Genomic DNA, 57,671 nt, shown 5'->3' on the forward strand with positions numbered 1-57,671 from the left:
GTGACAGAGACTCCAGGATCACTAGCCACGCAATGGCGTGCCGCCGTGAGCGATCTGCTGGGACGAGCCGGCAAGCCGCAGTCCGGCATTCCAGCTTTGTCAGCCCCGGCACGCCTGTACCTTCAGCTCCTCAATCCGGTCATGGAAGCAGATGGCTGGGCATTGCTTTCCGCTCCCGACGACCATGCCAAGCACATCGTCGAATCCGAGCTAATAGGCCACATCGGCCCAGTTCTATCCACGCACTTAGGCCATGATGTGCGCGTAGCCATCATTCTTGACACCCCGGCGCCGGAACCCGCCCCGGAGCCGTCGGTGGAAGCAGCGCCCGCGCCGGAGCCAAGCCCCGCACCCGCGCCACGGCCTGCGCCGAGCCCGGGGACCAGCCCGGTGGCCAGGACCGAAGATAATTGGGATTCCACCCACGCGCCGGCCAGCCTGGACGAGCTGGCCGAGCAGTTCAACCGGCAGCAGGCCGAGGCTGAGGCGCCGCAGGATTATTCCCAAGGCTCCCGCTTGCCACGCGAGACCCCGGCGCATGACCCCAACCGCGATCAGTCGCTGAACCCGAAGCACACGTTCGATTCCTTCGTCATCGGCTCATCCAACCGCTTCGCCAACGGCGCCGCCGTGGCCGTGGCGGAAAACCCCGCCAAGGCGTACAACCCCCTATTTATTTGGGGCGGATCCGGCCTGGGCAAGACCCACCTGCTCCACGCCGCGGGCAACTACGCGCAGCTGCTGCACCCAGGCCTGCGGGTTAAATACGTCTCCTCCGAGGAATTCACCAATGATTACATCAATTCATTGCGTGACGACCGGCAGGAATCCTTCAAGCGCCGCTACCGCAACCTAGACATCCTCATGGTGGATGACATCCAGTTCCTAGAGGGTAAGGAGTCCACCCAGGAGGAGTTCTTCCACACCTTCAACGCGCTGCACCAGGCCAACAAGCAAATCATCCTGTCCTCTGATCGCCCGCCGCGCCAGCTCACCACGCTGGAAGACCGCCTGCGCACCCGTTTCGAGGGCGGGCTCATCACGGACGTGCAACCACCGGACTTGGAAACCCGCATCGCCATCTTGATGAAGAAGGCCCAGGCGGACGGCACCGTCATTCACCGGGACGTGCTGGAACTCATCGCGTCGCGCTTCGAATCCTCGATCCGCGAGCTCGAAGGCGCGCTCATTCGCGTCTCTGCCTACGCCTCCCTCAACCATGCCCCGATCACCGTGGACATGGCGCGCGAGGCGCTTCACGACCTAGCGCCGGAAGGCGGACACGCGCAGATCACGCCGACGACCATCATCGAGGTCACCGCGGCCTACTTCGATATTGATCCGGAGATGCTTACCGGCGCCATCAAGAAGCGCAACGTGGCGCACGCCCGCCAGCTGGCCATGTACCTATGCCGTGAGCTCACCGAACTATCCCTGCCAAAGATTGGCGCCCACTTCGGCGGCAAGGACCACACCACCGTCATCTACGCGGATCGCAAGATTCGCAAGGAAATGACGGAAAAACGCGGTACTTACGATGAAATCCAGGCCCTGACCCAAAGGATCAAGACCCACAACCGCTAGTGGTGTTAAGACCGTGGCTTGTAAGCGGTAGCCAGGCGCCGGATTTCTCTAAATAACACGACTGACCCGCCCGGGGATTTTCCCCGGGCGGGTCTTCCCGTTTTAGCGATTTTTGTGCTTTTAGAGGCCGTCTACTGCGGTTTTAGCTGTTTACAACCCCGAGAAAGAAGTTATCCACAGCCCTTATCCACAGCTGTGTAATTTCAATCTTGTAATTTAATGGTTTTGATCACAACGCCGCCGACGCAGCTGCGCCCGCGCCGCCTACAGGAATGACAAGATTCTTGTGAGTATCGCTGTGTTAAAACGGTGGAGAACTACATAAAACCTGTGATCAAAACCGGCACGCCGCCACTTATCCACATTTGGCCGCCGTTATGCACATTCAAATCACAAGAAAACGCACACCCGGAAAATCCGGCGCTATCTTGTCATTTACCCCGAATCCCACAGATCGCACAGCACCTATTACTACTACTAGTTAAATAATTTGTTCTTCCTAGAAGTCTTAGGGTGTGTGGAAACTCGCGCGCCCGGCCTCTTCCGCCCGCCCGCTAGGCCGCAACCGCGGGGAAGAATTTGTAAGACTGGGCTAAATCACAACAATCCACAAGGTGGGTTCGAAAAATAGCCCTTGCGGGCGTTGGCCGGTAAGTTGGAAGCGTTAGAAACGAAAACATTCTGTAATTACGAATTCTTAGTGCGAGGAGTAAGCCCAAGATGGAACCACAAGCTGTGTCATTCCGCGTGGCCAAGGACGATTTTTCTGATGCCGTTTCGTGGGTTGCCCGCAGCCTGCCATCAAAGGTGACGCAGCCAGTCCTCCGCGCGATGCTCATTACTGCAGATGACACAGGTTTGGAGCTCACGGGTTTCGACTATGAGGTTTCTACGCGCGTGCGTATCCCCGCAGAGATCGGCGAGCCAGGCCGCATCGCTGTAGCCGGCAAGCTCATCGCTGACATTGTCTCCACGCTGCCCAACAAGCCTGTCGAACTCGAATTACAGGGCAGCAAGGTTTTGCTGACCTGTGGTTCCTCCCGCTTTGAACTGCCGTTGATTCCTCTTGATGATTACCCACAGTTGCCAACGCTGCCGGAGGTCACCGGCACCATTAACCCGCAGCTGTTTACCGAGGCAGTAAGCCAGGTTGCCGCGGCGGCCGGCAAGGATGACACGCTTCCGATGCTCACCGGCGTGCACATGTCCATTGAGGGGTCCCATGTGGAGCTCACCGCAACTGACCGTTTCCGCCTGGCGATGCGCACCCTGGAATGGGAGCCGAACGCGGAAGACGTCGAGGCAAAATTGCTGGTCCCAGCCAAGACCCTGATGGATAACGCCCGCTCGGTAGATCCTCACCTGAACACCCCTATCGAGATTGCCGTGGGCACGGGTGAGAACATCGGCGCAGACGGGCTGTTTGGCCTGCACGCGGATAACCGCGAAACCACCACCCGCATGCTGGACGCGGATTTCCCGAACGTTCAGCCGCTGCTGCCTAAGACGCACACGGCCATGGCGTCGATTGAAATTTCCCCGCTCCTCGAGGCAATCCGCCGCGTGTCCCTGCTCACGGACCGCAACGCGCAGATCCGCATGGAATTCTCGGAGGGGCAGGTGATCCTCTCGGCCGGCGGATCGGATTCCGGCTCCGCGGAAGAGACGCTGCCATGCGCGTTTACCGGCCGCGATGAGCTCATCATCGCGTTTAACCCGAGCTACCTGAAGGACGGCCTGGGCGTTGTCCATACTGACCGCGTGGTCTTTGGTTTCACCGAACCATCCCGCCCCGCCATCCTCATCCCGGAGCCGGAAGAACTGCCGGAGGCGAATGAGGACGGTACCTTCCCAACCCCAGATACCAACTTCACGTACCTGCTCATGCCGGTGCGTCTGGCTGGTTAGAACCGGCGCGATTTAGCCAATAGTGCTGCATGTACGTACGCGAGCTTGACGTCAGGGACTTTCGATCGTGGCCCAGCCTGTCCATCGGGCTGGAGCCGGGAGTTACCCTATTCGTAGGCCGCAACGGCTTTGGCAAAACGAATATCGTTGAGGCTATTGGATACACCGCGCACCTGGCATCCCACCGGGTAAGCCAAGACGCGCCGCTGGTGCGCCAGGGCGCCGAGTCCGCTAGGGTGTCCGTCACCGCCGTCAACGACGGCCGCGAGCTCACCGCACACCTGTTGATCAAGGCCAAAGGCGCCAATCAGGGACAGATTAACCGCACCAGGCTCAAGACCCCTCGGGAGCTCCTGGGCGTGGTAAAGACGGTGCTGTTTTCACCGGAGGATCTGGCATTAGTCCGGGGCGAGCCGGCGGAGCGGCGCAAGTACTTAGATGACATAATCGCCTCACGCACCCCGCGACTGGCCGGAGTGAAGGCGGACTATGACAAGGTATTGCGCCAGCGCAACGCTTTATTAAAGTCCGCGAACCAGTCCCTTCGCCGCGGATACGGCGATGAGGATGGGGCTAGCGCCCTGGCCACGCTCGACGTATGGGACAACCAGCTGGCCCATTTCGGCGCGCAGGTGATGAAGGCCCGGCTCAACCTGTTGGACGAGCTTTCCACCCTCATCCCGGCCGCGTACGAGGGGCTGGCCCCGGAGTCCCGCCCTGCGCACATCGAATACAGTTCCTCCATCGATTTTTCTGATCGCAGCCTGCTGGAAACCATGCTGCTGACCGAGCTTGCGGCCAAGCGCCAGCGGGAAATCGAACGAGGGATGACCTTGGTGGGCCCGCACCGCGATGACCTGTTGCTCAACCTCGGCACGCAACCGGCCAAGGGCTTTGCGTCCCATGGCGAAACCTGGTCATACGCCATTTCTTTGCGCTTGGCGGAGTTCAACCTGCTGGCCTCGGACGGCACGGACCCCGTGCTGATCCTCGATGACGTGTTCGCCGAGCTCGACGCCCAGCGCCGCGAAAAGCTAGTGGCGCTTGCGGCCCAGGCGGAACAAGTCCTCATCACCGCTGCGGTGGATGAGGACCTGCCCGGCAACCTGGTTCCGGTGACCCGTTTTAACGTCACCGTCCGCGACGTTGAGGGCGGCAGGATCTCTGAGATCGCGCGCCTGGATGGAGACGGTAGCCACGGTGGCGATTCGGATGAGTAAGCAGGTGGATTTCTCCGGGGAGGAACACGACGTAGTGGAATGGGCGTTTGCCGCCGTGCGCTCCCGCGTGCCCAATCCACCAAAATTGCCCATGCGCAGGCGCGTAAAGCGCTACGAGCGCAATGACACCCCCGATGCCTCCGTTCCGGGATTGGAGAAGCTAGCGGCGCCAGCTGAGGCAGCCGCCCGGGAGCCCTCTACGGGGACTAATCCTGATGACATCGAGAATCCCGAGATCCGCGAGCTTGCCATTTTGATGAAGCGGCTTAGGGAAAACCAAGCGGCGAATAGGCGTCCTTCCGGGTTGGATGGGCGGCGTCCGCGCAGGCCTTTGGGGGTTCCGAGCCTGGGGGCTGCCCTCGGCCGCGAGATTCGCGAACGCGGGTGGGAAGGAAACCTGGCGGACGGCTGGATCTTCGGCCACTGGCCGGACATCGCGGGCGAGTACAACGCGCAGTTGACCAAGCCGGTCTCCCTGCGTAAATCGGTGCTGTACGTGGACTGCGCTAGCTCCGCCGTGGCTTCCAACCTTCTGTATGCGGAGCGGGAATTCGTTGCAAAAATAGAGGATAAGGTGGGCCAAGGCGTGGTCACCAAGATAGTCTTCAACCGCCCGAAGCAACGTAAAAACTATGAGGGGCGCCAGTGGGTCAAACCGCAGGGCTCACAAGACACTTATGGCTAAACGGCTAAATCGCCGGAATTTGGGGCATAAGCGCAGTGTGCGGTGCGGTCTAGTAGGGGGACACAGTGTAGAATAGCTGGAGTCTTAAAATTAACTAGAGCGATACAAGGGAGTAGACATCTCCGTGGCTACCCAACATGAATATAACGCCGATTCAATTACCATCCTCGAGGGCCTCGAAGCAGTTCGTAAGCGCCCGGGTATGTACATCGGTTCCACCGGCGTACGCGGCCTGCACCACCTGATCTGGGAGGTCGTAGACAACTCCGTCGATGAGGCCATGGCTGGTTATGCCACCAAGGTGACCGTCAAACTCCTCGCTGACGGCGGAGTAGAGGTAATCGATGACGGCCGCGGCATCCCGGTTGAGATGCACCCATCCGGCGCCCCAACCGTGCAGGTAGTTATGACCCAGCTGCACGCCGGCGGCAAGTTTGACTCCGAGTCCTACGCCGTATCCGGCGGTCTCCACGGCGTGGGTATCTCCGTTGTGAACGCTCTGTCTACCCGCGTAGAGGCGGACATTAAGCGTGACGGCAAGCACTGGGTGCAAAACTTCGAGCGCGCTATCCCGGATGAGCTGATAGAGGGCGGTAACGCACGCGGTACCGGTACCACTATCCGCTTTTGGCCGGACGCGGAAATCTTTGAGACGGTGGAGTTTAACTATGACACCATCGCCCGCCGCCTCCAGGAGATGGCCTTCCTCAACAAGGGCTTGACCATCCACCTGATCGATGAGCGCGTGACCGCGGAGCAGGTCAAGCTTGAGCAGATCGCCGACGCCGGTGACAACGCCGATTCCTTCGACGATTCCGAGGTCGAGAACCTCAATGACAAGGACGCCAAGAAGGAGCAGATTTTCCACTACCCGGACGGCCTGGTGGATTACGTCAAGCACATCAACTCCTCTAAGACGGCCATCCACCCAACCATCGTTTCCTTTGAGGCCAAAGCCGAAGATCACGAGGTTGAAATTGCGCTGCAGTGGAACTCCGGTTACAAAGAGTCCACCCACACCTTCGCGAACACCATCAATACCCATGAGGGTGGCACCCACGAAGAGGGCTTCCGCGCGGCCTTGACCACCTTGATGAACCGTTATGCCAAGGAGCATAAGCTCATTAAGGAAAAGGACGGCAACCTCTCCGGTGATGACTGCCGTGAGGGCATTGCCGCCGTCATTTCCGTCAAGGTCTCCGATCCGCAGTTTGAGGGCCAGACCAAGACCAAGCTGGGCAACTCCGAAATCAAGGGCTTTGTCCAGCGCGCGGTCAACGAGCATGTCACCGACTGGTTTGATGCGAACCCCGCCGAAGCAAAGGTCATTGTTCAAAAGGCGGTGTCCTCCGCACACGCCCGCGTGGCCGCGCGCAAGGCTCGTGAGCTGGTCCGCCGCAAGTCCGCCACCGATCTGGGCGGCCTGCCGGGCAAGCTGGCTGATTGCCGTTCCAAGGATCCAATCAAGTCTGAAATCTTCATCGTGGAGGGTGACTCCGCGGGCGGTTCCGCGAAGCAGGGCCGCGACTCCATGTACCAGGCGATTCTGCCGTTGCGCGGAAAGATCCTGAACGTGGAGAAGGCCCGCATGGACAAGGTCCTGAAGAACGCTGAGGTCCAGGCCATCATCACCGCTCTGGGTACTGGCATCCACGAGGAGTTTGATATCTCCAAGCTGCGCTACCACAAGATTGTGCTTATGGCGGATGCCGACGTGGACGGCCAGCACATCGCGACCCTGTTGCTCACCCTTCTCTTCCGTTTCATGCCGGAGTTGGTTGAGCAGGGCCACGTCTACCTGGCCAATCCACCTCTGTACAAGCTGAAGTGGGCAAAGGGAGAGCCGGGCTACGCTTTCTCCGATGCTCAGCGTGACAAGCAGCTCGAAGAGGGCCTTAACGCCGGCCGCAAGATTAACAAGGATGACGGTATTCAGCGTTACAAGGGTCTGGGCGAGATGAACCCCAACGAGCTGTGGGAGACCACGCTTGATCCAACCACTCGCATCCTGCGCCGCGTGGACCTAGAGGACGCGCAGCGCGCCGATGAGCTGTTTTCCATCCTCATGGGTGATGACGTAGCGGCCCGCCGTTCCTTCATCACCCGCCGCGCGAAGGATGTTCGCTTCTTGGACGTTTAAGGAACGGACGCCATAATTATTCGAGCCGTAGGGCGCTCTTCCCGCTTTAGGGGAGGGCGCCTTTGGCGTTGGGGATATTTTCCCGCGTCAACTAACGCAACAATCCCGTTCGATCCGCGGTGTAACTGGGTGAAAATGACCAAGATCGAACGGGATTGTTGCATTTTGGGGCCAAGCTTGTCCCCAAGGCCGCGGGCCTACATGTGGCGCTGCAGGATGCGGGCCAGCTCCGGGACGTTTGGCCCAATTATCTTGGAGGCCCTGCCGCGCAGCGAGTCATACGCCTTCGCCAGCGCCGCGACGTCAATGGACTGGGCGTGCTTGTCGGCGACGTTCATGACGGCATCGGTGACCTCGGTGGAGCGGGGTTCTACGTAGGCGCCGAAATCGGAGGAAGGTGAGGCCTCAAATTCCTGCCACAGGTGCTCAATTTCCCCAAGTATGTCTGGCAGCAGGCGGGAGATTCCCTTTTCAACGATGTTTGAATCGATCTGCTTGGCGGCGGCCACGGCGCCCTTAAGCGCGATTCCGGTGAGGCCGGATTGGGCCGCCACGGTGTTACCCACGAATCGTGCCAGATCGGCGACGACGGAGGGGCGCGTCGATGGTTCCAGGAGATGGGAAAGGCTTGACATGCGTGCCTACCCTACCGGCGCAGCGGGCGGGAAGAGGCCGGCGGTGGCCTGGGAAGATCCCAGCTGCAGCTGCTTTAACTGGTCGGCCAGTTCGGTCAAGCCGTTGGTGCGGGCCAAGCGCTCCAGATCAAAGTCCAGGCCGCCGTTTAGGCGCCCGGCCTCGGAGGAACCGGAAGAGCCCTGCATGCCGATCTGCTGCGCCAATTGGTCAACCTGGGCGCGAAGGACCGGGTTGTTATCCGTGATCAGTTTCGCCAGCGCGGCGGTGCCCACGGCGATGCCGCCAAAGAAGAGGAATGCGTCAATGGGGGAGGAGCCGGAAGACGTCTTGCCGGGCTCGCCCTGCTGGAAGTCGGGGTTGGGGTTAAAACCCTCCGGGAAGGTGTTGGCGTTGACCTCGGAGGAGCCGGCGGAGGAGCCCGAGGACCCGGTGGAGATGAGGTCTTGAGCGCCGCTGGACTGGGCGGTGGCCGCGGGTGCTCCCAGGCCGGCTGCGGCCAGGGTCAACGTGGCAACAGACGCGGCGGCGAGCTTCTTGAGCTTCATGGCACAAATCCTTTCACATTTCTCTCACAATCAACCTACACACCATCCGTTACGGAAAGATAGATTTCGGCGCATACTTTGGCGAATTCCTTATTCCTGCCACTGAGGGGCTCCAGCACTTCCAGCGTGCGCGCTAGCGCGCGGGCGGCGGCACTGGGGCCCGCGTGGACCGGGATGCCATCGATCTTGGCGCCGGCCGCCGCGGCGCCGGCGACTAGGGCATCAAACCGCACGATCCGTACCCGGTGATGCTTGCAGAATTCCCGCGCGATGATGAGAAGCTGTTCGGGGGTCATGGCTTTAGCCGCGTGACCTGCGGATCTCGGCCTCGAGTGCCGCGCGGCCGGGGATGGTGTGGCGGGCGAGGTCGTGGATGGCGGCGTCGGACAGAGTGCGCGCTGCGGCCTGAACCACCGCCCGGATGACGGCCTCCTGCTTCGATGTGCCCTGGGCCGCCGCCAGCAGGGTGAGGGCGTGATCCTGTTCCGGGGTGAGTCTCAACGTCATGGCCATGGTATCAAGATGATACCACCGCGGCGCCAAACAACGCTTTTTAGGCCCGTAAAAGGTAGAATGAGCGGTTATGAGTGACCCAACAGACGGTCTTTTCGACCAGATTCAGCCTATTGACATCAATGAGGAGATGGAATCGAGCTACATCGATTACGCCATGTCCGTCATTGTTGGCCGTGCCCTGCCGGACGTGCGTGACGGCCTTAAGCCGGTTCACCGCCGCATCCTCTACGCGATGTATGACTCCGGCTACCGCCCAGAGCGCGGCTACGTAAAGTCCGCCCGCCCGGTTTCTGACACCATGGGTCAGTTCCACCCGCACGGTGATTCCGCCATCTATGACACCCTGGTGCGCATGGCGCAGCCATGGTCCATGCGGTACCCGCTGGTAGACGGCCAGGGCAACTTTGGTTCCCCGGGCAATGACGGCCCCGCGGCTATGCGTTACACGGAGTGCCGCATGACCCCGCTGGCCATGGAAATGGTCCGTGACATCCGTTCCAACACCGTTAATTTCTCCCCGAACTATGACGGCAAGACCCAGGAGCCGGACGTGCTGCCATCCCGCGTCCCTAACCTGCTGATGAACGGTTCCGGCGGCATCGCGGTGGGCATGGCCACCAACATCCCGCCGCACAACCTGAATGAGTTGGCGGATGCCATCTACTGGATGCTGGATAACCCCGAGGCCGATGAAGAGACCGCCCTCGAGGCGGTTATGGGTTACGTGAAGGGCCCTGACTTCCCAACCGCCGGCCAGATTGTTGGCGATTCCGGCATCAAGGACGCCTACACCACGGGCCGCGGCTCCATCCGCATGCGCGGCGTGACCTCCATCGAGGAGCAGGGCAACCGCCAGACCATCGTGATTACCGAGCTGCCTTACCAGGTCAATCCGGATAACCTGGTGGCTAATATCGCCGAGTCGGTGGCCAACGGCAAGATTGCCGGCATCTCCAAGATCGAGGATGAGTCCTCTGACCGCGTGGGCATGCGCATCGTTGTCACCCTAAAGCGTGACGCCGTGGCGCGCGTGGTGCTCAACAACCTGTACAAGCACTCCCAGCTCCAGACGTCCTTCGGCGCCAACATGCTCTCCATCGTGGATGGCGTGCCGCGCACCCTGCGCCTGGATCAGATGTTGCGTTACTACGTGGCGCACCAGATTGAGGTCATTATCCGCCGCACCCAGTACCTGCTGGATGAGGCCGAGAAGCGCGCCCACATCCTGCGCGGTTTGGTCAAGGCCCTGGACATGCTCGATGAGGTCATCGCGTTGATCCGCCGTTCCCCAACCGTGGATGAGGCGCGTGAGGGCCTGAAGTCCCTGCTGGGTGTGGATGACGTTCAAGCTGACGCCATCTTGGCGATGCAGCTGCGCCGCCTGGCCGCCCTGGAGCGCCAGAAGATCATCGATGATCTGGCCGAGATCGAGCGTGAGATTGCGGATTTGAAGGACATCCTGGCCAATGAGGCGCGCCAGCGTCAGATTGTGAAGGATGAGCTGTCTGAGATCGTCGAGAAGTATGGCGATGAGCGCCGCACGCGCATCGTTGCCGCCGACGGCGACGTGACCGACGAGGACCTCATCGTCCGCGAAAACGTGGTCATTACCATCACCGCCACCGGGTATGCGAAACGCACCAAGGTCGATGCCTACAAGGCGCAGAAGCGCGGCGGCAAGGGCGTGCGCGGCGCCGAGCTTAAGCAGGATGACATTGTTAAGAACTTCTTTGTCTGCTCCACGCACGACTGGATCTTGTTCTTCACCAACTTTGGCCGCGTTTACCGCCTCAAGGCGTACGAGCTGCCCGAGGCGGGACGCGCCGCTCGCGGCCAGCACGTAGCCAACCTGCTGGAGTTCCAGCCCGAGGAGAAGATTGCCCAGGTCATCCAGATCCAAAGCTACGAGGATGCCCCTTACCTGGTCCTGGCCACCCAGCAGGGCCGCGTGAAGAAGTCTCGCCTGACCGATTACGAGTCCGCACGCTCCGCCGGGCTTATCGCCATCAACCTCAACGAGGGCGACGCTCTGATCGGCGCCCAGCTGGTGGGTGAGGGTGATGACATCCTGTTGACCTCCGAGCAGGGCCAGGCCATCCGCTTTACCGCCGACGATGACCAGCTCCGCCCGATGGGCCGCGCCACCGCCGGCGTGAAGGGCATGCGCTTCCGCGGCGACGACCAGCTGCTGTCCATGTCCGTGGTCTCCGACGGCCAGTACCTGCTGGTGGCCACCTCCGGCGGCTACGGCAAGCGCACCGCCATTGAGGAATACACCACGCAGGGCCGCGGCGGCTTGGGCGTGATGACGTTCAAGTACACCCCGAAGCGCGGCAAGCTCATTGGCGCCATCGCGGTTGAGGAGGGCGATGAGATCTTCGCCATCACCTCCGCCGGCGGAGTCATCCGCACCGAGGTGGACCAAATCCGCCCGTCCTCCCGCGCCACCATGGGCGTGCGCCTGGTCAACCTCGCCGATAACGTGGAGCTTCTTGCCATCGACCGCAATGTGGAAGATGATGGTGAGGAAGACGCTCAGGCGGTGGCCAAGGGCGAAAAGACCGTCGAGGACGTCCAGCAAGAACAGCTGGCGGTAAAGACTGAGGCCGATGGTGCCGCCGACCCTGCCGCCGGGGAACCTGATGCCGAGGACAAGGAGTAATCCATGGCACGACGAGACGTCACGCTAGCGCGCATCGAGCCGGTCTCGGCTTTCCGCGTCGGCCTGGCAATGTCGCTGGTGGGCCTAGTGGCCTGGTTGCTGGCGGTGTGCCTCCTTTACTTCGGCGCTGACCAGGTGGGCATCTGGGACCAGCTCAACACCTTGATTGGTGATGTGGGCGGCACGCAGGTGGTTAGCTTCGGCATGGTCCTGTCCGTTTCCGCGCTGGTAGGCGCGATTATGGCTGTCCTGTGCACCATCCTGTCCCCGCTCATGGCGGTCATTTACAACGCCATCGTGGATCTCTTTGGCGGTATCACGTTGCGGCTTTCAGACCGCGGCAAGTAACCGCCGCCGCAAGCCCGGATGAAACCCCGGGCCGGAAGCTCTCAGCATGACTGGGGGCTCTGCCGGCCCGGGGTTTTCAGGTTTCCCTGCGTCACCGGGCTGCTTTCAACGCGTCGGGTGGAGGGGAATCCGTGGCGTTTTGGGGCTTGTTTGAGGGGAGGTTTTTCTGTCCGTGTAAACCCGCGAAAACCGGCGATGTACTGGCGATTTGTTAAATTTAAAAGTGCTATGTAAAGTTATGTCTCGTTCCAAGCAAGGGCCTATAGCTCAGTCGGTTAGAGCGCATCGCTGATAACGATGAGGTCGCAAGTTCGATTCTTGCTAGGCCCACCATTGGAACAAAGGGGCATTAGCTCAATTGGTAGAGCATCTGCTTTGCAAGCAGAAGGTCAGGAGTTCGATTCTCCTATGCTCCACAGCCCAGGGGCTCGCAGGAATGCGAGCCTCTTTTCTTTTTCGAAACCCTCCTTGAATCAGGGGGTCTTGGTTGCGGCCCCGCCATGGACGGCCGGCCGGGGGCCTGAGCCCCTGGGGTCATCGTTCCGCGGTGTAGCGCGGATCACGCTACGGCGACGTTCGCGGCTCGATCATCGAACGAAAATGGCTTATGTGAGATGTATCACAGAGGGCAGATCGGGCCATTAATATTCACGCTTTAGCGTGCCGTGGTGTTGGTTTTCCACCGAATCCGGCTCTGCGCCGGCGGGGTAGGGGGCCGTTTTGCAACTGGTAATTATTTTCATCACCACCGCGAACGGCGGAATCATGGGGAGTTGACGGACCCTGCCGGTGCCACAATGCTCGCGCTACCCCATGCTTTGTCTATAGGGCTATAGGTATAAGGAAATTGCCAGGGAGAGCTCGGATGCGGAATGCGGCGGTGTGGACAAGCCCATACCGTGGGGGTCACGCCGCAACGAGCAAACAAGCATTCCTTCAGCACCCGCCGGCTGCTTGCCTAACACAACCACTGCAGCGCTCGAGCGGCACTAGTGAAACCGGCTCGGTGAAGGGGAATGGATAAGGAGAAGTTAGAACAATGGCTAACAATCGTCAGATCCGCGACCTTTTCAATGCAACCGCTTATGACTCCAATGGTGACAAGCTGGGAGACATCAAGGAAGTATTCGTCAATGACTCCACCGGCCAGCCCGATTTCATCGAGGTAAGCCACGGCCTGTTCGGCCTTTCCTCCTCCCTTGTTCCACTGCGCGGCCACCGCGTAGAGGGCGAGGATCTCCGCCTGGCTTTCCCTAAGGAGCTCATCAAGGACGCGCCCGAGTTCAACCAGGACTCCCACCTGTCCGATACCGAGCTGGAGAAGCTCTACGCCCACTACTCCCTGCAGGACGTTGAGGACGTAGAGACCTACGAGGCTGACGCCCCAGCCCAGGGCGTTGACGGCCGCCGCGATACCGGCCTTGGCGCTGCGGAAACCGGCGCGGGCGTGGCTGGCGCTGGCGTGGCTGGCGCGGGCGTGGCCGCCGAGGCTAACGCCGATCGCCGCGATGCAGCGGCCACCGCTGAAACCGCTGGCGCCGCTGACTCCACCGAAAACAGCGGCCTGGTCCGCTCTGAGGAGCGCCTGAACGTTGACAAGGAGCGCGTGCAGACCGGCGAGGCCCGCCTGCGCAAGTACGTTGTGCATGACACCGAGACCGTCGAGGTTCCGGTTGAGCGCGAAGTGGTCTCCGTGGAGCGCACCCCAATCGACGGCGCCGAGGCCGCTGACTTCGATGGCAAGCTTGCCAACGATGAGGAGACCATCACCATCTCCGAGGAGCGCGTGAACGTGACCAAGGAAACCGTTCCAGTGGAAAAGGTTGAGCTCAAGAAGGAAACCGTCCGCGATACCGAGACGGTGACTGAGGACGTTGCCCGCGAAGAGTTCGACATCGATGGCGATGTTCGCAAGTAGACCTGGCGCGCCATCGCCATCAACCCGTCCGCGCCGCGCGGAAGGCCTAGGCGCCTAAGGCGCGCACTTGGCTAAACAAATATAAGGCCACCACCGTTGGGTTTCTCCGGTGGTGGCCTTCGGCGATCCGAAATATGTACTCTGGTGCGCATGTCTAATACTCTCTTTGATTCGATTCGCTTGGGATCTACTACCGCAGCTAACCGCGTGGTGATGGCGCCATTGACGCGCCTGCGCGCGGGCACCGAAGGCGTGCCCAACGAGCTTTTGACCACGTATTACACCCAGCGGGCCAGCGCGGGCCTGGTGGTGACGGAGGGCGCGTGGCCGGTCATTGAGGGTCGCACGTGGTACGGCCAGCCGGGCATCGAGACCCAGGAGCAGCAGGATGCGTGGGCCCGAGTCGCGGACTCCGTCCATGCCGAAGGAGGGCTCATCGCCATGCAGATCATGCACGGCGGCCGCATCTCCCACCCGGAGCTAACGGGGACCGGGCGTACGGTGGGCGCAAGCCCCATCGCTCCGCCCAACCCCATCCGCATTTCCACCGGCAAGGCGGATTCGCCGGCGCCCCACGCGCTGACCGAGGAGGAAATCCGGGAGGTTATCCAGGGATTCGTCAAGGCCGCCCGCCGCGCGGTGGATGCGGGGATGGACGCGGTGCAGATCCACGGCGCTAACGGCTACCTGTTGCATCAGTTCCTGTCCCCGGCGTCCAACCAGCGTACGGACGGCTATGGCGGCACGCCGGCCAACCACGCGCGTCTGCTGTCCGAGGTCATCCGCGCCGTGGCCGGCGAAATTGGCCCCGAGCGCACCGGCTTCCGCCTCTCTCCGCAGCACAACATCCAGGGTGCAGAAGAACTCGATGCGGAATTTACCAAGGAGGTTTACCTGGCCCTCGCGCGCAATATCGCCGATCTGCCGCTGCACCACGTGGATATCCTCAATGCGGATCCCGCCAGCGACCTGATTCAGGCCATTCGCGGTGAAATCAACGCGCCGTTCATCGCCAACTCGGGCTTCGGCACGCAGACCACCCGCGAGGAGGCCATGGGCTTGGTTGCAGACGGCGTAGCCGACGCCATCTCCGTTGGCCGCCCCATCATCGCCAACCCCGATCTGGTTCGCCGCTGGCGCGAGGATCTGCCGGAAAACGAGCCGGACCAGGATACGTTCTACACAGAAGGCGCCGCCGGCTACACGGACTACCCGTTCTACGAGGGCTAAATAAAGCAGGCTAGGTTCCTCCCCGCCGCGGTTTAGGCCGGGCCGCCCGCGCCGGCCGCCTGTCCCGGGGAGCGGCCGGTCGCACCGCGGATTTTGTGCTTTGCTCATTAAAGGGCTAGGCTTTTGGGTACCCACGGGGCATTAGCTCAATTGGTAGAGCATCTGCTTTGCAAGCAGAAGGTCAGGAGTTCGATTCTCCTATGCTCCACAGCTGAAAGAGACTCACAGCATTGTGAGTCTCTTTTTCGTTTAGCGGACCTTCCGCCGCTAAACCAAACGCCCACCTAGCTGCCGTTTTCCGAGTCTACCGGCGGCTTCTGCACGCAATTTCATCTGGTGGTAGGCTGAAATAGTTCAAACCCCAAACTATCAAAAAGGTTGTGAGTTATGTCTTCGCTATCTTCCGTAGCACTCCGCCTGATTCCGGCGGCTTTTATTATCAACTCCGGCGCTGGCAAGCTGGGTATGGATGCTGAGGCCTCCGCTGGCCTGCAGCAGTTCGCCGCAACCGGCATTCCACTGCTGAAGAAGCTTCCTTCAGAAAAGTTCGCCAAGTACATCGGCGGCTCTGAACTGGCCGTCGGCGGCGCCCTGCTAGCGCCGTTCGTGCCTAATCGCCTGGCCGGCGCTGCCCTGACCGCTTTCGGCAGCGGCCTGCTGACCCTTTACTTCAATAATGACGGCAACACCTTAGATGATGGCATCCGCCCATCCCAGGACGGCCTGGTTCTGGCTAAGGATTCCTGGCTCGTGGCCATTGGCCTCGGCCTGCTTCTGTCCGATAAGGACAAGTAAACCGGCGCAGATAGCGCACCGCCTCCAGCCCCCGCCCGTGACTCGAGCAGTTACCGGGACGGGGGCTGGAAGCATATGGCTCATAGGGCAAGGGAAAGCCTGATAGAGCCGCGGTCAACTTCTCAGTAGCTGCCGCGTCGCCACAGAGGGCCAAGGATTTCCCGGGCCGCTACTTCTCCCAGTAGGTCTCCGGGCCGGTTTCGGGGGCCGGTTCACCACTAAGTTCCGCAACGCCACGCAGGATTTCGCCGATCAGCACCGGCATGCGGTCCAGGTCCTCCCAGCGGCGCAGCACGCCTACACGGGTAGGGAGTTTGCCGCGCAGGCCCTGCTCACGCAGGATGGCGGATGCTGTCAGGTTGATCACGCCGTTAAAGCCCGCCAGGCGCTTATTCTCTGAGCGAAGATGGTTCATGGCATCTTCGATCCAGCGGGAGGCGCGCGCGGTCCGCGGGCCGATGTTCAGCTTGGCGGCGGCTGACTCTTCCTCAGCCGTGACGGGGGCATGCAGCAGGTATTCAACGGCCGCTTTGTGATCAAGGAAGTGTGGTTCGGTCATGCCCTTCAATCTAGGCAAAACCATGCTTGCGCGTGTGATTCCCGCCGTTTCGTGCTGGACTGCGGAACGCCTGCCCGGCAAAACGCAACAATCCCGTTCGATCCGTGCCCTAGACGGGCGGAATTCGCAGAGATCGAACGGGATTGTTGCATCCTTGCGCCCTCCCCGGCCTACCGGTGGCTGTAGACCCGGCCCGGGGTGGCCGCGGGGATCATGTGGTCCAGGCTCACGGGCTCGAGCCCCTTGGCCCTAAGGCCGTCAACTATGCATTCCGCGGCGTCCACTGTGGTGGAGTGGATGTCATGCATCAAGATGATGTGTCCGGCCGCAGCCTGGTCCACGGCGACCCGGCAGGTGCGCTGGGGATCCCTGTGTTGCCAGTCCAGGGTGTCTACCTGCCAGAATGCGATGGCCATGCCTTCGTCGCGGGCGATGCCGGTCACCGTGTCATTCATTGCGCCATACGGTGGGCGCATCCAGTGGGGGCGCGTGCCGGTGGCGGATTCAACCGCATCGTTGGTCTCGCGGATTTCCCCGCGCACCCGGTCCGCGCTCAGCGCGGTCATCTCCGAGTGGGTCGCGCCGTGATTGCCCACGGTGTGGCCATGGCCCGTCATGCGCTGGAGCGTCTTGGGCATCTTCCGGGCATTGGGCGCGGTGACGAAGAAGGAGGCCGTGGCCTTTTTGTCCTTCAGGATGCCCAGCAGGCGGTTGGTGGGGGCCGCGGGTCCATCATCAAAGGTCAGCGCCACGCAGTTGCCGCAATCCCGCGCGCGCCGGGGCGCGGTCCGGGGTGCGGGTTTATCCACTAACCCCAGGTTTTGCGCGTGACCCTTTATCACGGGATTATCCTTGATTTCGCGGGGGAGGGCGGAGTAGGCGTCTTTGGCGGCGCTAGTTACGGCGTGCTGTACTGCGCTGGAGCCCAAGTTCGGCGCGGCCGCGGCCGGGGTCAGGCTCAGCGCCGTGGCGGTGAGGATGGCGGCGGCGGATAGGGGCAAGCGGTGGAATTTCACACGTATATCTTTAGCGGTTGGGGCCCGGAAGCAACGAGCGACACGGTGAAAATAGTGAATTAAAGTGAAAGATGTGACGCATGTTGCATTCTTCGCGCGGTAGTGTGTAGTCCGTGGCTGACATGAACAGGCAAAATCGAACCTCCCGCAGGGCCCAGCGCTTCCTGGCGTTCACTCACATCACCGTGGATTTCTACCAGGGAGCGCTGCCCGCGCTGGTGCCCATCTTCGTGGCGGAGCGAAATTACAGTTATGCCGCGGCCGCCGCGGTGGTGCTGGCCAGCTCGCTCGCCTCATCCATCATCCAGCCGCTCTTTGGCGTGATGGGTGACCGTTTCCGCATCCCCGGCATTGTTCCCGCGGCCGTGGCGCTGGCGGGGCTCGGCATGGGACTTTTTGTGTTGACGGATTCGTTATTCATTACCGGCATTTTCGCCGCCATCAGCGGCGTTGGCGTCGCCGCATTTCATCCCGACGCCGCCAAGAAGGCCCGCCACATCGCCGGCGACGATGATGTGGTGCTGTCATGGTTCTCGCTGGGTGGCAACCTCGGTTTCGCGGTGGCCCCGCTCTACGTGGGCGTGACCGTGGGGATCCTGGGCCTGGATTGGGCCTGGCTGCTGGGGCTTCCGGCCGTTGCTGGCCTTGTGAGCCTTGTGATGGTGGACCGGATCCTTGGCCCGAATTGGCGGCCGGCGAGCCGCCGCCGCGGCCCCATGGATACGGACGATTGGCGCGGGTTTGCCAAGCTCGTGGCCGTGGTCATCGCCCGCTCCATAATCTTTGTGGCCACCGCCAGCTTCATCGTGGTCTACATGCAGCAGGAGCGGGGCCTGAGTTCTTTCTGGGCGCAGGCCGCGCTGTTTATCTTCTACATCGGCGGCGCGATTGGAACCCTGATGGGCGGAACCCTGGCCCGGAGGTTCTCCCGCATCGCGGTGGTCCAGGCGGCCTACGCGGCGCTCATCCCCGTCTTCATCGCCATGCTGTTGGTCCCCGGCCCGCTAGCGCTCTTCTTCGTGGCGCTGGCCTCCCTGCTGTTCTTTGTGCCGTTTAGCCTGCAGGTCTCCCTGGGCCAGGATTACCTGCCCAATAACATGGGCACCGCGGCGGGCGTGACCCTCGGCCTGGCGGTGTCCGCCGGCGGCGTGGCCTCCCCGGTGGTGGGCGCGGTGGCGGACAATTTTGGACTGTTAAAAGCGCTGCTGCCGCTGGTGATATTCCCAGCGGCAGCGAGCGTGTTGCTAACGAGGATGCGCGACCCGCGCCTGTAGCGGTCCCTAGAGGTTAGCCGCGGCCTTGAGCTGCTCCAGCGCGTCACGCAGCGGGGCGGGCAGGTTGCCGGAGAAGGATATGACCAGCGCGATGACCGCGGCGATGGCGGCCGCGATGCCTACCGCGGCACCGGCGGAGGAGCCGGAGTCAGATTCGGAGTCAGAACCGGAGCTGGAGGAGGGGGCGTCGGGCGTGGCGCCGGAGGCGGGGAGCACGGTGACCGGGACGGTGACCTTCGTTCCCTGGTCCGTGGTGATGACGAACTCCTGCTCACCCTCGAGAGCCTTAGGGACGGTGAGCTCTACGGTGGCGCGGCCGCGGTGGTTGAGCTGCTCGTCGCCCTCCTGAGCGGCGTTATCGATGGCGGCCTCCCCGGTTGCCGATCCCAGCGCCACGGCGGCGGTGGTGGCCATCGGTTCGCCCTCGGAGGTGTAATTCAGCGAGCTCAGCGAAACGGTGACCTTCTCGCCAGCGGTGACCTCCTTCGGGGCCTGGACGCCCACGGCGGTCTGGGCGGTGGGTAGGGCGGAATCCTCGGACGCCATGTAGTCCACCAGCGCGGTGACGTCCAGCAGGCCAACGTCCGTCATGGTGCCGTTAGCCAGGGACGTAAAGCCATCGCCGCCCTCGAGCAGGAAGGTGGATGCGGCCACGGTGTACTCCCGGTCCGGGTCTATTGGCTCGCCGTTGATGGTGGCCGAGATGATGCGTGAACCCTGCTCCGCGGACGGGTCAAAGGCATAGGAGACGCTGGGGGACAGGCCCAGGGCCAGGCGCGTGCGCTCGGCGCCGGGCTGCCACTGCGCCTCCAGGGCCTCGATGATGTCCGCGCCGGTCAGCGTGGTGTAGCCAATGTTGTTGCCGAAAGGCTGCGCGGTTAAAACCTGCTCATAGGTCACGTCCCCCGCGGGGATGTCCGCGCGCACGCCACCGGCGTTCATCATGCCCAGGTCAACCTCCTGGCCAATCTGGGCGGACATGGCCCAGCGCGCGGACTCCGCGATGTAGTTATTTGCCGTTGACTCAACACCGCGGTTGGAGCCGGATTTGGCGCCCTCATCGGAACCGCGGGTCAGCGGGTGCTCCAGGGTTGCCACAACCTGCTGGCCCAGCTCGGCGGCCTCAGCCTGCGCCTGGGAGACGATGGCCTCCACCGCCGGATCCGGGGTCAGGGACTCCGCGGCCGTGGCATCGTACTGGGTGATCTTCACGTCAACGAGCCGGTCCGCGTCAAGGTCATAGGTGATATCCGCGTCGTTGAGCAGCTTGCCGTACTCCCAGCCCTGCGCCCAGTGCAGCGGGAGTGCGTCCTGGCGCTCGACGGTGCCGGCGGACTTGGCGTGGGAATCGCCGCCGAAGAGGATATCGACGTCCGCGTTGAACTGCTGGGCGAAGTCGGCGGCATCCTCGTGGAAGAGGGCGATGACCACGTCGGCCTCGCCGGATTCCTTGAGGCGGGAAGCCTCGGCGTTGGTGGCCTCAACCGGGTCGGTGATTTGGATGCCCTCGAGCGCCGAGGGGGACACCTTCTGCACGGTCTGGGAGGTCACGGCGCCCACGTAGCCAACCTTGACGCCATCAATGTCCTCGACGTGGGATGCGGGAAGCGCCGGGGTGCCGTCCGTGTGGAACACGTTGGCGCCCAGGATGGGGTAGGCAGAGGCGCGCTGGATGCGGTCAGTTATGTCCGCGAAGCCCTTATCGAATTCGTGGTTGCCGACGGCGGAAGCGTCAACCCCCATCGCGTTCAGGGCGTCGAGGGTGTACTGATCCTCGGACAAAGCGGAGACGAATGCGGAACCGCCAACATTATCGCCGGAGGTGGTCAGGTTGTACTCCTGGCCCTCGTTGACCTTCTTGATCAGCGCCGCGAGGTGGGCGGCGCCCATCTCCGTGCCGGCGGCGGCTGGCTCCTCGCCGCCTATCTGGGTCTCCAAGTGGCCGTGGAGGTCAGTGAAGTTCGTCACCGAGAACGTGACCTGCTCGCCGGTCTGTGCGAATGCTGCCGGGGTGAAGGTAGCGGCGGTGCCCAGGGCCGTCACGATGGCCAGGGGAGTGCGGGACCGGCGGTGGCGGCGGCTGGAAAAAGACATGTAACTCCTTGGAAAGTCCTGCGGAATCCGGAAGGGATATTGATCTCGCAAGGATTTGTAACCCGGCCGGGGAGCTTCGGCAACCGCTGGGGTAAGAGTTCACATTCCCGTTAACCGGCGTTTAGAAACGCTTGACCAACACGTAATGCTCCGAATGCTCATCCACGTCCACGAAACCCACATGGCGATACAGGCGGGCCGCGCGCGGATTGTCATGCGCCACGGACAAGGAGATGCCGGGCGCGCCCAGCTCACGGGCCAGCTGCGCCGCGGCTTCCAGCAATTCGGTGCCCAAACCCTGGCCCTTGTACCGCCCCTCCACGGCGATGGCGAGTTCCGGGATGCCCTCTTCCACATGGCCGAAGCCGTGCTCCGCCTCGGTGCCCCAATTAAGCCACACCCCACCGGCCGGATTGATGCCGTCCCAGGCGATGATGGCGCCGCCCTCCGGCGTCCACTTGTCCACGTAGTACGGGAACCAGTTACTAGCCTCTGGGGGCAGCGGCTTCGATTCGTCGCCGTAGACCTCCGTGAGGAAGTTCAAACGGGCAATGTATGTGCGGTCAGATTCGGTGGCGCGGCGAAGCTCAAAAGTGTGTTCAGGCATGCCGCCTAGCCTACGTCTGAGGGTGGGCTGCGGGCCAGCTCTTTAAAACTTCCGATTCCGCTGCCACAATGGACGGCCATGACACGCATTTCTCGCATTGAGCTCAAGGAACTGGCCAGCGGCGCGATGGTGCGCCAGGGTGCATCGGAGGAATTGGCCCGCGTGCTCGTGGACGCGGCGGACTTTGCGGAAGCGCGGGGCAAGACCCCGGTGGGATACGCGCACCTGAAGGACTACGTGGACGCCATTCGCGACGGGCGTTGCAATCCTAAGCCCGCACCCACCGTGACCCGCACCGCGCCGGGCGTGTGGGTCATTGACGCGGACCAGGGCCCGCAGCATCTGGGCTTCGACCGGGCGTTCCAGGGCTTCGTGGACGGCGTGCGCAGCCAGGGGATGGCGATGATGAGCCAGCATAACGCCCTGGCCGGCGGGCAGCTGGCCTGGTACACGGAGCGCCTTGCGTCCGAGGGCCTCGTCGCGTTTGCCTGCGTCAATTCCAACGCTTTGATGGCCCCCGGCCAGAACCAGCCCAAGGTCTTGGGCACCAACCCGCTGGCGTATTCCATCCCGCATTCCAAGGGAGTGGTGACCGTGGACCAGGCGGCGAGCAACACGGCCTTCGTCAGGCTCCGCCAGGCCGCCGATAGGGGCGAATCCATCCCGGAGGGCTGGGCCGTGGACGCCCAGGGGCGCCCCACCACGGATGCCGCAGCCGCGCGTGACGGCGCCCTCCTGCCGTCCGGCGGATACAAGGGCGCCAATATTGCCTTCATGGTGGAGTTTCTTGCCACGCTGTCTGGCGCACGCTTCGCCGTGGACGCCCCGCCGTTCGATTCCGGCCCGGAGAACACGGGCATTGGCTTTTTCCTCTTCGCCATTGATCCCGCCGCGGTAGCCGGCGGCGCCGAAGCCGACCCAGAATCCGCCCGCGCGGCCTTTACCTCACGCATCTCCGCCTACCTGCAGCGCATGACCGGCATGGGCGTGCGCGCGCCGGGCAGCTCCCGCCCGGCCGAGGGTTCTCGCCAGCCGGATTCCTTCGACGTTGACCCGCAGGTGCTCGACGAACTGCGCGCGCTGGCGGATTAGCGCTGGATTAGCGCCGGGCTAGGCCGTCTGCCCCTTCTCCCACTGCGCATAGGCGCGGGCGTAGCGCCCGCCCGCCGCCATCAGCCCGGCGTGGTCACCGTCCTCCACAATCTGGCCCTGCTCCATGACGATGATCCGGTCCGCCTCGCGGGCCTGGTCCAGGCGGTGCGCCACCACCAACGAGGTGCGGCCGCGGGCCACGGCGCGGGCGGCGGAGTCGAGGGTATCGGCGTGTTCGGAACCGGCCTCCGAGGTTGCCTCATCCATGATGAGCACCGGCGGCTGGCGCAGGACCATGCGGGCCAGGGAAATCTGCTGCGCCACATCCGCGCCGATATCCTCATGGCCCGCGCCGATGAGCGTGTCCAGGCCGTCCGGCAGCCACCGCTGCCACGTGGCGGATTCCGGGGTCAGGCCCACGGCGGCCAGGGCCGCATGCAGCTGTGGATCGTTGGAGCCGGGGGCGGCCAGCAGCAAGTCATCGCGCAGCGTGCCGCTAAAGAGGTGCACCTCCTGGGTGACCAGCGCAACGTGGCGGGTGACCCAGGTGTTGGGCACAGTGGCGGTATCCACCCCGCCCACCAGGATGCGCCCGCGGGTGGGGTACTGCAGCCCCGCCACCAGGGAAGCCAACGTGGACTTGCCCGCACCGGAGGTGCCCACCAGCGCGGTGGTGGTGCCGCCGGCCAGGGTCAGATCGATGCCGTGGAGTACCTCGGCGCCGCCGGGGTAGCAGTAGCCTAGATCCTCAATCACCACGTCCGGCTGGCGCTGGCGAAGGTCGGGGGCCTCTTCGGCGGTATCGGTGGCAAGCTGCGTTAGCGCCACCGCGCGGCCCAAGGAGGTCAGTGCGTGCTGGATATCGCCGCCAAACATGAGCAGGTTAAACACGTGGATCTCGAGGCGCACCACCAAAAGCACCGCCGCGGAGGCCTGCCCCGGGGTGACCCAGCCCGCCTGGATCATGGGGACGGACAGGGCCAACGCGCCGATCAGAAGCACGCCATAAACCAGCTGGCCCTGGCCCACAATGCGCGCGATGACGGGGGTTTTATCCGCCCACGCCTGCACCGTGTTCCAGGAATGGCGCTCCATGCGCGCGTGCGCCCACGCGCCCAGCTTGAACTGGCGCAGGGTCTCCATGGAGCGGATGGTATCTAGCAGCACCGTGTTGCGTTTCGCCTCCACGGAGCTGACCATGTTCGCCACCGGCGGCAGGTCTTGGAGAGTGCGTTTAATCTGGGGCACCACCAGCAGCCCGGCCAATGCGAAGATGAGCAGGTAGGCGGGGTGGATCAGCGCCATCATGGCCGCTGATATGGGGATCATAAACAGCGTCATGAAAAGGCGGGCGCCAATCATGCTCATAATCGTCACCGGCGTATCAATGTCCTTGGACATGCGCGTGATCACGTTGCCCGTGCCCAACTCCATGACCGCGGGCACGGGCGCGGCCAGCACGGTGTCCAGCGCCTTGGCGCGAAGATCCACCGCCCACCGGCGGGTCTGGGTGTCTAGGAAGTAATTGGCCACGCGCGGGCCCACCGCGTCCGCCACGAAGGCGAAGAGCAAAAACGCTAGGGCCGCCTTCAGCGCGGCGTCACCGGAGCCAAAGACCGGCACGGTCATCCCGCCCACAATGTCTACCACCCGGCCCAATACCGTGGAACCCAGGGTATTAAACGCCACCGTCACGGTCAGCGCGCCGGCCACCGCGGCAAAGAATCCCTTGCCGGGTGCGGAAGGCAGGCTCATCAGGGTGCGCCAGATGTCCCCGGCGCTGGCGGGGGCTAGCGCGTCCGCGCCACGGGTGGGCGCGTGGTGTGGGTTAGGGCTCATAGTTCCACCACCTCATCGGCCACGGCGGCCCAGGCGGGCGCGGAGGAGACGATTACGGTAGTGCGGCCGCGGCGCAGGCGCGCGGTGCGGGTTGCCACGGTTCCCAGCGTGATGGAATCCAGGCCCGTGGTGGGTTCGTCCAGCACTAGGACTTCGGGGTCGGCGGCAAGGGCGCGGGCCAGGGCGATGCGCTGGCGCTGGCCGCCGGAGAGGTTAAGCCCGGCCTCGCCGATGGGGGATTCCGGCAGGTCCGCGCCGCTACCGCCGCCGAGACGGCGCACAATGTCCTCGCACGCCGCGGCGTGCAGCGCGCGGTCCAGCTGCTGCGGGGATACCTCCCCCAGCGGGTTCAGGTTGTCCGCCAGCGTGCCCTCCAGCACGTCCACGCGGTGCGGCGGGCACAGCGCGCCGTGGGCCCTGAAGGCTGACACGCGCCGGGCAATCTCCGCCCGGCCCTCGGCGGAGGTGGGAACCAGCACGGTCAGGCCTGGGTTGAGCGGCATCGGGGCGCCCGTGGCCCCATCCTCCCCGGCGGCCAGCCGGTCCACCAGGTCACCGATGCGCTCCACTGAGGCCCTGCCGCGCGCCCAGCGCTCCGTGAGGAAGGACAGGGAATAGCCCAGCACATTAAGCGCCGGCGGCACCAGGAAGACTATGGACATCAGCTGGCCGGTGGATAAGGCCCCCGCGCCCGTCTGCCACACCGCGTAGGCCACCAGGCCGAACGCCCACAGCGCCGGCGTGGTCTGCCGGATGATGGCCATGGCCACGATCCACTTGGTCTCCCGCAGGGAGGCCGCCAGGGTGAGGGCGGAGGATTCGGCGAAGCGTTCGCGCACAATGGCTCCCGCGCCCAGGCCCTTGACCACGCGGTTTCCCTGGGCCACGTCCGTGGCGAGCGCCAGGGTCGCAGACGCGGTGGCCCTTCTTTCCGACGCCGCCTTCGTCAACGGCCGCGCCGTTGCAAAGCTCACCGCCGTGACCACCGCGGCGCCGAGCAGCGTCATCGCGCCCACGAATATGGACATGGGCATGATGGTGATCGCGGAGCTTATCAGGTAGCCCACCATCATCACGGGGAAATTGAAGATCTGCTTGAGCTCGCCGATGAAGTGGGAATCCTCATCCATCGTGTTCAGGATCTGGCCCGGGGCAATCCCGTGGGTGCGTGCGCCCACAAGCCTATCCAGCAGGCCCAGGCGCAGCGAGTGCGTGGTGCGGGCCTGGGACATGTCCGTAAAGCCGTCCGCGGTGACCTCCGAAATGAACTGCACGAGGAGGAGACCAACGAGCGCGGCGACCGGAACGGCCAGCGCGCCCAGGGTTGGGGTGTTAAACACCCGCTCCGTGGTCCAGCCAATCACTGCGGCGCTCACCGCGCCAAGCGGCGCGTTGATAACGCACCACAGCAGGAGGTTGCCCACGCCCACGCGGCCATGGGTAAGCAGCTGCCACGTGGCCGTGAAGGGCCGCGACCACGCCACTCGGTCCGTGAGCGGGGGTTGCGGCGGTGCCGGTGCTTCTTCCGGCGCGTACCACGCCCAGGTGGGCATGCGTCGGTAGCGCCTACTGGTCTGATCGGTGGTGGCCATTAAACCATCATAAAAGAGACCGCCCACACTCACTGGGAGTATGGGCGGTCTGGGTGCGTGGGGCGCAGTGGGGCCGGCTAGACCAGCGCGTAGTGGGCAACCTCGCTGCCCTGGAAGCTGTGCTCCGTGCCATCCAAGTCAACGGAGGTGAAAAGGGAATCGTTCTCAATCGCCTCGCGCAGCAGATCCACCCGATGAGCAGCATCGCCAATGACCGGGCCCGCGGTGAAGTACAGGGTCTGACCGTTGCGAAGTTTCACCGTCAAGGTTGCTGCAGTCATATGGTGGCTTGCTCCTTATCTATCAATTGACTTATGTATCAAATGAGAATATCCCACCCACGCCCCCTGCAGGCAATGTGGGTGGGATAAACGGTCAAAGGTGGGGGAGAACACCCCCGGGGACCTACTTGGAGTCGTTGGAGTCCTCAGGCTCCACGGTCTCCGCGAGGGTCTCAGGCATCAGGTTGGGGGTTGGGCCATTCGAGGCCAGGCGGTGCTTGCCCTCATTTTCGTGGTCATCGGTGACGCGGGAGGTGTCCGCGTTAGCCGCAGCGCCGGCGGTGGCAGCGGTGGCCTTGTCAGCCTCCTCGCCGCGCTCGTCGCCCTCGGCCTCGGCGGCGTCCGCCGGGTCGGCCGCTATCTCTTCGGCCGCTTCTTCAGCGGAAGCGCCGGTTTCTTCAGCGGGCTCCTCTGCGGACTCCTCGGTGGATTCCTCAGCGGGCTCCTCGGACTCGGCGTCCAGCTCTGCAAGCTGTGCATCGATGGAGCCCAAAAGCTCCTCGTCGCGCTCCTTGACGCCCTCTTCGACCAGGTCGGATCCCTTCTTCTCTGGCTCGCCGGCGGAGCCGGCAGCGGAGTCAGTGGTGGAGGAGTACACCAGGGTGGAGGCGGCGGCCTTATCGGCGTCACCGGAGTGCTCCTCGACGCGAGGCGGTTTGGTGGATGGGGCATCCTTGCCGCGCAGCGCGTAGAAGACGGCGCCGATGATGGCGGATACCAGGGCAAAGAGGAAGAACTTGCTAAAACAGCCGCGCTTCTTGCCGGTAGCCTTGGCCACCTTCTTCTCCGCGCGCTGTGCGGCCTTGGAGGCCTTCTTGTTGAGCTTCTTGCGGTTCTTCTTTGCCGCCTTCTTGGAGTCAGAGGACAGCTCTTCGGCCTTAGAGACTGCCGCCGCGGTGACGTCCTGGCGGCGGGAGTTGAGATCCTCCAGCGCGCGCTCCAGGCGGGAGTGGGCGGCCTGCGTAACAAAACCGGCCTGCTTGCGGGACTCCGGGAACCAGTCCTGGGTGGCGTTATCTACGTTTTTAGCCGCGTCTTCCAAGGCGGTGTAGGCCTCGCGGGCCTTCTCATCGCGGAAGTCGCTGAACTTTTTCCAGGCGGACTTACCAACGGTCAATGCCGTAGAGAGAGTGGAGAGGCTCATAGTCGTGCTCCTTAAAGGTGAAACGATTGTCTTTATCAAGCCTAGTGACGCGCGCGGATTCCCGCCATAGTCTGGCCGCGGTCCTTAGGTATGGAGACCGTTTTGTGACCTCCCCGCCGGCGGACAAGTCCAAAACTAGACCGCTTTGTATAGATGCGGAGAATTTATATTCATGCCGGTTTTCGGCCATTTCGCAGGGTATGGGAGTGTAATGGTATCACCATTGGGCGATCCCTTCTTGGAAAAGTGGACAGCTTGGTACGTTTTTCTCCAACGCGCCGGGCTAACACCGAGCCTATCCCGGGCTTGTCCCGGGACAGCCCGCAGATTTCCAAGAAAGGAGGCCACCATGGCACCACGAGTTTCTGCCTCATTCCCATTGGATGCGGTCGAGGACGGCGCCCCAGGATTCGGGGGCCTCCAGCAGCCGGACCTGGAGGGCGCGCACCGCACCGCCCTGTCCTTCGAGGTCATCCCGCCGCGCCACGACGCGGACGAGGCAAAGGTTGCGGCCCTGCTAGAGACCCTCGAGTCCTACCGCCCGGACTACATAGCGGTGACCTCATCCCGCCGCTCCGGTTGGCTGGAGGGAACCACCAAGTTCATCGAGCTCATCTCCCGCACCACCTCTATGCGCCCGCTGGCGCACCTGGCCTGCACCGCCGGCACGCGCCAAGAGCTGGCCGATGACATTAACCGCCTGGTGGACGCCGGCGTGCGCGGCCTTTTGGCCCTGCGCGGCGATCTCCCGGAGGGCGTGCGCGGCCTGCCGGAGACTCACCTCCAGCACGCCGATGAGCTGGTCCGCCTCATCCGCGGGCTTGAAGCCGGTCAGGCGGAGCGCTTCGCCGCCGGTTCCCTGGCAGTGGGCGTGGCGTGCTACCCCAACGGCCACGTGGAGTCCGCCAACTTCGATGAGGACCTGGACGTGCTCCTCGCCAAGCAGCGCGTGGGCGCGAACTTCGCCATCACCCAGCTGTTCTTCGACGCCGGTGACTACCTCAAGTTCGCTGCCCAGGCCCGCCTGGCCGGCGTGAAGATTCCACTCATCCCCGGGATCATGCCCGTGACCTCGGCCGCGAGGCTCAAGCGGATGGGGCAGCTTTCGGGGCTGGACGTCCCGGAGAGCGTCGTCGGACGGCTGGAGGCGGCGCGGACGCCGGAGGAGGAAAAGGAAATTGGCATGCAGCTCACCGCCAAGCTGGCCCAAACCGTGCTGGCCGGCGGGGCCCGGTCCTTACACATCTACACGCACAACAGTGCGGATGTGACCCGGGATCTGCTGGACCGTATCGGCATCGCGCCGCGCGTTTAAACGAATAATTCACATGTAGGAGAAACAACAATGACTCAATTTACCGCCGCCTTTCCACAGGCCACCATCGAAGGCTACCCGCGCGTGGGGGCCAACCGCGAGCTGAAGAAGGCCCTGGAATCTTATTGGCACGGCCGCATCGACGCGGAGAGCTTCGCCTCCGCCACCCACGCGCTGCGCGTTGACACCTACGCCCGCCTGCGTGACCTGGGTCTGGATGAGGATTACGCCATCCCGGCCGACGTGGCCTACTACGACCAGGTGCTGGAGACGGCCCTGACCGTGGGCGCCGTTGGTGGGGACGCGGCCGAGGTCTCCCTCGACGAGGAGTTTGCGCTGGCCCGCGGCAATAAGGACCGCGCGCCGCTGGAGATGACCAAGTGGTTTGACACCAACTACCACTACATTGTCCCGGAAATCGCCGACGACCAGGCGTTTGTCGCCCGCCCGCAGCGCGTTATCAAGCTGGTCGAAGAGGCCAAGGCGGCAGGGCATAAGGTGCGCCCATACCTGGTGGGCCCAGTGACCGTGCTGGCCCTGTCCAAGCAGGCGGAGGGGGCAACCGGCGCGCCGCTGGACCGCCTCGATGACCTGGTAGCCTCCTACGTCACGGTGCTCGAGGCCCTGGCCGACGCCGGCGTGGAGTGGATCCAGCTCGCCGAGCCGGCCACCGTCGCGGACCTTACCGTCGCCAACGACGCGGCCATCGCCGAGGCGCTGACCAAGGCGTACACCACCATCCTTGGCGCGGAAAAGCGCCCGCAGGTGTACCTGACCACCCCATACGGCTCCGCGCGCAAGGGCCTGGACGCCATCGCGGCGCTCAAGCCGGAGGCGCTGCAGGTGGATCTGTCCGTGGGCACCCTGGCCCTGGACGAGGGTTACGCCGATCGCGTCCGTGAGACCGTCCCCGCCGAGACCCACCTGGTCGCCGGAATCATCGACGGCCGCAACGTCTGGGCCGCGGACTTGCGCAAATTGCGAAAGCTTTACGAAGGTTTCGCGGAGCGTGAGGGCGGGGTTTCCGTTTCCACCTCCGTATCCCTGCAGCACGTTCCCCACACGGTAGAGGCCGAAACCAAGCTGCCGGTCGACGTAGCCAACTGGTTCTCCTTCGCCAACGAGAAGGTCACCGAGGTCATCGCTCTGGCCGGCGGCGAGTCCGAGAATGCGCAAGCCTTCTCACGCGCTGATCGCGCCGTGCGCACCCGCACCGAGTCCAAGCGCACCCACAATGACGCCGTTCAGTCCCGCGTCGCCGCCCTGCCCGAGGGCGAGGTCAAGCGCGAGCCCGCGTTCGCGGAGCGGAACGCGGCCCAGGAGGCCCTGGGCCTGCCGCAGCTGCCGACCACCACCATCGGCTCCTTCCCGCAGACCCAGGAGATCCGCCAGGCGCGGGCCTCCCACCGCAACGGCGGGCTCACCGATGAGCAGTACAACGAGGCGCTCAAGGCTGAGGTCAAGTCCGTCATCGAGCTGCAGGAAAACCTCGGCCTCGACGTCCTGGTGCACGGCGAGCCGGAGCGCAATGACATGGTCCAGTACTTCGCCGAGCTGCTTGACGGCTTCGTGGTCACGGAGAACGGCTGGGTACAGTCTTACGGCTCCCGCTGCACTCGCCCACCAATCGTTGTGGGTGACGTCTCCCGTCCGGAGCCAATGACCGTGGAGTGGGCCAAGTACGCGCAATCCCTGTCCGACAAGCACGTCAAGGGCATGCTCACCGGCCCGGTCACCATCCTGGCGTGGTCCTTCATCCGCGACGACGTACACCAGTCCGTCTCCGCCGATCAGATTGGCGTGGCCCTCGCGGACGAGGTGCGCGACCTGGAGGAAGCCGGCATTGACATCATCCAAATCGACGAGCCGGCCCTGCGCGAACTCCTCCCGCTGCGCGAGGAGGACCGCAAGGCATACCTGGACTGGGCCGTGCGCGCCTTCCGCCTGGTGTCCCTGGACGCCAAGCCAGAGACCCAGATCCATACCCACCTGTGTTACTCCGAGTTTGGCCAGATCATCGACGCCGTGGCCGGCCTGGACGCGGACGTGACCTCCATCGAGGCCGCGCGCTCCCGCATGGAGCTGCTCGAGGATATCGATGAGAAGTTCCACTCCGAGATTGGCCCGGGCATTTACGATATCCACTCCCCACGCGTGCCATCCGTTGAGGAAATGGAGGAGCTCATCCGCGCCGCGCTCAAGAACGTGCCGGCCGAGCGCCTGTGGATCAACCCCGATTGCGGCCTGAAGACCCGCGGTTACGCGGAGACCGAAGAGTCCCTGCGCAACATGGTTGAGGCCCGTAACCGGGTGGTCGCGGAGCTCTAACCGCGCGCCGGGCCGCCCGGCCCCCAAACCTTTACGTGCCGAATTGGCCGCCGAGTCCTCCTGCTCGGCGGCCTTTTCACATCTTCGCCGCCCAACCCGGTCCGGTGATCGGTCCGCCCTGCCTCATCGCTGCGCGCGTCCGGGGCCGGCCCAAATCTCTGTACAGTGGGGCCCATGTCACACAGCGATACCAAAAGCACCGCACAGCACAAGTCCTTCCGCAACGACGCGGACGCATTCCTTCCGGAGGCCCTGTCCGGATTCATTGCCTCCCACCCGGACGCCACGTGGCATGACGCGGGCTTTATTGGGTTAGACAGCGCCATCGAAACGCAGGACGGTCAACCGGCCGTGGCGTTAGTCTCAGGCGGCGGCTCCGGGCATGAGCCGATGCACGCCGGCTTCCTCGGCCAGGGCATGCTTGCGGCGGTGTGCCCCGGGTTGCTGTTTACCTCGCCCAACGCCGTGCAGGTAACGGAGGCCACCAAGTGGGCCGATCAGGGCAGGGGCGTGGTGCACATCGTGAAGAACTACACCGGTGACGTCATGAACTTCACCGTGGCCCGCAGGTACGCCGAGGGCGTAGACACCCGCGAGGTCCTCGTGGCCGATGACGTGGCCACGGACAAGGGGGACGAGGACGGCCCGGGCCGCCGCGGGACCGGCGCCACCATCATCGTGGAAAAGATCGCCGGCGCCGCCGCCAAGCGCGGCGATGACCTCGATGCCGTGGCTGACATCGCCACCCGCACCGCCGAGGCGTCCCGTTCCATGTCCGTGGCCCTAGGCGCCGGATTCCTGCCCACCACCGGCCGCGAGACCTTCGACCTGGATCCCGGCCAGATGGAGGTGGGCGTGGGCATCCACGGCGAGCCCGGCGTGGATAACAAGGACATCGAGTCCGCCGCGGACATCGTGGAGGACCTTTTGGGCACCATCATCGACAAAGGCTCCTTCACCAAGGGTGACCGGGTCATCTGCCTGGTCAACGGCCTGGGCGGCGCCACCCCGCTTGAGCTTTCTCTCCTGTTCGGCGAGGCCAATAAGTACCTGGCCGCCAAGGGCATTACGGTGGCGCGCTCCATGGTGGGCACGTATGTTACCTCGGTGAACATGCACGGCGCGTCCATCACGCTGACCAAGGTGGATGACGAGATGCTCGCCTTGTTCGACGCCCCCACCGCCGCGCCCGCCTGGCCCCACACCCTGGCCGGGACCAAGGACACCAAGCCGGCCGAGGTCACCTTCGAGGACCGCCTTCCGAAAGGGGGCGAGGACAACGCGTGGCTCACCGCATTCCTCGAGCGCCTGCAGCCCGCCTTCGATGAGCTGACCGAACTAGACCGCCGGGCCGGCGACGGCGACTTTGGCCAGAACATGGAGGCCGCCTTCGGCTCCGTCCAGCTCCCGCTCCGCGGCGGCGACTCGGACGTCCTGCGCGGGCTCGCCCAGCGCATGCTCGTCCTGGCCGGCGGCACCTCCGGCGCGGTCTACGGCGTGCTCTTCAACGAGCTGGCCGCGGGACTGGACAATGGGTCCTCGACCGGCGAGTTCGCCGCCGCGTTGAAATCCGCGGTCGAGGCCATCGCCGAACTCGGCGGCGCCAAGCGCGGTGACCGCACCGTCCTCGACGCGCTCATCCCGGCCGCCGAGAGGGCCGCCGAACTCGATGCGTCCGCCCCGCTGGGCGATTCCCTCGCGGCCATCCACGAGGCCGCCCACGCCGGCGCGCTTGAGACCCGCGAGCTCGACGCGAGGAAGGGCCGCGCCTCCTACCTCGGCGAACGCTCCAAGGGCGTGGCTGACCCGGGCGCTATCGTGGCCTCGTGGCTCTTCGGCGGCTCCGGGAAAGTCTCCGAGTTTAACTAGCCCGCGGCGAACAAATCTCACGCGCGAAACGCAAGGTGCGCAGTGAAAGGTACGCGTTGACAGGTGGCGAACGGTCTAGCCGAGCCGGAAGGTGAGCTCATCGAGGGAGGAGATTGCCTCCGCGGCCGCAGATGGGGGAGTGGCAGGATCCTGGAGGTTATCGCGCGGGATGTAGACCGCGCGAAGGCCCGCCGCCCGCGCGCCGGCCACGTCATTGGGCCAGTTATCGCCGATCATCACGGTGTCCGCCGGGTCCACGCCCAGCGCCGCGCACGCCCGGTGGTACGCGCCGGGCTGCGGCTTCGGGGTGCCCATGTCCACCGTGGCGAACAGCTCCACGCCCGGCAAGTCCACGCCGCCGGCCCGCATCTTGCCCGCCTGCATGTCCGCCCGGCCGTTGGTCAGGATTCCCACCTTAAGGCCCGCGTCGAGCGCGCGCTGCACGCACGCCACCGCGTCCGGGTACGCCTGCCAGTGCTTTTCGTAGGCGGCGAGGTAATCGGCGAAGAGTTCCGTGGCGGCGGCGTCCGATATTGAGGTGCGCCCGGTGAACTCACGGGTGCGGCCGATGCGCTGGTCCTGGTGGGAAATCTCCCCGCGCTCAAAGCGGTGAAACCATTTCAGCTCGATGTCACGGAAACGCTGGTGCTGCCCCGTTGGCATGCCAAGCTCCACGCACCATTCGTCCAGGGCCTGGGCCATGGCCCGCTCGTGGTCCGTGAGCGTGCCATCGAGATCGAACAGGACTGCCTTTGCCGTAATCATGAGCCCATTGTGCCCGATTGACGGCAAACGCCCGGCCGATTTTCCGATCTAATGCGGGGTTCGGGGCTAAGTCAGCACCAAAGCACGAAATCACTAAAGAACGGAATCGACCCGGACCAATCCCGTGGGTTGATTGGTCCGTGCGGTGCCGTGCAGCGCATTCGCCGCGCCCGGCATAACCACGGGTATCGAGGTTGATGATCGCTATGAGCGTGCCGCTTTTGGGGGCTCGGCGCGTGCGCTAGCGGGCACGGGCGGGCGGTTTTCTTTACAATGGCACTCATGACTCAAAAGACCGCAACTGCAACGATGCACACCAACCACGGTGACATTGTTATCGATCTCTTCGGTAACCATGCCCCCGTGACTGTTGAGAACTTTGTTGGCTTGGCCAAGGGTGAGAAGGACTACGCGTCCCAGAACGCTAAGGGCGAGTCCACCGGACCTTTCTACGATGGCGCAATCTTCCACCGCATCATCGATAACTTCATGATTCAGGGCGGCGACCCAACCGGCACCGGCCGTGGCGGCCCTGGCTACCAGTTCCAGGACGAGTTCCACCCAGAACTGCGTTTCGACCGTCCATTCCTGCTGGCCATGGCTAATGCCGGCCCAGGCACCAACGGCTCCCAGTTCTTCATCACCGTGGCTCCAACCCCACACCTGAACAATCACCACACCATCTTCGGTGAGGTCACCGACCCAGCCTCCCAGGAGGTTGTGTCCAAGATTGCCAAGGTGGCCACGGACCGCATGGACCGTCCTCACGAGGACGTAGTGATTGAGTCCATCACCATCGCTTAATGCATGCGGGGCCTCTGGCCCCGAACCGCAAGACCGCCCGCACTGTGGAAGTGTGGGCGGTCTTTGCGTGTTTTACACCCTCTTGGATACCAGGCCGCGGAGGCTTTCCGCGGCGATGCCGCCCGGTGGGACGGACCGCCGATTAGTGCGGGGTACAGGGAAGGGATGCATATAGACTCTTAAGATGCCCCGGGAAAAGCTCGAGGCCTCGCGGAATAAAGAAACGGGCGCGGGCGAGACTCGGGGGCCTATGTTCGAGCATCCCTGCGAGGAGGAACCCGTGAACTGGCTGAAGATCAACACCCGCCAGGCGCCGGTGACGTTTGCCATGATTGCCGCGTGCCTGGTGCTGTGGATAGCCACCGCGCTCCAGTCCGGCAGCTTCTATGACAACTATTACGGCTCCGAACTGGCGCGCGAGTGGACGCTATGGGGGCCGGATGTCTTCAACGGGAGCTGGTACCAGGTGGTGACATCCTCGTTTATCCACATCGGGCTGGGGCATCTGCTGGTCAACATGGCCATGTTGTTGTTCATCGGCCCCGAGGTGGAGCGCGCCCTGGGGTCGGGGTTGTTCGCGATTGCGTATGCCACCGGCGTGTTGGGATCGGCGGCAGCGGTCTTAGCCATGAACTTCCTAGTGCCCACGGCGGGCGCTTCGGGAGTGCTCTTCGCGCTGATGATCCTGCTCGTGGGGGTGTTTAAGGCCCGCGGGCTGAATCTCACATCCCCATTAACGCTGCTTGCGGCGAACGTGGTCTATTCCTTCATCCAGCCGGACGTGTCCCTGTGGGGTCACCTGGGCGGCGTTTTCGCGGGCGCGGTAATGGTCTTCGCTGTGACACTCAGGAACCCGCGCGCGCGGTGGTGGGGGACCATCTCTTGTTGCGCTTTGTCCGTCGTAGCGGTGTGGTGGGCGCTGCCCCCGGGCGCCTATAGCACCCTTTAGTTCGCCCGAGTGTGAATAACACGCCGCGGTTATCCACGCGAACATGTGTTTTGTTTTAGTCCACAGGAGTTATCCACATTGTGGATAACTACATTCTTGTAATTCTCGAATTTGTGGGCGGATTCGAACGTTATTTGCCCAGTTGGGGCGGGAAAGTTCGAATATTTTCGCAGGTAGAAAACCGGTGTAGAAAGTTATCCACAGGCTGTGAAAGAAAGTGTGAATAGAAGAATCTCACAAAATTATCCCCAGCCTGTGGATAACTTTGTTAACCGGGCTGGGGATTGTTGAATTAAGGCGCGCGCTATGCCAACGTCCACGTGATGTAGGCGTCAACCAGCTGCGTGGGGGCGTCCGGGGCGATGCGCGTCACCGCCTGTGGCTGCGGGCGGGTGGCGATGCCGATTGAAACCATGAGGTTGGATGCGCTCACCCCATCGTGAATGACGCCGGCGGCAACGTAGCTTTCAACCAGCCCCGTGAGCTGGCGAAGGCTGGCGGCCTGTGCGGTGGCGATATCGGAGCGGATCTCTCGCGGATCCAGCGCGCCCGTAAACGCGCCCAGGTCCAGGTTGGTCAGCTCGCTCAGGTACTGAGTCCAGTTCTCCGCGGAAGGGGCCAGCTGCAGCGCTCGCTGGGTAGCGGTGTCTAGGTCTGAGATGACGTGGTGGAGGACTTCATAGATGAGTTCCTCACGTGTGGAGAAGTTGCGGTACAGCGTCGCGATGCCTACCTCGCTGGCCTCGGCGACCTGCTCGAGGGCTACGTTCGGCCCGTGCGCCGCGAAGAGGCGGCGGGCGGTGAGGAGAATGCGGTTGCGGCGTTGGAGGGCGTCTGCGCGCATGGGTGCTTCCTGTTGCGGTTTGTGGGTTCGGCGAAATTGACATCCATCCTATCGCGGAGGAAAATCCTCCACAACCGTAAGCGGAGAATAATCCTCCGGTAATTCCGAATAGCCCCCGAAAGGCCCGCTGCTTATGTCCGAATCCCGTAAACAGGGCACCGAACCGATCCACGAATTCACGCCTAAGAAGAAAAAGCTCGTCCGCCTGCTGGCGCTCAACATTGGCCTGGGCGCCATCCTGGTGGGCATGCTGCTGCTGTTTATCATGCCTTCCCTCAAATCCGGCCCGCACGAGCTGCCGGTTGGCGTGGTGGGCCAGGATGCGGTTGCCAGGACGGAAGCGGTGCTTAACGCTTCCGACCCTGAGGGCTACGTGGTCACCGGTTATGATTCCGCGGCGGCGCTGGATGAGGCCATCCACACCCGTGAGGTTATGGGCGGCTTTGATTACTCCCGCGCGGGTGAGCTGCGCGTGGCTGTGGCGTCCGCAGGGTCCACGGCGGTCTCCGGGACCCTGACCCAGATGGGGCAGGAGGTTGCGGCACAGGCTCAGCTTGAGCCGGTGGTGGACGATGTGGTGGCCCTTCCGGCCGCCGATAAAACCGGCACCGGCATCGGTGGACTGGCGTTTCCACTGGTCTTCGGCGGAATCGTGCCGGTGGTGGCGTTCCGCGCCCTGCTGGCCGGGCACCGCAGCTGGATCCTGGGAGGCATTGTGATCTTCTCCCTCGTTGGCGGGTTCATTGTTTCACTGGTTCTGCAGGAACTCTTTGGCTCCACCGAGGGCGTGCTGTGGCCCGTGGCCGGCGCCATGGCGCTGGGCATCGCCGCCCTGGCCGTGCCCCTGTCCGGCCTGTACGAGGCCTTTGGTTCCAAGGGATTTACCATCGCGGCGGCCAGCATGATGTTCGTGGGCAACCCGTTCGCGGGCATCGCCACGTCATCGGTGTGGCTGCCGGGCGCGGTGGCAGCCGTGGGCCAGCTGCTGCCTCCGGGTGCCGCCGGCTCACTCGTGCGAGCGGTGGCTTATTTCGACGGAAACGGCGGCGGCCAGGGTTTTTGGACGCTGAGCGCCTGGGTCGCCCTCGGCATCGTTTTGTGGGGGATCGCGCCGCTGCTGCAGACCCGCTCCGACAAGCGAGCGGCTGGCAAGGCGCCGGCAGCCGAATCCATCCACGCCTAGCCCGGCAGAGTTTTCTACTCCACCCGTGCCGCCGCCCGCGGCGGCAGGGCATAGAAAAAGCCGCCCGGCGGATCGCGGGGATCTGCCGGGCGGCTGAGGCGCTTTTGGGGGTTAGCGCCAGCCCATGGTCATCATCAGGCCGATGATGGCTAGGCCGAAGCCGATGCCGTAGTTCCATGCGCCCAGTTCGGCCATGAACGGGATGGACTCACCGGCCAGGTAGTTCACCACGATCCATGCCAGGCCCAGAATCATCAGGCCGAGCATGATGACGATGTACCACTTCGGGGTGCCTTCCGAGTTGATCTTGACCGGGGTGCGGTTCGCCGCGGAGGTTGTGGACTGCGGAACAGCAGAGCCCTGTGTGATCTTTGCTTTTGGCATGTCACTTACCTTCTTAGAAAAATACGGATATCCCGGCCAACTCTACCAGCTGACCGGGATATTCACTCAAGTCAGATGCTGAAAAGCCCAAAGCCTAAGGGCGTTTAGGGGCTTAGGGGGCAATGTCCGTCACGCCGGTTGCGTTATTGGCGAAGGTGCCAAGGTCAAACTCCCAGAGGCGGATGTCAATATTTTGGTCCTTGCGGACCGTATCCCCGGGGTTGACGGAGGCCCAGCCGATGCGGCCGTTGTCCACTACCGCGCCGGTGGGTACCGGTTCACCGACAATTAGGTTGGAGGCGTTGCCACTCCAGCCGGCCTCCTGCAGCGCGGAGAGCGCGCCCGCCTCGGTCTGCTTGAGCAGGTCGGGGGCCACGAACAGCATCCCGTTGGAGATCTGCACGCTGACGGTGGAACCGGAGTCCAATTGCTGGCCCTCGTCGGACGCGGTCACGACGCGGCCCTCCGGCTCGGTGGAATCAACCCACTCGGGGCGGGCCTCTAGCCCCACGGCCTCAAGGGTCTCCCGCGCCTGGTCGAAGTCTAGGCCCACCAGGGATGGGACGGTGACCTGTTCGCGGCCGGAGGACACGGTCACGCGGATAACGGAACCCTTAGACAGCTGTGCGCCGCCGGGCGGGTTCTGGGAAATGACCTGGCCCTCGGGCACCGTGTCAGATTCGGATTCCGCGTAGTCAGGATCCAGCTCAAGGCCGGCCTCCTCCAGCGCATCGGCGGCGTCCTGGACGCTCATGCCGGTGACATCCGGGACATCGGTGATCTCACGGCCGGAGGACACGGTCAAGGTCACGTTGGAACCGCGCTGCAGCTGGGAGCCGGGCGCGGGATTGATGCGGATGACCTCATTGCGCGGCACGTCCGGGCTGGCTTCCTGGTTGACGGTCACCAAAAGGCCCATCTTTTCAAGCTCGGCTACTACCTCGCCCCGGTCGCGGCCCTCCACCTCGGGGATGGTGATGGCCGATTGACCCTGGGAGGCCCCGTCCCCGTTGCCGAAATTGCCGGAGCCGAAGAAGTCCCAGGTGAAATACGCCACCATGCCTATGAGCAGGATCGCCAACAGTGTCGCCAGGGCCTTCAGCCACGGGCGTGCCTCATCGTCATCATCGCCGCCGGGGCGGGTGGATTGAACAGGTGCGCGGTGGGCGCCGCCGGAAGGGGTGCCGGCAGCGACTTGCGCGCCTCCGTTAGCGCCGGCACCCGCTACGGCAGCACCGGCGGCAGCGGCGGCGCCACCGGCAGCGGCCGCGGATGCCTGCGGGGGCAATGCCGTGGTTGACTGCGGCGGCAGCGTGGTGGTGGCCGGGTAGGCATCGTGATGCTCAGGATCGCCTGCGGGGGTGACATGGCTGCGGGCGGCCTCGGTCACCGCGCCGCGGGCGAGGCGCGCTAGGTCCTCACCCATCTCATACGCGGACTGGTAGCGGTCCGCCGGGTGCTTGGCCATGGCGGTGAGCACCACGGCGTCAATGTTGAGGCGCTGGGTCGGTGCCAGGGAATCATCCGTGATGCGCTCGGACGGCGGCACCGGGTCTTCCTGAACGTGCTGGTAGGCAACCGCGAAAGGGGTTTCACCCTCGAACGGAGTGGTGCCAGTGATGGCCTCGTACAATACGCAGCCCAAGGCGTAGACATCAGAGCGGGCGTCCGCAGCCTTGCCGCGTGCCTGCTCCGGGGAAAGGTATTGGGCCGTGCCAATTACGGCGGACGTCTGCGTCATGGCTGAGGTGGAATCATCCAGGGCGCGGGCGATGCCAAAGTCCATGACCTTGACCTGGCCCGTGTTGGTCAGCATGATGTTTGCGGGTTTGACGTCGCGGTGGATGATGCCCGCCTCGTGGGAGGCCTGGAGGGCGTCACACACGGGCTGGAGGATCTCCGCGGCCTCGGCGGCGGGCAGCGCGCCATCTTCGCGAACAATGTCCCGGAGCGTGCGGCCATGCACGCGCTCCATCACGATGTACGGGATGGACAATCCATCCACGTCCGCCTCGCCGGTATCGAAGACGGCCACGATATTGGGGTGGTTGAGCCTGCCGGAGTTTTGCGCCTCGCGGCGGAAGCGCTCGCGGAAGTTTACGTCACGGGCCATCTCCGGGCGGAGCATCTTCAGCGCAACGTCGCGGCCGAGGAGGGTGTCTTTAGCAGCGTAAACCTCAGACATGCCGCCTGAACCGATTACCTCAGCGAGGCTGTAACGGTCATTGATGTTCATCTGGCTTTAGGCACCTCCTTGGTCACCTGGTTGTTCGAAGGGTGGGTTGGAATCCTGCCCGCCCGTAGGGTCTTCTGGAGAGTTTACTTCCTGGGTTGGTTCAGGCACATCCGCAGGCGTTGTTGGCTGCGGCGCCTGGGTTTGCCCGGGCGCGGTGGGCTGCGGCCGGCGGGTGCTTGGCGCAGGCCCGGGCGTGGAGGTTTCCTCCTCTGGGGTGGTGGTCACCACGGACGTTTCCACCTCGGTGGTAGAGGGTGCCTCCGTCACGGTTTCCACGGTGGTGGTGGGCGCCACTTCCTCCGAGGTTTCCTCCGGCGTAGTCTCCACCCACTCCGTCACCACCGACGGTGCGGTGGATTCCGGGGAACCGGAGTCAGTACCCAAGAACCTGGTCGCCGCGTAGAACCCGGCGGCGAGAAGGGCGATCACGGATACGGCGATGAGCAGGCCCAGGCCGAAGGAGCGGCCGGCCCCGCCGGATTCTTTCTGGGCCTTTGCCCGCGCTTGGGGCCCCTGCGCGGCCCGCTGGGCCACCTCAAACCCGGCGGCCGCCCCACCCCAGCCGGGCGCGCCTTGGGGAATGGGCGCGGCCGGGTGAGCGGTGGCCGGATGGGTGACACTGCCCAGCATCTCGGTGGATGCGGAGGGGGAGGGCTCGGGCGCGGGTGCGGCCAAGGCCGCGGACTTAGGCTGTGGCGCGCGTTGGCCCAGCCGGACGGCGGAGACGGCGTTGGCCAGCTCGTTGCCGTCGGCAAAACGCGTTGCGGGATCCTTGCGCAGGGTAAAGCCGATGAGCTCGCGGGCGGGCGCGGAGACCTCGGTGGACAGGGGCTCCGCCTCCTTACTGATGTGGGCCAACGCCACGGACACGGAGGAATCCCCGGTAAATGGCCGCTTCCCGGCGAGCATCTCGTACCCCACCACGCCCAGGGAGTACACGTCAGAGGCCGGGGTTACCCGCAGGCCCTGGGCCTGCTCCGGGGAGACGTATTGGGCGGTGCCCACCACCATGCCGGTGCGGGTCAGCGGCACCGCGGCCGCGGCCTTGGCGATGCCAAAGTCCGTGATCTTGACCTGGCCGCTTTGCGTAATCAGCAGGTTGCCCGGCTTGATGTCACGGTGAACCAGGCCCATGCGGTGGATGATCGACAAACCATGGGCGGCCTGCTCCATGACGTCCAGCGCGAGGTCTTCCGTCAGCTGACCCTCACGGGCCAGCAGGTCCGCCAGCGACTCGCCGCGGACATATTCCAATGCCATGAAACAGAAGGCGTGTCCGGCCGGGTCCTGAACCTCGCGGTAGTCATACGTGCGGACCACGTTGTCAGAGTCGATGGATTCCGCAGCCTGCGCCTCGGCGCGGAAGCGGGAGAGAAACTCGGAGTTATCGCTGAACTCGGGGCGCAAGACCTTGATGGCTACCTCGCGGTCATGGGTAGCGTCATCCGCCAGCCATACCGTGGACATGCCACCGTGGCCAATGACCCATTGCAGGCGGTAATCATCACCAATGAGCTTTTGGAGAACCTCGCGATTATCGGCGGTGTTCACGGCCTACTCACCTCCAGACGCGCCGGCGTAGGCGTTCAAGATGGCGCGGCCAATGGGCGCTGAGACCTGCCCGCCGGTGGCGCTTTGACCCAGGTTGCCGCCGTTTTTCACAACCACGGCCACCGCAATGTCCTTGTTGGGATCAAAGGCCACGTACCACGTGTGTGGGGCAAGGCCCTCGCCGTGCTCCGCCGTGCCCGTCTTGGAGGCAAAGCCGTTGCCGTCATAGCCGGCCGTGTTGCGCTCGGAGGCGAACATCAGCTCACGGATGGTGCGGGCGATATCCTCATCCACCGCGCGGGAGGCCTCCTTTGGCTTGGTCTCACGGATGGTATCCATGGACGCATCCGTTACGCGGTTGACCAGGTAAGGCTCCATGCGGGAGCCGTCATTGGCGATGGCGGAGACCATGGAGGCCGCCTGCAGCGCGGACATCGCCACGTCCCGCTGGCCGATGGCGCTCTGGCCCACCGCCGCCAAATCTGTGCCCAGTTCGCCCAGGGTGCCCGCGGCGTTTTCAATGCCCAGATCGTAGCTTTGGCCCACGCCGAAGGCATCGGCGGCCTTGGCCAGCTCGTCGCCGCCGATGTCCGTGCTCATCTGCACGAACGCCGTGTTGCAGGACAGTGAGAACGCGGTGGTCAAAGTGACCTCCTGCTGCCCGCCGCAGACCTGGTTGTCATAGTTGGTCAGTTCGGTATTCGTGCCCGGAAGCGTGATGGAGTTTGCTCCTGTCAGCTTGGAATCCGGGGAGTAGCCGTTTTGCAGGCCCGCCGCCGTGGTGATGATCTTGAAGATGGATCCTGGGGGCAGCGTTTCCTGCGTGGCGTGGTTGAGCATCGGGTTGCCCGCCTGCTCCTGCAGCGCGTTCCAGTTCTCCTGGCCGTTGACCGGATCCACGATGCCTGCCGGGTTGTAGGACGGGGAGGACGCCATGGACAGGATGCGGCCGGTGGACGGCTCAATGGCCACGGCCGCGCCCTCGTACCCAGGGCCGGTGAGCTGGTCGTAAGCCAGCTGCTGCAGCGCGGGATCCACGGTGACCTCTACGTTGGCGCCATCGGGCTGCTTGCCGGTGAGCAGGTCCACCCAGTTGGTAGTAAACAGGGCCGGGTCCGTGCCGTTCAGGACCTCGTTATAAGAGGCCTCGAGCTGGGAGGCGCCGAAGTTCTGGGAGATGTAACCCGTCACGGGCCCCCACGCCGCGGAATTAACCGGGTAGGAGCGGGAGTACACGCCGTCCTCATTGGCGTTAGACTCCGCCAGCACGGTGTTCCCGGCGAAGATTTGGCCGCGGGGCACCGTCTGCAGTTCGTAGTATCCGCGCATGTTCTTGGGATTCTTAGCGTACTTATCCTCGCTAAAGCCCTGGATGATGGTCAGGTTGACCAGCAGCGCCACAATCAGCAGCAGGGCAAATAGGCTCACGCCCCTAATGGATTTATTCATCTAGCGCCCACCCCTTCCAATAGCGGATGCTGCCGGTGCGTCCTGGACGGCCGGAAACATCCCGGTCTCACCTGCACCCGGTGCGGCGTCCAGCGTCGCCGGGCGGTTAGCCGCGTTGGAAATGCGCAGGATCAGCGCCAGCAGGATGTAGTTGGCCATCAGCGAGGAACCACCGGCGGACATAAATGGGGTGGTCAAACCGGTCATTGGCAGCATCGCGGAGATGCCGCCGGTGACCACGAAGATCTGCACCGCAATGGTGAGCGCCAGGCCCGCCGCCAGCAGCTTGCCGTAGGAATCGCGCACGGCCAGCGCGGTGCGGAAGCCGCGGGAGATAAACAGGGCGAAGAGCACCAGCACGGCGCCCAGGCCAATCAGGCCGAATTCCTCGCCGATGGCGGCAAGGATGAAGTCCGTGTGGGCCACCGGAATCAGGTACGGATGACCCTCACCCAGCCCGGATCCGGAAATGCCGCCGGAGGACATGCCGAACAGCGCCTGGGAGAGCTGGAAGCCCGTGCCGTCATAGTTGGCCAGTGGGTCCATGAAATTGGTGACGCGGTCCTGGATCTTCGAAGAGATTTGGTAGACGCCAAAAGCACCGACGGCCACCAGCAACACGCCGATGATGAGCCAGGAGTTGCGGCCAGTTGCCATGTACATCATGCCCAGCACGGTGGAAAACAGCAGCAGCGCCGGACCAAAGTCATTAGAGATGCCCATGATCACAATGGCGATGAACCAGACCACCAGGATGGGTGCCAGGTCACGCAGGCGCGGCATGGACAAACCCAGGATGCGATAGCCGGCCACGGTGAACAGGGAGCGCTTCTGAGTCAGCAGCATCGCAAAGAACATTAGGAGCAGGATCTTGGAGAATTCGCCCGGCTGCAGGGAGAATGGCCCCAGCCAGATCCAGATGCGTGCCTCCACGTCCGGCGGCTGCGGCCACACTAGCGGCAGCGCCAGGAGGATCAGCCCCACCAGCCCAAGCAGGTAGGAATACCTGGTCAGGGACTTGTGGTCCCGCAAAAACACCAGGACTACGACGAACAGCGCCATGGACACCACGGTCCACAGGATCTGGCGGGAGGCCAGGGATGTGCCGTTGGCGATGTCTAGACGCGTGACCATGAGCAGGCCAATGCCGTTGAGGAGGGCGGCCACCGGCAGCAGTAACTGGTCCGCATATGGCGCCAGGAAACACAGCGCGATGTGGGCCACGGTGAACACGCCAATGAACCCGCCAACAAGGATCAACACCTGCGTATCAATGGAGTTGCCCTGCGCGAGTTCCAGCGAAATCAGGGTCACCGCAAAGATGATGGTGGCGCCGATGAGCATGAAAAGCTCGGTGGCGCGCCCAGAGAATTGCTTCGTCATTTACTTCACCTCCCGGCAGTCAATACCAGGCGAGGATAGGTACTCAGAATTCCGTTCAGCTGTGGCGGAGCTGCTAGGCGCCGCAGAACCGCTGCTGCGGCTACCCGTTTCGCGCGGCTCGCGCGTCTCGCTCGCCTCGGCGCCGTCCTGCGCGATCACCACGGAGGTCTCCCGCGCCGCGGCGGTAGGCTCTCCGGTTGGCTTTGCGGAATCCTCCGCAGCGCCATTCCCGGAGCGCCGCCCCGAGCGCTGCTCGTCCGGGTCAACCCTGGTGGCCTCCGGGCGGCAGGCCGGAAGCGCCTTATCAGACAGCTTCGCCAGCTCCGCCTGGATGGCGTTGTAATCGCCGGAGCCAATGCCGCTTAATGCGCCACGCTCAGGCTCCGGCAGGTCCGTGACCTTGAACGGCAGGTAATCCCCGGTGCACGCGGCGGGGGAGAGCTGCAGGTCACCATCGGCGTTGATGCACGCGTTCTGGTACGTGGAGTGCAGCGCGCGGCCGAAGACAGTCACGTCCACGCCCTGCTCGATGGTCAGCGCCTGCGTGTCCGCGGCCTGGGCCACGAAGTAGCGGGAATCAACGTAGGCCTTGCCGCCGAAAAGTGCGCCGAGCGCGATAACGGCTAGCACCATCAGGGCTACCACGCCCTTGAGCCAGCCGCGGCCCTTGCCGGGCCGAGCGTCGGAATCGCCACGGCCGGGGGCCGCGCCATCAGCGCTACTGCTGCCGCCTGCGGCGCCGGCGGCAGCGGCGGCCTCTTCCCGTGGCAGCTCCGCGGTATCCTGCGCGCCGCCCGGCATTATTTGCTGCGGTTTAGCTTTTCCGGCCTGGGCGCCCGGCCCGGCTCCCGCGGATCCCTCCTGCGGCGCCGCGCCATCGTGTCCCCGCAGCGTGCTCGCGCCTGCGGCGCCGGCGGCCACGCCTCCCTTGAGCGCGGCCCGGCTCAGCGCCGCGGCGCGGCTGGCGGAGGAATCGGGATGCGTTGGCTCGGGCACCTCACCGGCAATCGCGCCGGCCAGAACCGGGGTAGTGGGCAGGGAAGCAGAAACGCTAGCGGAATCCTCAACCACCTCAGCCATGACGATGGTGACGTTATCCGGGCCGCCGGAACGCAGCGCCAGCTCGATGAGCCGCTGGGTAATCTCCTGGATAGTGCCATACGCCATAGCGGACTCAATGGTGGAAGCCGTGACCGGGTCTGAAAGGCCATCGGAACACAGCAGAATCTTATCCCCGGGACGGGCGTCAAGCATGTAGAGGCTTGGTTCTACGTCCCGGCCGTTATAGGCCTTAAGAATTAAGGATTTTTGCGGATGGGAGGAAACGTCCTCCGGATCCAGGCGGCCCTCATCCACCAGTGATTGGACGAAGGTGTCATCCTTGGTGATTTGCTCCAGCTTGCCGTCACGCAGGCGGTAGCCGCGGGAGTCACCCACGTGGCACACGCCAAACTGCTTGCCGTTGAACATCAGGGAGGTCAGGGTGGTGCCCATTCCTTCCGTCTCCGGATGATCGGCAACGTGCCCCGCGATGGAGTCGTTGGCGTCATTGGCGGCCGCGCCCAGCAGCGCCAGCATGTCATTGTCTTCCGGGTCCTTGTTCAGCTTCTGCAGCTGGGTGACCATGAGCTGGGAGGCAACCTCGCCAGCGGCGTGGCCGCCCATGCCGTCCGCCAGAACCAGGACGTGCGGGCTGGCAAAAGCGGAGTCCTCATTGTTCTGACGCACCAAACCGCGGTCAGACGCCGCGGTGAAATTAAGCTTCAGCATCTCCTAAGGCACCAGCCTCACGGTAGTGCGGCCCATCTTGATATCCGTGCCCACGCCCACGCGTTCAGGCTGGTCAATGCGGATGCCGGCCACATAGGTGCCGTTTCGGGATTCAAGGTCTTCCACAAACCACGTGCTGCCGCGGCGGAACAGGCGCGCGTGCCTAGAGGATGCGTAGTCATCACCCAGGATGAAGTCACAGTCCTGCGAGCGGCCCAGCGTGAAATCCTCCAAGGAGCCCAGAGGCATGTGTGAGCCCCGCAGTGGGCCGTCCACCACGGTGATGTGGTTGGCCTGTTCGCGGCGCAGCTTGGGGGCGGCCGGTGCCAATCCGGCGCCGCTACTGGAAACCATGCCGGCGGCCTTGTTGTTGTCCCGGCGCATGGCGTTGAGAGCCACCAGAATAAACAGCCACAGCAGTACCAGCAGGCCGATGCGCAGCGCTAGCAACAATACTGAATCCATGGTGCCTCCTTAACCCTTGTATCTAATGATGCTTACTTGCCCTGGCCGGTGATGCGGACCTCGATGCTGGAGTGGCCCACGGTGATCACGTCACCATCAGCCAGCAGCCAGTTATCAATGGGCGTGTCATTGACCGTGGTGCCGTTCGTGGACTGCAGATCGGTTAGCACGGCGTTTTCACCATCCCAGGTTACTTCCGCGTGCTTCCTGGACACGCCGGTATCCGGCAGGCGCAGGTCCGCCTCATTCGAGCGGCCGATGATATTAGAACCCTCCTCCACGTGATACACGCGCGAGGATCCGTCCTGCAGCATCAGGTTAACCGCAGGGCCGGCCGCGGCCTGCTGCGCGGGCTGAGCTGGGGCAGGAACCTGCCACTGGGACGTAGCGGCTTCATCAGCAAGCCATGGGTTTGGCTCATTGGGATTAGACATGTGCTCCTCCTGTGGTGCAGGTTCTTGTGGTTCGTCAATGAAGATGGCGTCAAACCCGGTTTCCTCGGCGGGCTCATGATCAATGAAAGAGGACACGCGCAGCTGGCCGGTGCGAAGCCCGGATTCCTCAGCGATGCGAACGATGACCGGCCCGGCCACGGTCCAACCACTATTGCGGACGTAGCGGGCCATCTGGTCAGCCAGCAATTCTGGCAGGCCCGAGTCCTTGGAGAGATTCTCCAAGTCTTTAGAGGACACGCCAACGGTAAAGACGTTAGGAACGTAGATCCGTCTATCCTCACCGCGGGTGGGGTTATCCTGGATTTCCTGCTTGAGCAGCTCTTCGATTTCCGCCGGAACAACGCGCCCGCCAAAGACAAAGGCCATGCCGTTATCGAGGCCCCTTTGCATTGAGGAGTCAATCTTTGCGAGCCTGTCCATGATTCCCATGAGCGTGCACCTCCTTCCAAATGTCTCAGCCCAGCTTATGCGCCACGGCCCACCAGTGTAAGTTGTGCCCGTCGACTGTGGTTCTTCATAAAACTTCGTTCATTATAGGCGGTACTTACTCATAAAACGCACCTAGCGGTGAGATAGTTCCCTGATATCGCCCGCCTTGACCCCGCGTCAACTACACCTTTTATAGGCGTTGAACTGGCGGTTTGTTATGAATACTGGGTGACGTGCTATCTTTATTGAGTCGCTAGGGCAGCAATGCCCTAACCACCATCCAGCCCGGGTGGCGGAATTGGCAGACGCGCTGGCTTCAGGTGCCAGTGTCCTTATCGGACGTGCGGGTTCAAGTCCCGCCCCGGGCACACGGTTTCACCGGAGGAATCCACTCGCAAAGAGTGCGGTGCCTCCGGTTTCTTCGTTTTCAAGCCTGAAAGCGTGGTTAAGTAGGGGTTAAGTAGCAAAAGTGTGTCCGTTTTCAGCGTAGTCGCTGTATATGGGTATTAAATCGGTCTTGAATAGCCTTAACGAGGCTATTTGAGGCCTTTTTGTCTTCAATCCCGAGTTTCTTCAACAGATGTGCTAGCCCTGTCTTGTGTGTTAGTCGGATGAACTCAAACAGACCTCGGTGCCCGGGTTGTGCAGGAAAAATGAAGAAAAATGGCACAACAAAAGCAGGAACAACACGCTGGCGATGCACCAACCCTCACTGCCGCCAATTAACCACCAGACACCGAAGCGACGTACGCAACGTCCAAGCATTTACTGACTTCTACGAACACGTCACCAACCACACGTCACTATCAACTATTGCCAACCGTCGCGGAATTAGCCGGTGGACTCTCGATAGAAGGTTCCAGTACTTATGGCTTATCGATGTACCCAACGCCGTAGATAACAACCGAGTATGAAGTGCCCCAGATTTTCCCATCTACTCAAACGGAACAAAACCTGGGGCACTTCACTAAACCCAGGACGCTTCATGAGCTTGATAGTGAGGACATTGCAGAAGAGCTTTTTCGTGTTTCTTTATGAGTATCTGGGACATGGGTCTCAACGGTTGGATGAGTTACAGGGGGAGCATACTTAAGACCGTTTTGTGCTTTAATTTTTTCTTGAGGGGAAAGTTCCACGTTAGAGCGGATGGTTTCATGTACCCAGTCAGCCCTCGGAGGAAGGTTTGTATGCCACATGGGCCTGTCTTTTCCATCGATGCATTCTGGGTTAAATCCGCCGGCAGTGTGTACTGCGTAGAGAGTGTTGTTTTTGTAGACAGGTGCTCCTGAATCTCCGCCGCAGGATCGTGAGTCCGTTGACGATTTCCCTTTGAGCAGATCGGTATACGTAACGTTCCCAAAGTTCAGGGAGTCTACTTTTTCGGAAATCACTGTTTCCGCCGAAGAAGCATAGTCATGGGGTTGACCATAACCGGTAAGTATGGCTTGATCCCCGATCTTCAACGGCTCTGTGGCCACGGTAAATGAATCGGCATTGATTCCGTCACCGACTTTAATAAGTGCAACATCTTCAGTAGAAGACTTGGTATAGATAGCAGCGATACCTGCTACTTCACCATCTGATTGGCGGAGAAAACCATCCATAAAAGGTGAATTAGAAACACAGTGATGCGCGGTCAACCAGAAATTGTCCCCTACATAGCTTGCCGTGCAATCACGCCGAACACGTTGTTGCTGTGAGTCATCCAAACTTGGAGTTACTGACCACAAAGCCGCAATACGATTATCATTCACCGGCACAGTACTGCTTGCCTGCAATGAAGCGAAGTCATTATCTGCAGCGACAGCCACCGAAGAGCAAGCCCCTAGTGCAGTAAATGCGCAGGCTAGAGAAGAAAGACCGAGTTTAACTATTTTCATCGGTACCCCAGGAGATTAGCTAAGGAGAATTTTTTCACTTAACCAGCGTAGCCTGCCACCAGGCTATAAGCTGACCTAGTAGAACAACTCCTTGTTTCACTCTCATCTAAGGGCCGCCAATGAAAGCTCTCTCACACAAACTACTTGCTTTCGTCTCAGCAAGCTTATTAATCAGTGCCACTCCCGGCACTGCAGTCGCACAATCATCACTTCTGGGATCATCGATACGCGATGAACAACAATCAAAAATTCAAGCATCTGAAACGCCGTCTGCCGACAACGATTTTTACCCCTCTGATCACCGTGATACGGCTTCGCCACAAGTAGTCGATGGTCCATTTGCTCAGTGGGGAATCCCAACCCCTCCAGGGGCAGAAGGATATGAAGTCAACCAAGCCACAAATGAAGAGCTCAACCCGCAAGGGCTGAAAGAATGGCATCCAACTACTAATCCCAACAGTGAAGTTATTCCTGGTCAAATGCGCTCCGACAGAGAAGAAATTCCTGCCGGTTTCGACAAGACCGAAGCGGATATGGCAGAAATACGAGAGGCACAACTTGCCAACCCTGATACTCCAACGCTGAATGCTCAGCCAGGGTGTAAAGTGTATTGGCCTTCTCCTTTTGAAGTATGCGGTTTAATTAAAGAAAAATACGATAAGGTAGGCGGCCCAACTAGTTTCCTTCTTCTGCCAAAGTCTAATGAGCTGACCAATCCAGACGGAATAGGAAAGCGTTCTGAGTTTGTCAATGGATATATCTACTGGCACCCCAAAACCGGAGCACATACAGTTAGTCTCCCAGCAGCAAAAGTCTGGGAACGCCATGGCTGGGAAAAGGGCTTCCTTGGGTACCCCACTACCAGCGATATGGCTTTAGGAAACCAGTGGTTTAAACAAGACTTCCAAGGTGGACATGTTTACACCCACAATGCATTGCCGGCCACTCAGGCTAGCATCCAAGGCGCTATCTATGACAAATGGCAATCCATGGGCGCCCAAAATAGTGAACTTGGCTACCCCATCAGTGATGAGCTAACCACCCCTGACGGTGTCGGACGCTACAACGTCTTCGAGGGCGGAATGATCTACTGGACGCCGCAGCACGGAGCACATCCGGTTATGGATCCGGTGCTTCTTGATTGGTCTGCAGCAGGATATGAGAAAAGCTCTTACGGATTCCCCATAGGAGATCCGAAAGAAGAAGAGGATTTTGTTTCTCAGAATTTTGAGGGAGGAACACTAAAGTCTATTAAACGAGAGGGTCTACCAGGGGGTTCTCTAATAGGTGTTACTCCTTATTTGGAATTTTCTAGTCCTGCTCTAGCAGCAGAGTTTTTTGACCGTGTCGAAGCTGGATTGGAAGAGCTCCCCTTGGAAGATGCGATAAGCCTTCAAGCAGCGGGAAAGCGCTATGGCCCTTGTGAGCTGTCATTGGATAATCCGCACAATCGGAAAAGTTCAGATTTTAAAGCCGTGGGGTTCAAGCCACATACGAAGTGCAAAGAAAAGGTATTGAGCGTGACCCACGTTAATACATTGCGCTATAAGTACTATGCATGGTGGAAAAAAGCACCTGATTTAAGGGGCGGCACAGATAATAAACCGTATTATAAATTCGATAAAAAAGAGAATCTTCCACATAGGTACACCTCGCGTGAAGTGGAACAAGATTGCGTTGGAGACGTCGAAACCTCATTTATTGGGGTAACTGAAGGAACAATTGTTACCTCAACGGGAACTTATTATGCGAGGGCATATAGTAATCCGGCTCGCGTTGAATGTAAGATTCCTGGCAACCTTTAAAAGATGGGGCTCGGTTAGTGCATATATCTAATATTTATCTCGCCTACGTCAAACGCTTCCTTCTAGACTCGCATGGTAGTGCAATCCAGGGTAGTGCAATCCAGGTTTTTGCAGGTGCCAGTTTTGATGAACAAGAGGTCCTCAGATGGATTGCTGAAGGGAAAAAAGTAGACCATGATATCTGGTACGAGAAAATTCCGATAGAGAATGCTTCCCATTCTCTCAGTTCGCCTAGTGAGGTATTAGTTTATTTCGATGGGTGTTCTTTTAACGAAGGGTGGGAACGTGATTTCCAGTGGACAGATCCAGTAGGCCGTAGAGCCCTTATCCCCGAAAAGTTTAATGGAGTTGTACGCCCCCAACCTGAGACAGAAGGAGTGCTACGGGAAGACGGATATGTAGGTGATAATTACTATCTGTGGAGAGTTCCTTGCCCATGGAAAAGCCGCTACCTTTTAGCTCCGTTCCAGGAAAAGAGTAATGAGTACATTGACTATGGACGTCCATTTACGGTTTGAGCGTAATTAACGAGGGTGTCAGATGGTTTGTGTGTGGGAATCTATCCCGCATAAGGAGATGAGCCAGAATGACAACTATGGCACGACGAGATCCGGCTGATAAGGCCAAAATTGACGCGATTGAGAAAAAGCTTTTAGCCAACCCCGAGATCGCCAAGCTTATTGATCAGCTTGGAACCTCCACAACAGACGCAAACGACCTGGTCAGAGGCATGTTGCAAGCCTCTATCACGCGGGGGTTGGAAGCCGAGATGGACGCTCACCTGGGATACCAGGTGGGTGACCGGGATGGTAAAGCCGCTGCTGGTACGGACAATTACCGCAACGGCTCGTATCCAAAGACTGTTGATTCTAACTACGGGCCGGTCACCGTAGATATCCCCAGGGACAGGGCCGGGACCTATATCCCAACCATGGTCCCTAAAGGGTCCAGGCGTTTAACAGACGTCGATGACATGATCGTTAGCCTGTATGCCGGCGGAATGACCATCCGCGATATCCAGCATCACCTGGCCACTGCGATGCGAGTCGATATTTCTCATGAAACCATCTCCGCGATCACCGACGCTGTGCTTGACGAGGTCATGATCTGGCAAAACCGCCAGCTTGACGAGTTCTACCCCGTCATCTTCCTCGATGCGCTACGCATTAAAGTCCGTGACGGCGGCCGAGTGGTCAACAAATCCGCCTACATGGCCATCGGGGTGGACATCGACGGTGTTAAGCATATTCTGGGTTTGTGGATTGCCAAAGAAGAAGGCGCATCGTTGTGGGCGCAGGTATGCTCCAACCTTGCTAACCGCGGCGTACGTGATGTGTTTATCGTCTGCTGTGACGGGCTTAAAGGCCTGCCTGAGGCTATTGAGGCAACCTGGCCAGGCTCAATGGTCCAAACCTGTGTAGTGCATCTGATTCGGGCTGCTAACCGCTGGGTGTCCTACGGTGACCGTAAAGCAGTATCAGCCGCGCTCAAAAAGGTCTACACTGCCCCAGATGAATCCAGTGCTGCTGCAGCCTTGGCAGATTTTGAGGCCTCTGAGCTTGGCGAGAAATACCCAAGGTCAGTCAAGGTCTGGCAGGACGCGTGGGAGCGGTTTGTGCCGTTTTTGCAGTTCCCGCCGGCAGCCAGGAAAGTCATCTATACGACTAATTCCATCGAATCGTTGAACAACGAGTTGCGTAAAGCCACCCGTAACAGGGTGCAGTTTACTAACGATGAATCAGCGCTGAAGACGCTGTGGTTGATGATCTGCAACATTGAAGACAAACGCGCTGCTCGTCGCGATAAAGAAGGAAAACGCGCCTCAGCAACCGCCGGCAGGCTCGTTGAAGGCGCACGAGTTGCTGGATGGAAACAAGCCATCAACCAAATGGCTGTAGCCTACCCCGAGCGCTTCGACCTATATCTATAAGAAATCAACCCCACACACAAACAACTTGACACGCTCACATCAGCAGCAGGAACAACACGCTGGCGATGTACCAGGGCTTATCAGTTATCGTTGATCACGATCGGCGGGTTGACAATCTACCTGTGAACAACGATTTTCCACCCTGCTTTGCAGAGTCCCGATAGTAGCCGCCGTCCCGAAACAGAGGGCGACGAAAGTGACACGAACTACGAACCGGAAAATCCAGAAAAAGTAAAAGATGGAACTTTAGTTCCTAATCAGGCATAACTGCCATTAGAGACAACCCCCAATGCATAAACTGCTGATCACCTAAGTGAAGGAGAGACATGCTTACTACCGCTTTTTACATACTCATAGTCTTTAGTGTTCTTGGGGTCTTGTGCTTTTTCATCGCCAAGGAATCACCGAAAGGTCAATTCAAATCAATTTCTTATAACCGTCTACCTGGGATTATGACTGCGAATACGCTAAGTTCACGTGAGGCTTGGATCGCGGCTCACAAATCTATGTCGCCATATTTCTTGTTGCTTGCCGTGTACTTCAGCTTGTGTGCGGCAGTAAATCTGATTCTGGTGTGGGAAGACGTTGCCGTAAACCAGCAAGCGATTTTCGTGGGTTCGTTGGTGGTCGGCATCGCAATTTTTGGACTTTTGGTTTTTCTTGGAGACCGTGTTGCCGCTCAGCACAACAAATAAAGAAGCGGTCAATAGACAAGCACTGCTACGAATGCCCGGTTGAGCTAAAGCAACAGCATTAGGTCTTTTCGTCGCAGTTCTCACAGCCATCGCAACAGCAATTCCAGTTACGGCAAGGGCTCAGGACCGCTCAGGATTAAGCAGTGCTCAAGAACACTTGTCGAGCCTGGGAAGCTCCCTTCCGGTAGTTTCAGAAAAGCTATTGCCTGCTTTTGAAACGATCTATCGAAATTCCCAGGGGTTTGGGTACCTAGTTTCACCTGATGTATTGGTCCCCGGTTCGGCTATCCGCAACGTCGATTCTGGACAAATGTGTTCAGCAGGATGGTTCTTTGATTCTCCATCCGGCATGGTCTTGTCTACTGCCGGGCATTGTGGAGTGGAGGGAAACTCATTTGTCTTTGTCGACGCCAAGGGCGTTGAACGACAAGTTGGGGCAGTAGTTTATTCCGGCTACAAGGGCAAAGCTGACCTAGGTGTCAATGATTATGCATTGATTAAGGTCGATGATCCCGTATTAGTTGGATCTTTCGTTCCACTTGATCCAAACATTGTGCCTGTGGAGTGGCAAGCTCGACAGCAGTCATCATTGTGCCGAATCGGGGTAGTTGGTACCGCGATTCCGCGTAGTTGGTACTGGTCTTTCCGGAAAGGCGGTACTAGGGCAGGGAAATGAGTGATGTTTAACAGTGGCGGCATTGCAATCCTGTGATGCCGTGACTGGTTACTCATTTCGAAGGAGGGCCGTTATGGCCAACTTCAAAGAGATCATGGCTTTGTGTGTGGAAGGCAAAAGCTATGGTCAGATTGCGGCAGCTCTTGGATGCTCCCGCAGGGATATTTCCCGTGTACAGGCGATTATCCGCGACCAGGGCATCGATAAGGAGCGCTTCGAATCATTGTCCCCGCAGTGGTTTGCTGATGTATTCGATGATGGTCGCGCATCTCGTAGTAAGGCTTATGACCAGCCTGATTTTGCGGCCATGGCCAAGCGTCTTGGCCACAACAAGCATTTGACTCGGCATAAACTCTGGTTGGACTACATTTCCACTGAGTGTGCCCCAGAGCTGGAGAAGTATCAGTACTCGCAGTTCTGCCATCATTTCTCGGGTTTTATCCGGGCCAATGACCTGCGTGATGTCATTGAGCATGCACCCGGCCAAGAACTTTACGTGGACTGGGCCGGCGACAAGATTGCCATCATCGATCAAGCCAGTGGTCATGTGGCGTTGAAGGCATCGCTGTTTCTAGCTGTGTGTCCATACTCGGGGCTGCTGTTTGCTACCGCTGCGGAGAATGAAAAGATGCCAGCGTGGCTTGAGTGTCACGTCAAAGCATTGAACTATCTGGGCAAGCTTCCGGCAATCATTGTCCCCGATAATGCTTCGACTGCCACCTACCGGCCGAAGCGCCATCAGTCCTATCGTGCTGTCACGGCTCGTTATGCCGATTTCGCTGACTTCTATGACCTGGTCATTGTTCCTACCAGGCCGGGAAAGCCTAAGGACAAAGCTGCAGTCGAGCGTGCTGTCCAGATTGCCTATAGCCGCATCCTGGGCTACTTCGATGGTGAAGTCTTCTATAGCCTCGATGAGCTCAATGAGGCGATTGCCGATCGGGTCGAAGATATCAACTGTGTGCTCACGCGTGCGGATGGAACAACCAGGCGCCAACGCTTTGACACCCATGAAGCACCGGTGATGCGCGAACTTCCCGCGCAGGCCTTTACGGAAGTGGTGTGGCGCTCACCTAAAGTCGATCGAAACTGGCACGTGTGCTGCGACTATCAGTACTACTCCGTGCCGTATGAGCTCGTCGGGAAAGTCTTGCGTGCACGGCTGACTACCACAACTGTCAGCCTGTTTGATGGCGACGAGTTAGTTGCTGAGCACGATAGGCTCCATGGCTTCCGCTACCGCTATTCCACCAACCATGCTCACGGCCCGCAGGGCAGTGACGACACTGTGGACGTGTTGACCCGTGATGAACTGCTCAAGTGGGCGAGTTCTTTTGGTCCGAATACGGTCAAGGTGATTACCACCATCTTGGATAACAACGCCGCGTCAATCCCTCGAGGACTTTCCTTGGCACGCAATGTGTTGGCCAACCTGGGGCGCAGGCACGACAAGACCAGCCTGGAACCAGCCTGTGCTGTGGTGGTGGGAAAGAAGCTGGCGGCGAACTTCGCGGTGATCAAACGCATCCAAGCTGACATTGGCCACAACCGGCAGGCGGTGCCACAACAGTCGCCTGCATCGTCATATCCGCAGGTCGTTGACATCACCAATATGAAAGATGCGGTGTTTATCCGCCCTGCCAGCCACTTCAACGACGTGGAATGGGAGGAGGCCTAACCCATGATCGAAATCAGTGACACCAACCGCGCGAAGCTTCGCGCCTTGCGCCTATCGACTTTCGCTGACGTCTACTTCGAACTCCTCAACGATGAGGCATACGAAGACAGCCTTCCTGAAGACATCTTCTTTCTTGCTGTCGACCAAGCACTAGAGTCACGCCGGCAGCGGCAGATCGAAAAAGCCATTGCTGCAGCAGGATTTGCCTACCCACACGCCAGTTTGGCCGAGGTCATTAACCCTGAAGCACGAGGAATTAGCGAACGCCAGCTTAAACGGTATGCCGCGACGAACTGGCGTGAACATCCCAACAATGTGCACATCTACGCCCCGACGGGCACAGGCAAGACCTACCTTGCCTGTGCCATCGGAATCGCAGCCTGCCACGCCGGCTACAGCGTGGCCTACTTCCGACTCGATCAGCTCGTTGCCAAGCTAGCGGCCTATTCGCCCACCGATGATCAATACACAGCACTGATGCGCAAACTGATCAACATCGACGTCCTCATCATCGATGATTTCTGCACCATCAGCGTGGATCTACGCGGACAAGAAGACCTGACCAAGATCGTAATCGAACGAGACGGCCGACTCCCCACCATCATCGCATCACAATCAACAGCCGCCTACTGGGTCGAAGTCTTACCCAGCAGAATCGGAGCCGAGTCCCTAGTCAGCCGCCTTAACAATGGCCGCAGACTCAAAATCGGTGACTTCGACATGCGCCGACACCTCGCAAAGGAGGCTGCAGCAGCCCAAGACACTGACTAACCCCTAGACCCCAACCAACACCAAGCGCCGGCCGCACACACTCAAGCGACCGGCGCTTGTCAGTACCAACAACCCGGAAAACCGCAGTACCACCTCACCGGAATGCAAGTACCATCAACCCGCTCCTGGCAATCATTGGAATATTCACGGTTCGATGGCATATGCGGGCTTGGGTTTCGTTCTGGGCTGTCATGTGGCCCTTTTAGTCACGTTGGCCATGACGGTGAACTCTTTTTCCGTCGCATTAGCGATAGCGGTGACTCAGGGGGACCTGTATTTGGTATCGAAGGAAACACCCTGATTCCACTTGGGCTAGATTCGGCGGGGCGTGACGAGGACGCCACGTTATCGCTTAATCAGGCGTTGGATTCG

General features: G+C 61.6%; 47 protein-coding genes, 4 tRNA genes and 1 pseudogene. 29 read left to right on the forward strand and 23 right to left on the reverse strand.

The annotated features are described in order from the left end of the window. From dnaA to gyrB, 5 genes are all read left to right on the forward strand, one after another. On the forward strand, nucleotides 1-1,584 hold the full coding sequence (gene dnaA / locus CENDO_RS00005; protein WP_136140210.1) for a chromosomal replication initiator protein DnaA: 1,584 nt from the start codon (nucleotides 1-3) through the stop codon (nucleotides 1,582-1,584). A gap of 720 nt (nucleotides 1,585-2,304) precedes the next feature. Continuing rightward, nucleotides 2,305-3,492 (forward strand): DNA polymerase III subunit beta, encoded by a 1,188-nt coding sequence (dnaN, locus tag CENDO_RS00010; protein ID WP_136140211.1) that lies wholly within the window; start codon nucleotides 2,305-2,307, stop codon nucleotides 3,490-3,492. Nucleotides 3,493-3,521: 29 nt separating this feature from the next. Then, nucleotides 3,522-4,712 carry a DNA replication/repair protein RecF gene (gene recF / locus CENDO_RS00015; RefSeq protein WP_136140212.1) on the forward strand — a complete coding sequence of 397 codons (1,191 nt, stop codon included), beginning with the start codon at nucleotides 3,522-3,524 and terminating at the stop codon, nucleotides 4,710-4,712. Beyond that, nucleotides 4,705-5,397, forward strand: a complete 693-nt coding sequence (locus tag CENDO_RS00020; protein WP_168707142.1) for a DciA family protein — start codon at nucleotides 4,705-4,707, stop codon at nucleotides 5,395-5,397. The genes recF and CENDO_RS00020 overlap by 8 nt, the downstream gene beginning before the upstream one ends. 124 nt (nucleotides 5,398-5,521) lie before the next feature. After that, the gene (gene gyrB / locus CENDO_RS00025) at nucleotides 5,522-7,537 is read left to right on the forward strand and encodes a DNA topoisomerase (ATP-hydrolyzing) subunit B (RefSeq protein WP_136140214.1); all 2,016 of its coding nucleotides are present in this window, start codon (nucleotides 5,522-5,524) and stop codon (nucleotides 7,535-7,537) included. Nucleotides 7,538-7,734: 197 nt separating this feature from the next. On the opposite strand, the gene CENDO_RS00030 is transcribed toward gyrB, so the two are convergent. The 4 genes from CENDO_RS00030 to CENDO_RS00045 are packed head-to-tail and all read right to left on the reverse strand — an operon-like array spanning nucleotide 7,735 to nucleotide 9,231. Continuing rightward, on the reverse strand, nucleotides 7,735-8,172 hold the full coding sequence (locus tag CENDO_RS00030; protein ID WP_136140215.1) for a DUF6918 family protein: 438 nt from the start codon (nucleotides 8,170-8,172) through the stop codon (nucleotides 7,735-7,737). 6 nt (nucleotides 8,173-8,178) lie between these two features. After that, a complete protein-coding gene (locus tag CENDO_RS00035; RefSeq protein ID WP_246014304.1) occupies nucleotides 8,179-8,718 on the reverse strand; it encodes a hypothetical protein in 540 nt (179 codons plus the stop codon). Between the two features lie 35 nt (nucleotides 8,719-8,753). Beyond that, nucleotides 8,754-9,014: a cell filamentation protein Fic gene (locus CENDO_RS00040; protein WP_136140217.1), complete on the reverse strand. Its 261-nt coding sequence runs from the start codon at nucleotides 9,012-9,014 to the stop codon at nucleotides 8,754-8,756. 4 nt (nucleotides 9,015-9,018) lie between these two features. Then, the gene (locus CENDO_RS00045; protein ID WP_136140218.1) at nucleotides 9,019-9,231 is read right to left on the reverse strand and encodes a CopG family transcriptional regulator; all 213 of its coding nucleotides are present in this window, start codon (nucleotides 9,229-9,231) and stop codon (nucleotides 9,019-9,021) included. 70 nt (nucleotides 9,232-9,301) lie between these two features. Here CENDO_RS00045 and gyrA point away from each other — a divergent pair, with 70 nt between their 5' ends. From gyrA to CENDO_RS00085, 8 genes are all read left to right on the forward strand, one after another. After that, on the forward strand, nucleotides 9,302-11,896 hold the full coding sequence (gene gyrA / locus CENDO_RS00050; protein WP_136140219.1) for a DNA gyrase subunit A: 2,595 nt from the start codon (nucleotides 9,302-9,304) through the stop codon (nucleotides 11,894-11,896). A gap of 3 nt (nucleotides 11,897-11,899) precedes the next feature. After that, nucleotides 11,900-12,244 (forward strand): DUF3566 domain-containing protein, encoded by a 345-nt coding sequence (locus tag CENDO_RS00055; protein WP_136140220.1) that lies wholly within the window; start codon nucleotides 11,900-11,902, stop codon nucleotides 12,242-12,244. 256 nt (nucleotides 12,245-12,500) lie between these two features. Further along, nucleotides 12,501-12,577, forward strand: a tRNA-Ile gene (locus CENDO_RS00060). Nucleotides 12,578-12,587: 10 nt separating this feature from the next. After that, nucleotides 12,588-12,660 (forward strand) — tRNA-Ala (locus tag CENDO_RS00065). A gap of 623 nt (nucleotides 12,661-13,283) precedes the next feature. After that, complete coding sequence (locus CENDO_RS00070) at nucleotides 13,284-14,162, forward strand: PRC and DUF2382 domain-containing protein (protein WP_136140221.1); 879 nt, start codon at nucleotides 13,284-13,286, stop codon at nucleotides 14,160-14,162. 150 nt (nucleotides 14,163-14,312) lie between these two features. Next, nucleotides 14,313-15,392, forward strand: a complete 1,080-nt coding sequence (locus CENDO_RS00075) for an alkene reductase (RefSeq protein WP_136140222.1) — start codon at nucleotides 14,313-14,315, stop codon at nucleotides 15,390-15,392. A 135-nt stretch (nucleotides 15,393-15,527) separates the two neighbouring features. Continuing rightward, a tRNA-Ala gene (locus tag CENDO_RS00080) sits at nucleotides 15,528-15,600 on the forward strand. Between the two features lie 179 nt (nucleotides 15,601-15,779). Continuing rightward, the gene (locus CENDO_RS00085) at nucleotides 15,780-16,187 is read left to right on the forward strand and encodes a hypothetical protein (protein WP_136140223.1); all 408 of its coding nucleotides are present in this window, start codon (nucleotides 15,780-15,782) and stop codon (nucleotides 16,185-16,187) included. Nucleotides 16,188-16,356: 169 nt separating this feature from the next. Here the strand turns inward: CENDO_RS00085 and CENDO_RS00090 are convergent, their stop codons facing one another. Next, nucleotides 16,357-16,746 carry a hypothetical protein gene (locus CENDO_RS00090; RefSeq protein ID WP_136140224.1) on the reverse strand — a complete coding sequence of 130 codons (390 nt, stop codon included), beginning with the start codon at nucleotides 16,744-16,746 and terminating at the stop codon, nucleotides 16,357-16,359. 170 nt (nucleotides 16,747-16,916) lie between these two features. Continuing rightward, entirely contained in the window at nucleotides 16,917-17,762 is an 846-nt protein-coding gene (locus CENDO_RS00095) for a polysaccharide deacetylase family protein (RefSeq protein WP_136140225.1), read from the reverse strand. Nucleotides 17,763-17,884: 122 nt separating this feature from the next. Between CENDO_RS00095 and CENDO_RS00100 the strand changes: the two genes are divergently transcribed. Then, nucleotides 17,885-19,036, forward strand: a complete 1,152-nt coding sequence (locus CENDO_RS00100) for an MFS transporter (RefSeq protein WP_246014477.1) — start codon at nucleotides 17,885-17,887, stop codon at nucleotides 19,034-19,036. Between the two features lie 6 nt (nucleotides 19,037-19,042). Here CENDO_RS00100 and CENDO_RS00105 read toward each other — a convergent pair whose 3' ends face one another. Both CENDO_RS00105 and CENDO_RS00110 read right to left on the reverse strand, forming a co-directional pair. Continuing rightward, complete coding sequence (locus CENDO_RS00105) at nucleotides 19,043-21,130, reverse strand: bifunctional metallophosphatase/5'-nucleotidase (RefSeq protein ID WP_136140227.1); 2,088 nt, start codon at nucleotides 21,128-21,130, stop codon at nucleotides 19,043-19,045. Nucleotides 21,131-21,251: 121 nt separating this feature from the next. Continuing rightward, nucleotides 21,252-21,737 (reverse strand): GNAT family N-acetyltransferase, encoded by a 486-nt coding sequence (locus CENDO_RS00110; protein ID WP_136140228.1) that lies wholly within the window; start codon nucleotides 21,735-21,737, stop codon nucleotides 21,252-21,254. Between the two features lie 78 nt (nucleotides 21,738-21,815). Between CENDO_RS00110 and CENDO_RS00115 the strand changes: the two genes are divergently transcribed. Then, entirely contained in the window at nucleotides 21,816-22,829 is a 1,014-nt protein-coding gene (locus CENDO_RS00115; protein WP_136140229.1) for an Ldh family oxidoreductase, read from the forward strand. 18 nt (nucleotides 22,830-22,847) lie between these two features. On the opposite strand, the gene CENDO_RS00120 is transcribed toward CENDO_RS00115, so the two are convergent. The 4 genes from CENDO_RS00120 to CENDO_RS00135 all read right to left on the reverse strand — a co-directional run bounded on the left by CENDO_RS00120 (nucleotide 22,848) and on the right by CENDO_RS00135 (nucleotide 27,685). Then, nucleotides 22,848-24,668 (reverse strand): ABC transporter ATP-binding protein, encoded by a 1,821-nt coding sequence (locus CENDO_RS00120; RefSeq protein ID WP_136140230.1) that lies wholly within the window; start codon nucleotides 24,666-24,668, stop codon nucleotides 22,848-22,850. Beyond that, nucleotides 24,665-26,260: an ATP-binding cassette domain-containing protein gene (locus CENDO_RS00125; protein ID WP_246014306.1), complete on the reverse strand. Its 1,596-nt coding sequence runs from the start codon at nucleotides 26,258-26,260 to the stop codon at nucleotides 24,665-24,667. Before CENDO_RS00125 ends, CENDO_RS00120 begins: the two co-directional genes overlap by 4 nt. Before the next feature lie 77 nt (nucleotides 26,261-26,337). Further along, complete coding sequence (locus CENDO_RS00130) at nucleotides 26,338-26,541, reverse strand: hypothetical protein (protein WP_136140231.1); 204 nt, start codon at nucleotides 26,539-26,541, stop codon at nucleotides 26,338-26,340. Between the two features lie 124 nt (nucleotides 26,542-26,665). After that, a complete protein-coding gene (locus CENDO_RS00135; RefSeq protein ID WP_210726542.1) occupies nucleotides 26,666-27,685 on the reverse strand; it encodes a hypothetical protein in 1,020 nt (339 codons plus the stop codon). Nucleotides 27,686-28,034: 349 nt separating this feature from the next. Here CENDO_RS00135 and CENDO_RS00140 point away from each other — a divergent pair, with 349 nt between their 5' ends. The 3 genes from CENDO_RS00140 to CENDO_RS00150 all read left to right on the forward strand — a co-directional run bounded on the left by CENDO_RS00140 (nucleotide 28,035) and on the right by CENDO_RS00150 (nucleotide 33,197). Then, nucleotides 28,035-29,000 (forward strand): methylenetetrahydrofolate reductase, encoded by a 966-nt coding sequence (locus CENDO_RS00140; RefSeq protein ID WP_136140232.1) that lies wholly within the window; start codon nucleotides 28,035-28,037, stop codon nucleotides 28,998-29,000. Nucleotides 29,001-29,030: 30 nt separating this feature from the next. After that, complete coding sequence (metE, locus tag CENDO_RS00145; RefSeq protein WP_136140233.1) at nucleotides 29,031-31,328, forward strand: 5-methyltetrahydropteroyltriglutamate--homocysteine S-methyltransferase; 2,298 nt, start codon at nucleotides 29,031-29,033, stop codon at nucleotides 31,326-31,328. A gap of 174 nt (nucleotides 31,329-31,502) precedes the next feature. Continuing rightward, entirely contained in the window at nucleotides 31,503-33,197 is a 1,695-nt protein-coding gene (locus tag CENDO_RS00150; RefSeq protein WP_136140234.1) for a dihydroxyacetone kinase family protein, read from the forward strand. A 75-nt stretch (nucleotides 33,198-33,272) separates the two neighbouring features. Here the strand turns inward: CENDO_RS00150 and CENDO_RS00155 are convergent, their stop codons facing one another. Next, complete coding sequence (locus CENDO_RS00155; protein ID WP_136140235.1) at nucleotides 33,273-33,962, reverse strand: HAD family hydrolase; 690 nt, start codon at nucleotides 33,960-33,962, stop codon at nucleotides 33,273-33,275. Nucleotides 33,963-34,235: 273 nt separating this feature from the next. Between CENDO_RS00155 and CENDO_RS00160 the strand changes: the two genes are divergently transcribed. Further along, nucleotides 34,236-34,766 (forward strand): peptidylprolyl isomerase, encoded by a 531-nt coding sequence (locus CENDO_RS00160; RefSeq protein ID WP_136140236.1) that lies wholly within the window; start codon nucleotides 34,236-34,238, stop codon nucleotides 34,764-34,766. 184 nt (nucleotides 34,767-34,950) lie between these two features. Next, nucleotides 34,951-35,715: a rhomboid family intramembrane serine protease gene (locus CENDO_RS00165; RefSeq protein ID WP_136140237.1), complete on the forward strand. Its 765-nt coding sequence runs from the start codon at nucleotides 34,951-34,953 to the stop codon at nucleotides 35,713-35,715. A 304-nt stretch (nucleotides 35,716-36,019) separates the two neighbouring features. On the opposite strand, the gene CENDO_RS00170 is transcribed toward CENDO_RS00165, so the two are convergent. Further along, the gene (locus CENDO_RS00170; protein ID WP_136140238.1) at nucleotides 36,020-36,559 is read right to left on the reverse strand and encodes a TetR/AcrR family transcriptional regulator; all 540 of its coding nucleotides are present in this window, start codon (nucleotides 36,557-36,559) and stop codon (nucleotides 36,020-36,022) included. Nucleotides 36,560-36,692: 133 nt separating this feature from the next. Between CENDO_RS00170 and CENDO_RS00175 the strand changes: the two genes are divergently transcribed. Next, nucleotides 36,693-37,742 carry an ABC transporter permease gene (locus CENDO_RS00175; RefSeq protein WP_136140239.1) on the forward strand — a complete coding sequence of 350 codons (1,050 nt, stop codon included), beginning with the start codon at nucleotides 36,693-36,695 and terminating at the stop codon, nucleotides 37,740-37,742. Nucleotides 37,743-37,853: 111 nt separating this feature from the next. Here the strand turns inward: CENDO_RS00175 and crgA are convergent, their stop codons facing one another. From crgA to CENDO_RS00220, 8 genes are all read right to left on the reverse strand, one after another. Further along, nucleotides 37,854-38,126 carry a cell division protein CrgA gene (gene crgA, locus CENDO_RS00180; RefSeq protein WP_136140240.1) on the reverse strand — a complete coding sequence of 91 codons (273 nt, stop codon included), beginning with the start codon at nucleotides 38,124-38,126 and terminating at the stop codon, nucleotides 37,854-37,856. Nucleotides 38,127-38,238: 112 nt separating this feature from the next. Then, the gene (gene pknB, locus CENDO_RS00185) at nucleotides 38,239-40,362 is read right to left on the reverse strand and encodes a Stk1 family PASTA domain-containing Ser/Thr kinase (RefSeq protein WP_136140241.1); all 2,124 of its coding nucleotides are present in this window, start codon (nucleotides 40,360-40,362) and stop codon (nucleotides 38,239-38,241) included. 6 nt (nucleotides 40,363-40,368) lie between these two features. Beyond that, a complete protein-coding gene (locus CENDO_RS00190; RefSeq protein WP_136140242.1) occupies nucleotides 40,369-41,913 on the reverse strand; it encodes a serine/threonine-protein kinase in 1,545 nt (514 codons plus the stop codon). Nucleotides 41,914-41,916: 3 nt separating this feature from the next. After that, nucleotides 41,917-43,362 carry a penicillin-binding transpeptidase domain-containing protein gene (locus CENDO_RS00195; protein ID WP_136140243.1) on the reverse strand — a complete coding sequence of 482 codons (1,446 nt, stop codon included), beginning with the start codon at nucleotides 43,360-43,362 and terminating at the stop codon, nucleotides 41,917-41,919. Then, on the reverse strand, nucleotides 43,363-44,745 hold the full coding sequence (locus CENDO_RS00200) for an FtsW/RodA/SpoVE family cell cycle protein (protein WP_136140244.1): 1,383 nt from the start codon (nucleotides 44,743-44,745) through the stop codon (nucleotides 43,363-43,365). Next, complete coding sequence (locus tag CENDO_RS11400; RefSeq protein ID WP_168707143.1) at nucleotides 44,746-46,515, reverse strand: PP2C family protein-serine/threonine phosphatase; 1,770 nt, start codon at nucleotides 46,513-46,515, stop codon at nucleotides 44,746-44,748. A 3-nt stretch (nucleotides 46,516-46,518) separates the two neighbouring features. Then, the gene (locus CENDO_RS00215) at nucleotides 46,519-46,980 is read right to left on the reverse strand and encodes an FHA domain-containing protein FhaB/FipA (RefSeq protein ID WP_136140246.1); all 462 of its coding nucleotides are present in this window, start codon (nucleotides 46,978-46,980) and stop codon (nucleotides 46,519-46,521) included. Nucleotides 46,981-47,012: 32 nt separating this feature from the next. Beyond that, nucleotides 47,013-47,864, reverse strand: coding sequence for an FHA domain-containing protein (locus CENDO_RS00220; protein WP_136140247.1), 852 nt, complete (start codon nucleotides 47,862-47,864; stop codon nucleotides 47,013-47,015). 283 nt (nucleotides 47,865-48,147) lie between these two features. On the opposite strand from CENDO_RS00220, the gene CENDO_RS00225 reads away from it, so the two are divergent. Beyond that, nucleotides 48,148-48,232, forward strand: a tRNA-Leu gene (locus CENDO_RS00225). Between the two features lie 243 nt (nucleotides 48,233-48,475). Beyond that, nucleotides 48,476-48,775: pseudogene (locus CENDO_RS11405) on the forward strand (IS1/IS1595 family N-terminal zinc-binding domain-containing protein); the annotation flags it as partial. A gap of 72 nt (nucleotides 48,776-48,847) precedes the next feature. Here the strand turns inward: CENDO_RS11405 and CENDO_RS00230 are convergent. Next, nucleotides 48,848-49,675: a trypsin-like serine protease gene (locus CENDO_RS00230; protein ID WP_168707144.1), complete on the reverse strand. Its 828-nt coding sequence runs from the start codon at nucleotides 49,673-49,675 to the stop codon at nucleotides 48,848-48,850. 188 nt (nucleotides 49,676-49,863) lie between these two features. Between CENDO_RS00230 and CENDO_RS00235 the strand changes: the two genes are divergently transcribed. From CENDO_RS00235 to CENDO_RS00260, 6 genes are all read left to right on the forward strand, one after another. Further along, nucleotides 49,864-51,549: an LGFP repeat-containing protein gene (locus tag CENDO_RS00235; RefSeq protein WP_136140249.1), complete on the forward strand. Its 1,686-nt coding sequence runs from the start codon at nucleotides 49,864-49,866 to the stop codon at nucleotides 51,547-51,549. A 17-nt stretch (nucleotides 51,550-51,566) separates the two neighbouring features. After that, nucleotides 51,567-52,067 carry a hypothetical protein gene (locus CENDO_RS11245; protein WP_246014308.1) on the forward strand — a complete coding sequence of 167 codons (501 nt, stop codon included), beginning with the start codon at nucleotides 51,567-51,569 and terminating at the stop codon, nucleotides 52,065-52,067. Nucleotides 52,068-52,144: 77 nt separating this feature from the next. Next, nucleotides 52,145-53,479 carry an IS256 family transposase gene (locus CENDO_RS00245; protein ID WP_210726543.1) on the forward strand — a complete coding sequence of 445 codons (1,335 nt, stop codon included), beginning with the start codon at nucleotides 52,145-52,147 and terminating at the stop codon, nucleotides 53,477-53,479. 326 nt (nucleotides 53,480-53,805) lie between these two features. Next, nucleotides 53,806-54,174 carry an SdpI family protein gene (locus CENDO_RS00250; protein WP_136140251.1) on the forward strand — a complete coding sequence of 123 codons (369 nt, stop codon included), beginning with the start codon at nucleotides 53,806-53,808 and terminating at the stop codon, nucleotides 54,172-54,174. A gap of 749 nt (nucleotides 54,175-54,923) precedes the next feature. After that, the gene (istA, locus tag CENDO_RS00255) at nucleotides 54,924-56,528 is read left to right on the forward strand and encodes an IS21 family transposase (RefSeq protein ID WP_136140252.1); all 1,605 of its coding nucleotides are present in this window, start codon (nucleotides 54,924-54,926) and stop codon (nucleotides 56,526-56,528) included. 3 nt (nucleotides 56,529-56,531) lie between these two features. Further along, a complete protein-coding gene (locus CENDO_RS00260) occupies nucleotides 56,532-57,299 on the forward strand; it encodes an ATP-binding protein (protein WP_136140253.1) in 768 nt (255 codons plus the stop codon). The last annotated feature ends 372 nt before the right edge of the window (nucleotides 57,300-57,671 follow it).

It is taken from the genome of Corynebacterium endometrii (assembly GCF_004795735.1).
Lineage (GTDB): Bacteria > Actinomycetota > Actinomycetes > Mycobacteriales > Mycobacteriaceae > Corynebacterium > Corynebacterium endometrii.

Coding starts and splice junctions, on each gene's coding strand:
- dnaN (WP_136140211.1), top strand. CDS start 2,305: ATGGAACCACAAGCTGTGTCATTCCGCGTGGCCAAGGACGATTTTTCT.
- recF (WP_136140212.1), top strand. CDS start 3,522: ATGTACGTACGCGAGCTTGACGTCAGGGACTTTCGATCGTGGCCCAGC.
- CENDO_RS00020 (WP_168707142.1), top strand. CDS start 4,705: ATGAGTAAGCAGGTGGATTTCTCCGGGGAGGAACACGACGTAGTGGAA.
- CENDO_RS00030 (WP_136140215.1), bottom strand. CDS start 8,172: ATGTCAAGCCTTTCCCATCTCCTGGAACCATCGACGCGCCCCTCCGTC.
- CENDO_RS00035 (WP_246014304.1), bottom strand. CDS start 8,718: ATGAAGCTCAAGAAGCTCGCCGCCGCGTCTGTTGCCACGTTGACCCTG.
- CENDO_RS00040 (WP_136140217.1), bottom strand. CDS start 9,014: ATGACCCCCGAACAGCTTCTCATCATCGCGCGGGAATTCTGCAAGCAT.
- CENDO_RS00045 (WP_136140218.1), bottom strand. CDS start 9,231: ATGGCCATGACGTTGAGACTCACCCCGGAACAGGATCACGCCCTCACC.
- gyrA (WP_136140219.1), top strand. CDS start 9,302: ATGAGTGACCCAACAGACGGTCTTTTCGACCAGATTCAGCCTATTGAC.
- CENDO_RS00055 (WP_136140220.1), top strand. CDS start 11,900: ATGGCACGACGAGACGTCACGCTAGCGCGCATCGAGCCGGTCTCGGCT.
- CENDO_RS00070 (WP_136140221.1), top strand. CDS start 13,284: ATGGCTAACAATCGTCAGATCCGCGACCTTTTCAATGCAACCGCTTAT.
- CENDO_RS00075 (WP_136140222.1), top strand. CDS start 14,313: ATGTCTAATACTCTCTTTGATTCGATTCGCTTGGGATCTACTACCGCA.
- CENDO_RS00085 (WP_136140223.1), top strand. CDS start 15,780: ATGTCTTCGCTATCTTCCGTAGCACTCCGCCTGATTCCGGCGGCTTTT.
- CENDO_RS00090 (WP_136140224.1), bottom strand. CDS start 16,746: ATGACCGAACCACACTTCCTTGATCACAAAGCGGCCGTTGAATACCTG.
- CENDO_RS00100 (WP_246014477.1), top strand. CDS start 17,885: ATGAACAGGCAAAATCGAACCTCCCGCAGGGCCCAGCGCTTCCTGGCG.
- CENDO_RS00105 (WP_136140227.1), bottom strand. CDS start 21,130: ATGTCTTTTTCCAGCCGCCGCCACCGCCGGTCCCGCACTCCCCTGGCC.
- CENDO_RS00110 (WP_136140228.1), bottom strand. CDS start 21,737: ATGCCTGAACACACTTTTGAGCTTCGCCGCGCCACCGAATCTGACCGC.
- CENDO_RS00115 (WP_136140229.1), top strand. CDS start 21,816: ATGACACGCATTTCTCGCATTGAGCTCAAGGAACTGGCCAGCGGCGCG.
- CENDO_RS00120 (WP_136140230.1), bottom strand. CDS start 24,668: ATGAGCCCTAACCCACACCACGCGCCCACCCGTGGCGCGGACGCGCTA.
- CENDO_RS00125 (WP_246014306.1), bottom strand. CDS start 26,260: ATGGCCACCACCGATCAGACCAGTAGGCGCTACCGACGCATGCCCACC.
- CENDO_RS00130 (WP_136140231.1), bottom strand. CDS start 26,541: ATGACTGCAGCAACCTTGACGGTGAAACTTCGCAACGGTCAGACCCTG.
- CENDO_RS00135 (WP_210726542.1), bottom strand. CDS start 27,685: ATGAGCCTCTCCACTCTCTCTACGGCATTGACCGTTGGTAAGTCCGCC.
- CENDO_RS00140 (WP_136140232.1), top strand. CDS start 28,035: ATGGCACCACGAGTTTCTGCCTCATTCCCATTGGATGCGGTCGAGGAC.
- metE (WP_136140233.1), top strand. CDS start 29,031: ATGACTCAATTTACCGCCGCCTTTCCACAGGCCACCATCGAAGGCTAC.
- CENDO_RS00150 (WP_136140234.1), top strand. CDS start 31,503: ATGTCACACAGCGATACCAAAAGCACCGCACAGCACAAGTCCTTCCGC.
- CENDO_RS00155 (WP_136140235.1), bottom strand. CDS start 33,962: ATGATTACGGCAAAGGCAGTCCTGTTCGATCTCGATGGCACGCTCACG.
- CENDO_RS00160 (WP_136140236.1), top strand. CDS start 34,236: ATGGCACTCATGACTCAAAAGACCGCAACTGCAACGATGCACACCAAC.
- CENDO_RS00165 (WP_136140237.1), top strand. CDS start 34,951: ATGCCCCGGGAAAAGCTCGAGGCCTCGCGGAATAAAGAAACGGGCGCG.
- CENDO_RS00170 (WP_136140238.1), bottom strand. CDS start 36,559: ATGCGCGCAGACGCCCTCCAACGCCGCAACCGCATTCTCCTCACCGCC.
- CENDO_RS00175 (WP_136140239.1), top strand. CDS start 36,693: ATGTCCGAATCCCGTAAACAGGGCACCGAACCGATCCACGAATTCACG.
- crgA (WP_136140240.1), bottom strand. CDS start 38,126: ATGCCAAAAGCAAAGATCACACAGGGCTCTGCTGTTCCGCAGTCCACA.
- pknB (WP_136140241.1), bottom strand. CDS start 40,362: ATGAACATCAATGACCGTTACAGCCTCGCTGAGGTAATCGGTTCAGGC.
- CENDO_RS00195 (WP_136140243.1), bottom strand. CDS start 43,362: ATGAATAAATCCATTAGGGGCGTGAGCCTATTTGCCCTGCTGCTGATT.
- CENDO_RS00200 (WP_136140244.1), bottom strand. CDS start 44,745: ATGACGAAGCAATTCTCTGGGCGCGCCACCGAGCTTTTCATGCTCATC.
- CENDO_RS11400 (WP_168707143.1), bottom strand. CDS start 46,515: ATGCTGAAGCTTAATTTCACCGCGGCGTCTGACCGCGGTTTGGTGCGT.
- CENDO_RS00215 (WP_136140246.1), bottom strand. CDS start 46,980: ATGGATTCAGTATTGTTGCTAGCGCTGCGCATCGGCCTGCTGGTACTG.
- CENDO_RS00220 (WP_136140247.1), bottom strand. CDS start 47,864: ATGGGAATCATGGACAGGCTCGCAAAGATTGACTCCTCAATGCAAAGG.
- CENDO_RS00235 (WP_136140249.1), top strand. CDS start 49,864: ATGAAAGCTCTCTCACACAAACTACTTGCTTTCGTCTCAGCAAGCTTA.
- CENDO_RS00245 (WP_210726543.1), top strand. CDS start 52,145: ATGGCACGACGAGATCCGGCTGATAAGGCCAAAATTGACGCGATTGAG.
- CENDO_RS00250 (WP_136140251.1), top strand. CDS start 53,806: ATGCTTACTACCGCTTTTTACATACTCATAGTCTTTAGTGTTCTTGGG.
- istA (WP_136140252.1), top strand. CDS start 54,924: ATGGCCAACTTCAAAGAGATCATGGCTTTGTGTGTGGAAGGCAAAAGC.
- CENDO_RS00260 (WP_136140253.1), top strand. CDS start 56,532: ATGATCGAAATCAGTGACACCAACCGCGCGAAGCTTCGCGCCTTGCGC.